Consider the following 56322-nt stretch of genomic DNA (forward strand, 5'->3'; position numbering starts at 1 on the left):
TTTTTTGGGGGGGCGGGGCCGTGGAAGCCGCGGGGGCCGGTTCTTAGTTCTTCCCCACCAACCCCCCCCCCGCCCGACGCTTCCGAGGTGTCTGACGCGTCACGATTGCGCGCCCCGCCGCATCAGGTAGAGCGCGGTCAACGCGTAGAGGACGGACACGCTCACGATCAGCGTGACGGAGTGCCCGTCCGGGGGGAGCATCAGGGCGGCCACGGCGGCCGCACCCACGAACGCGATGTTGAAGAGCACGTCGTAGACGGAGAACACCCGGCCGCGGAAGTCGTCGTCCACATGGGACTGGATGGCCGTGTCGGTGGAGATCTTGGCGCCCTGGGTGGCGAGGCCCAGCAGGAAGGCCGCGACCAGCATCGGACCGGGCGTGAAGAACAGGCCGAGCGGGGGCACCAGGACCGCCGCCCCGGCGGAGCAGGCCGTGATCCAGCCGCGGGTGCCCAGCCGGCCCACCAGCCAGGGGGTGACGACGGCGGCCGCGAAGAACCCGGCCCCGGAGACGCCGACCGCGATGCCCAGCAGGGCGAGGCCGGCGGACTCGCTGTCCGACCAGGAGTACCGGCAGAGCATGAGCAGCATCACGAACAGGGCCCCGTAGCAGAAGCGCATCAGGGTCATGGCGGTGAGCGTCTGGGCCGCCTCCCGCCGGGAGGCCAGGTGCCGCAGCCCTTCGACCATGCCCCGGACGGTCAGGGCTATCCCCTGGACGACCGAGGGGTGGACCCGTCCGGCGGGGTGGTCCGGGCCGAGCAGGCCCACGGCCAGGCGCAGCGAGACCAGGGCCGCGCACAGGTAGAGCCCGGCGCCGAGCAGCACGACCAGGGCGTTGGAGTCGGAGGCCAGCAGCCGGACGAGGAAGGCGAGCCCCCCGCCGGCGACGGCCGCGAGCGTCCCGGCCGTGGGGGAGAGCGAGTTGGCGGTCACCAGCTGGGCGGGGGCGACGACGCGGGGCAGGGAGGCGGCGAGCCCGGCCAGGACGAAGCGGTTGACGGCGGTGACCGACAGGGCCGAGGCGTAGAAGAGCCAGTCGGGGACGTGCGCGACGATCAGCACGCCGGTGACGCAGGCCAGGAGCGCCCGCAGGAGGTTGCCGTAGAGGAAGACCTGGCGGCGGCGCCAGCGGTCGAGCAGCACCCCGGCGAAGGGGCCGATCACCGAGTAGGGCAGCAGCAGGACCGCCATGGCCGAGGCGATGGCCGCGGGCGAGGTCTGCTTCTCGGGGGAGAACACCACGTACGTGGCGAGCGCCACCTGGTAGACGCCGTCGGCGGCCTGGGAGAGCAGCCGTACGGCGAGCAGGTTGCGGAAGTCCCTCAGGCGCAGGAGTACGCGCAGATCACGTACGACAGGCATGAGGGCAAGGGTCACATACGCGGAGGGTCCCCGGGCACATTGCCCGGGGACCCTCCGCGGAAGAACAGCCGAAGACCAGGTGTCCGAAGACCCGTGGGGTCCGACTTAGCGCTCGACCTCGCCCTTGATGAACTTCTCGACGTTGGCCAGGGCCTCGTCGTCGAAGTACTGCACCGGCGGGGACTTCATGAAGTAGCTCGAAGCCGACAGGATCGGGCCACCGATGCCGCGGTCCTTGGCGATCTTCGCTGCGCGCACGGCGTCGATGATGACACCGGCGGAGTTCGGGGAGTCCCACACCTCGAGCTTGTACTCGAGGTTCAGGGGGACGTCGCCGAAGGCGCGGCCTTCGAGGCGGACGTAGGCCCACTTGCGGTCGTCGAGCCACGCCACGTAGTCGGACGGGCCGATGTGGACGTTCTTCTCGCCGAGCTCACGGTCGGGGATCTGCGAGGTGACGGCCTGCGTCTTGGAGATCTTCTTCGACTCCAGGCGGTCGCGCTCCAGCATGTTCTTGAAGTCCATGTTGCCGCCGACGTTGAGCTGCATGGTGCGCTCGAGTCGGACACCGCGGTCCTCGAACAGCTTCGCCATCACGCGGTGCGTGATGGTGGCGCCGACCTGCGACTTGATGTCGTCGCCGACGATCGGGACACCGGCCTCGGTGAACTTGTCGGCCCACTCCTTGGTGCCGGCGATGAAGACCGGGAGGGCGTTGACGAAGGCGACCTTGGCGTCGATGGCGCACTGGGCGTAGAACTTCGCCGCGGCCTCGGAGCCGACGGGCAGGTAGCAGACCAGAACGTCGACCTCGCGGTCCTTGAGGATCTGGACCACGTCGACCGGGGCCTCGGCGGACTCCTCGATCGTCATGCGGTAGTACTTGCCCAGGCCGTCCAGGGTGTGGCCGCGCTGCACGGTCACGCCCGCGTTGGGGACGTCGCAGATCTTGATGGTGTTGTTCTCGCTGGCGCCGATGGCGTCCGAAAGGTCGAGGCCGACCTTCTTCGCGTCGACGTCGAACGCGGCGACGAACTCGACGTCGCCCACGTGGTAGTCGCCGAACTGGACGTGCATCAGACCGGGGACCTTGGCCGCCGGGTCGGCGTCCTTGTAGTACTCGACGCCCTGCACCAGCGAGGCGGCGCAGTTGCCCACGCCGACGATGGCTACGCGAACCGAACCCATTCCGGTTGCTCCCTGTTTGTTCTCGGACGAGGCCTGCGAGATGCAGGCCTCACTTTGCAGTTTCGTCGGGCGGACCGGGTCGTCTCTGATCCCGTCCCGCCCGCTCACTCTCGATGAGCTCGTTCAGCCAGCGCACTTCGCGCTCCACGGACTCCATGCCGTGCCGCTGCAGCTCAAGCGTGTAGTCGTCGAGGCGCTCCCGCGTACGGGCGAGTGAGGCGCGCATCTTCTCCAGGCGCTCCTCCAGCCGGCTGCGGCGGCCCTCAAGGACCCGCATGCGCACTTCCCGCTCGGTCTGACCGAAGAAGGCGAAGCGCGCGGCGAAGGACTCGTCCTCCCAGGCGTCCGGGCCCGTGTGGGACAGGAGCTCCTCGAAGTGGTCCTTACCCGCTGCCGTCAACCGGTAGACGATCTTGGCGCGGCGCCCTGCGAGTGAAGTGGCGAGAGCGTCTTCCGGGGCGTTGCCCGGTTCCTCGATCAACCAGCCGTTGGCGACCAACGTCTTGAGGCAGGGATAGAGCGTGCCGTAGCTGAACGCCCGGAACACCCCAAGTGAGGTGTTGAGCCGCTTGCGGAGCTCGTACCCGTGCATGGGGGATTCGCGAAGCAGGCCGAGGACGGCGAACTCGAGGATGCCTGAGCGCCTGCTCATCCGCCTGCCTCTCCCTCGCCCCTGAGTTTTATACCGAGCTGATGTATCGGCTCGATACATCCAGACGATAGAACGGGCCGTCTTCGGCGACAAGGGGTGACGTGGTGACCGGCATCACATCACCAATTCGTACCAGGCGAGTTGCCTGATTTGGGGTGAACTTCGGCACTGTTCGGGTTTTGAGCGTGCGTAGTCTGTGGGCCATGACAACGGGGGAACCGGAATTCACCTGCCGCTTCCAGGCCACTCGCCTGCCCGAGGAGTAGTCGTTCGATGAGCGAGCACCGCCGCAAACCGCCGCAGCCCGAGGGGGGCGGACGTTCCGCGGCCCGTCGGGCCGCCCAGCAGCGCCCTGGCCGGGGTGCCGGGCCCGCACGCGACGTCCCCACCGCGTCGCCCAGCGGACCGTACGCAGAGCCGCCCGGCCACAGCGGCCGTGCCGGCGCACGCCGGGCCGCCTCCCGCGGATCCGGGGGGCGCGGCCGCGGCGCCGCCGGCGCCGGCACGGGCCGCGGCGCGGGCCGCCCGGACAAGCGGCTGATCAACTACCCGCGCTCCGACAAGGACGGCTGGCAGCGGTTCGTACCGTCCTGGAAACTGGTCTGCGGCACGGCCCTCGGCTTCTTCGCCGTCGTCACGGCGGGTGCCGGCATCGGCATCGCCTCGGTGAACACCCCCGACCCGAACAAGGCGGCCCAGGCCCAGAACAACGTCTTCCTCTGGGCGGACAACACTCAGATGGTGGCCACCGGCGGCTCGATGAACCGCCAGATCGTGCCCATCGACAAGATCCCCAAGTCGATGCAGAACGCGGTGATCTCCGCGGAGAACGAGTCCTTCGAGACGGACAAGGGCGTCGACCCGATGGGCATCGCCCGCGCCGTGTGGAACATGGCCAAGGGCGGCTCCACCCAGGGTGGCTCGACCATCACCCAGCAGTACGTGAAGAACACGTACCTGGACTCCGACCAGACGCTGAAGCGGAAGGTCACCGAGCTCTTCATCTCGATAAAGCTGGGTGTGTCCGAGGAGAAGGACACGATCCTCGCCGGCTACCTCAACACCGCCTACTACGGCCGTGACGCCTACGGCATCCAGGCGGCCGCGCGGGCCTACTTCGGCAAGGACTGCAAGGACCTCACACCGTCCGAGAGCGCCTTCCTGGCCTCCGTACTCAAGGGTCCCAACCTCTACAACCCGGACGGCGGCGTCGGTACCGCGGCCACCCCCGAGAAGAACACCGAGCGGGCCAAGGAGCGCTGGGCCTGGGTCCTGGACCGCGAGGTCGCGGTCGGCCGGATGCAGAAGGCCGACCGGGACCAGTTCACGGAGTTCCCGAAGATCGTCGACTCTGAACAGGCCCGCAGCCTGTCCGGACAGACCGGCTACCTCGTCGACACGGCCAAGAAGTACGTGATGAAGGTCACCGGCCTCACGGCCGAGGAGATGGCCCGCGGCGGCTACCAGATCAGGACCACCTTCCAGAAGCCCAGGGTGGACGCCCTGGTCAAGGCCGTCGAGGACACCCGCAACAACTTCCTGGACGAGAAGGCCCGGCCCGAGTACGACACCTTCGTCCAGTTCGGGGCCGCCTCGGTGGACGTGAAGAGCGGGGCGATCGTGGCCCTGTACGGCGGCCCGGGCATGGACAAGAAGTACTTCAGCAACAACGCCGACACGCTCGGTGTCCCGGTCGGCTCGACCTGGAAGCCGTACGTCCTGGCGGCCGCGATGCAGTACGGCACCCAGAACTCGCACAGCCAGGGCATCTCGGCCGACAGCAAGTACAACGCGAACGACCTGACCGTCATCAACAACCGCGACGGCAAGCCGCTGCGGGACGCCTCGGGCAAGCCGTTCAAGCAGAAGAACGAGAGCACCTACCCCTACGGCTACGTGACCCTCAACGAGGCGATGGAGAAGTCCATCAACGTGCCGTTCGCGCAGCTCGTCTTCGACGTCGGCCACAACAAGGTCCGGGAGGTGGCCGAGGCCACGGGCATCCTCAAGGACTCGATGAACCCGCACAACGACGCCTCGTTCGCCCTCGGCACCTCGACCCCGAGCGCCATCCGCATGGCCGACTCGTACGCCACCTTCGCCGCCTCCGGCACCCACCACGATCCGTTCTCCGTGACCAGCGTCGAGAAGGATGGCAAGGAGCTGCCCGGCTTCGGGGCTCCCAAGGAGCAGCGGGCGATGGACGACTCCATCGCCGACAACGTCACCAAGGTGCTGGAGAACGTCGTCGACAACGGCACCGGCACCAAGGTCAGGAAGCTCGGCTTCACCCGGCCCGCCGCCGGCAAGACCGGAACCACCGACCAGAACAAGTCGGCCTGGTTCGTCGGCTACACCCCGGAGCTGTCCACCTCGGTCGCCCTGTTCCGCACCGACCCGAACTCGGCGGACAAGAAGCTGATCTCCATGAACGGCGTGGGCGGCGTCGACTCCATCCACGGTGGCGACATCCCGGCCGCGATCTGGACCGAGTACATGAAGGAAGCCCTCAAGGGCGCCCCGGTCAAGGACTTCCCGGAGGCCGAGAAGATCGGCGTCACCGCGGACGCCTCCGGTGCCCCTTCGCCGTCTCCGTCCTTCTCACCGTCGCCCTCCCCGTCGATGCCCTCCCCCTCGGCGAGCTCCTCTCCCCCGGTCTCCCCCTCCCCGTCGAAGGGCGGCAAGCCGACCTGCAAGCCGTGGGAGCTGTACTGCATCCCGGACACCAGCGGCGGCACCAACAGCGGCAACACCAACGGGGGCCCCGGCGGAACCGGCGGACCCAGCGGTTCACCGTCGGGGACGCCATCGGGCAAACCGGGCCGCCCCGGCGGCACCAGCTGGGGGACCTCGATGGGAACCTCCGGCTGACCCGCCTCCCCCTGCTCCGACGAGGGCCGTCGCACACCGTGCGGCGGCCCTCCCGCATGTCCGGCCCCGTACGGCAGGATGAGCGCATGACGAAGGTGCACGAGGACCGGCCCGTACTGCCCACCCAGCAGGACGAGGTCGCCGCGGCGGGCAGTGAGTTCCTCGGCGGCCCGATGGGCCGCTACGCCCGGCTGGGCGGCCACTGGCTGACCCCGGTCCGCGTCGTGGTGCTCGTGGCCCTCGGGATGTTCGCGCTCGGCATGGTGCAGAAGCTGCCCTGCTACGACTGGGCGTGGTTCCGGGGAGCCGGCTCCCAGTACACGCACGCCTGCTACTCCGACATCCCGCACCTGTTCTCCGTACGCGGCTTCGCCGACGGGCTCACGCCCTACTTCGACCGCCTTCCCGGCGACATGGAGTACCTGGAGTACCCGGTCCTCACCGGCCTCTTCATGGAGGTCGCCTCCTGGCTGACCCCCGGCAGCGGCTCGATGCAGCATCGCGAACAGATGTACTGGATGGTCAACGCCGGGATGCTGATGGCCTGCACCGCGGTCATCGCCGTCTGCGTCGTGCGCACCCACCGCCGCCGGCCCTGGGACGCGCTGCTCTTCGCCCTCGCGCCCGCCTTCGCGCTCACCGCGACGATCAACTGGGACCTGCTGGCCATCGCCCTGACCGCCGCGGGGATGCTCATGTGGTCCCGCGGCCGCACCCTGCTCTTCGGCGTCCTCATCGGCCTGGCCACCGCAGCCAAGCTCTATCCCGTCCTGCTGCTCGGCGTGCTGTTCGTGCTGTGCTGGCGTGCCGGGAAGTGGCGGGCGTTCGGTTCCGCCGCCCTCGGCGCGGCCGTCTCCTGGCTCGTGGTGAACCTGCCCGTCATGATCTACGCCTGGGACGGCTGGAAGAAGTTCTACACGTTCAGCCAGGAACGCCCGATCGACTTCGGCTCCGTGTGGCTGCTGATCTCCCAGCGCTCCGGGAACCCCCTGCACGACGCCAACACGTACGCGACGGGCGTGACGCTGCTGCTGTGCGCGGGGATCGGCGCGCTGACGCTGACCGCCCCCCGCCGCCCCCGCTTCGCGCAGCTGGCCTTCCTGGTCGTGGCGGCCTTCATCCTGGCCAACAAGGTCTACTCGCCGCAGTACGTGCTGTGGCTCATCCCGCTCGCGGCGCTGGCCCGCCCGCGCTGGCGGGACTTCCTGATCTGGCAGGCCGGCGAGGTCGTGTACTTCTTCGGGATCTGGCTGTACCTCGCCTACACGACCAGCGGGGACAAGCACCAGGGCCTGCCCGTGGAGGGCTACCAGCTGGCGATCGCCGCCCACCTGCTGGCGACCCTCTACCTCTGCGCCGTCGTCGTCCGCGACATCCTGCTGCCCGAGCGGGACGTCGTACGCCGCGACGGATCGGACGACCCGTCCGGCGGCGTCCTGGACGGGGCCGAGGACGTGTTCGTGCTCTCGGACGCAGCGAGGGCGCCGCAGGACGCGGCGCCCTCGGAGGGACAGCGGGTGGAGTGGGGCATGGCCCGCAAGGACTGACCGGTCAGGCGTCGAGCACCCGGTCGAACTGCGTGGTGGTGTGGCGCAGGTGCGCCACCAGCTCGTCGCCGACCTTCGGCTCGGGGGCGTCCGACGGCACGAACAGGATCGACACCTGCATGTGCGGGGGCTCCGCGAACCAGCGCTGCTTGCCCGCCCACACGAACGGCGACAGGTTCCGGTTCACGGTCGCCAGACCGGCCCGGGCCACGCCCTTGGCACGCGGCATCACCCCGTGCAGGGCCTTGGGGGCCTCCAGGCCGACCCCGTGCGAGGTGCCGCCCGCGACGACGACCAGCCAGCCGTCGGAGGCGGCCTTCTGCTGGCGGTAGCCGAACCGGTCGCCCTTGGCGACGCGCGTGACGTCCAGGACGGCGCCGCGGTACTCGGTCGCCTCGTGGTCGCCCAGCCACAGCCGGGTGCCGATCCGCGCCCGGAAGCGGGTCTGCGGGAACTGCTGCTGGAGCCGGGCCAGCTCCTCGGCCCGCAGGTGGCTGACGAACATGGTGTGCAGCGGCAGCCGGGCCGCGCGCAGCCGGTCCATCCAGCCGATGACCTCCTCGACGGCGTCCGAGCCGTCCGGGCGGTCCAGCGGCAGGTGCAGGGCGAAGCCCTCCAGGCGTACGTCCTCGATCGCCGCGTGCAGCTGGCCCAGGTCCTGCTCGGAGATGCCGTGGCGGCGCATCGAACTCATGCACTCGATGACCACGCGGGCGCCGACCAGGCCGCGGACCCCGTCCAGCGAGGACACCGAGCGGATCACCCGGTCCGGCAGCGGCACCGGCTCCTCGCCCCGCCGGAACGGGGTGAGGACGAGCAGGTCGCCGCCGAAGTGGTCCTTGATGCTGGCGGCCTCGTACGTGGTCCCGACGGCCAGTACGTCGGCGCCCAGCCGGGTCGCCTCCTCGCACAGCCGCTCGTGGCCGAAGCCGTAGCCGTTGCCCTTGCAGACCGGGATCATCCCGGGGAACTGGTCCTGGATCTGCTTCTGGTGCGCACGCCAGCGCGCGGTGTCGACGTAGAGCGTGAGCGCCATGCCCGTCCGGAGCCTCTCTCGAAAAAGCTGCCTGTGCAGCGGTGCGGTGTGTGGGGGATGCGGCAGCGGGTCAGCGGCGCGACATGTAGATGTCGAGAGCCTTGTGCAGCATCTTGTTGAGCGGGAAGTCCCACTCGCCGACGTACTCGACGGCTTCGCCGCCGGTGCCGACCTTGAACTGGATCAGGCCGAACAGGTGGTCGTTCTCGTCCAGCGTGTCGCTGATGCCGCGCAGGTCGTAGACGCTCGCACCGAGCGCGTACGAATCGCGCAGCATGCGCCACTGCATCGCGTTCGAGGGCCGCACCTCGCGCTTGTGGTTGGCGGAGGCGCCGTACGAGTACCAGACGTGCTGGCCGACGGTGAGCATCGTGGCGGCAGCCAGCGGCTCCCCCTCGTGCTTCGCGATGTACAGCCTCATCCGGTTCGGGTCCTCGGAGTTGAGGGCCGTCCACTGGCGCTGGAAGTAGCTGAGCGGGCGCGGGCGGAACTTGTCGCGCTCGGCCGTGATCTCGTACAGCTCCTGCCAGACCGGCAGGTCCTCGTAGCCGCCCTGGACGACCTCGACGCCGGCCTTCTCGGCCTTCTTGATGTTGCGGCGCCACAGCTGGTTGAAGCCCTTGAGGACGTCGTCCAGCGAGCGGTTGGCGAGCGGCACCTGGAAGACGTAGCGCGGCTGCACGTCGCCGAAGCCGGCGCCGCCGTCCTCGCCCTGCTGCCAGCCCATGCGGCGCAGCTTGTCGGACACCTCGAAGGCGCGGGGCTCGATGTGCGAGGCCTCCACGTCCCGCAGGCGCTTGACCTCCGGGTCCTGGATTCCGGCCTTGATGGCGGCGGAGTTCCAGCGGCGGATGACGACGGGCGGACCCATCTTCACGGTGAAGGCGCCCTGGCGCTTGAGGTGGGCCAGCATCGGCTGGAGCCACTCCTCCAGGTTCGGGGCGTACCAGTTGATGACCGGGCCCTCGGGAAGGTACGCGAGGTACCGCTTCACCTTGGGCAGCTGCCGGTACAACACGAGGGCGGCACCGACCAGTTCGTCGTTCTGGTCGAACCAACCGAGGTTCTCGGAACGCCACTCGTTCTTCACGTCGGCCCACGCCGGGACCTGGCAGTGGCTAGCCGAGGGCAGGCTCTGGAGGTATCCCAGATGCTGCTCTCGGCTGATGGTCCTCAGGGACAGGCTCATGCGGGGCGTCTCCTCCGGCGGCTTCGCTGGCTATGGCGCGAAGCCTACTGCGACAAGGGCGCCACCCATCTGGGGGACGGGCCGGGCCCGGGCCGGTGTGTGGCCGGCGCCCTGTCGCCGAGGTGCCCCGGTCAGCCCGCCCAGCCGCCGAAGAGACCGCCGTGCGCCATGCCGAGGTAGAAGCCCACGGCCGAGGCGCCAAGCCCGATGATCAGTGCGAAGCGCTCGCGTGTCGTCTCCGAGATGAACTGTCCGTACGCGCCGGTCAGGATGCCGACGAGCCCGGTCCACGAGCTGAGCAGGTGCAGATTGTCGAAGAACCCCGTGACGAACGCCACGGCGCCGAGCACCACCGTGGCCACCATGAGGGTGTCCTGCAGCGGATGGGGCTTGCCATCGGTCGCGAAGAGGGAGATGGAGGACTGGGATCGCGTTGCCTGTGCCATCGGAAGGCACCTCCTGGCTGAAGCAGAGCGGTGCACGGGCGCCTCCGGCAGGGGCCGGGGGCATAGCACCGAGCACACCCGATGAATACAGAGTGTGGCCTCCTCCCGCCGGATTTCAACCGGAAGGAGTCGAGCAGGTAGTCTGTACAGCTGCGCGGTGTCTGCTCACAGACGCCGTGCGCACGCATCACGACCCTCCTGCCACGGAACGACCGTGGCCGCTGAGTCCAAAGGAGGTGGGTTCCACATGCGTCACTACGAAGTGATGGTCATCCTCGACCCCGATCTCGAGGAGCGCGCTGTCTCCCCGCTGATCGAGAACTTCCTTTCTGTCGTCCGTGAGGGCAACGGAAAGGTCGAGAAGGTCGACACCTGGGGCCGTCGTCGTCTCGCTTACGAGATCAAGAAGAAGCCCGAGGGCATCTACTCGGTCATCGACCTTCAGGCCGAGCCTGCGGTCGTCAAGGAGCTTGACCGACAGATGAACCTGAACGAGTCGGTTCTCCGGACCAAGGTCCTTCGCCCCGAGACCCACTGAACTTCGGTTCAGCGGTAATCGGGACCGAGTAGCACAGCAGCCCAGCAGCAATCCCCGCCGAGAGGTTCATCCATGGCAGGCGAGACCGTCATCACGGTCGTCGGCAATCTCGTCGACGACCCCGAGCTGCGCTTCACCCCCTCGGGTGCGGCGGTCGCGAAGTTCCGTGTCGCGTCCACCCCCCGCACCTTCGACCGTCAGACCAATGAGTGGAAGGACGGCGAGAGCCTGTTCCTGACCTGCTCGGTGTGGCGGCAGGCGGCCGAGAACGTCGCCGAGTCCCTTCAGCGAGGCATGCGCGTCATCGTGCAGGGCCGGCTGAGGCAGCGGTCGTACGAGGACCGTGAGGGTGTCAAGCGCACGGTCTACGAGCTGGACGTCGAGGAAGTCGGCCCCAGCCTGAAGAACGCCACGGCCAAGGTCGCCAAGACCACCGGTCGCGGTGGCCAGGGTGGATACGGCGGTGGCGGCCAGCAGCAGGGCGGCGGCGGCAGTGGCTGGGGCGGAACCCCCAGCGGCGGCGCCCCGCAGGGCGGCGGAGCTCCCTCCGACGACCCGTGGGCGTCCAGCGCGCCGGCCGGCGGCCAGCAGCAGCAGGGCGGCGGGGGCGGCTGGGGCGGAAGCTCCGGAAGCTCCGGCGGCTCCAACGGTGGCTACTCGGACGAGCCTCCCTTCTAGGGAAGCTCGCATCCCCACTTCTTGATCACACAGGAGAGACACAATGGCGAAGCCGCCTGTGCGCAAGCCTAAGAAGAAGGTCTGCGCATTCTGCAAGGACAAGACCGTGTACGTGGACTACAAGGACACGAACATGCTGCGGAAGTTCATTTCCGACCGTGGCAAGATCCGTGCCCGCCGCGTTACCGGCAACTGCACGCAGCACCAGCGTGACGTCGCCACGGCCGTGAAGAACAGCCGTGAGATGGCGCTGCTGCCCTACACGTCCACCGCGCGATAAGGAAAGGGTGACCGACTAATGAAGATCATCCTGACCCACGAGGTCTCTGGCCTCGGCACCGCCGGCGAGGTCGTCGACGTCAAGGACGGTTACGCTCGCAACTACCTGGTCCCGCGTGGTTTCGCGATCCGCTGGACCAAGGGTGGCGAGAAGGACGTGGCGCAGATCCGCCGCGCCCGCAAGATCCACGAGATCGCGACCATCGAGCAGGCCAACGAGGTCAAGGCCAAGCTCGAGGGCACGAAGGTCCGTCTGGCCACCCGCTCGGGTGACGCCGGCCGTCTCTTCGGCTCCGTGACCCCGGCCGACATCGCCACGGCGATCGAGGCTTCCGGTGGTCCGAAGGTCGACAAGCGCCGCGTCGAGCTGGCTGCCCCGATCAAGACCCTCGGTTCGTACCAGGTCTCCGTGCGTCTGCACGCCGAGGTCTCTGCGAACGTGGGCGTCGAGGTCGTCGCCGCCTAAGTGCTGCGAGCGAAGGGCCGCACCCCTGTGGGGGTGCGGCCCTTCGTCGTTCCCGGGGATCGCCGCTCGATGTTTCTCCCCCAGCTACCGCTGGGGAGGCCGCCAGTGAAACATCGGACGTTTCCTCGCATGTTTCACGTGAAACATTGGCCCGCAGTCAGCGGGTCGCCCCCGCGATCAGCCAGCGGCCGGAGCGGGCACGCAGCTGGAGGGTGGCCATCCGGACCAGCATCATCAGCGTCATGGCCCACCAGAGCGCGGTGAGACCCCCGCCGAGGGTGGGGACGAGCAGGGCGGCCGGGGTGAACACGGCGAGCGTCAGGAGCATGGCCCAGGCCAGGTAGCGGCCGTCGCCCGCGCCCATCAGGACCCCGTCGAGCACGAAGACGATGCCGCACACGGGCTGGGAGACGGCCACGACCAGCAGGGCCGGCAGCAGGGCGTCCTTGACCACGGGATCGCCGGTGAAGAGCGGGATGAACAGCGGGCGGGCCGCGACCACCAGTGCGCCGAGGACGATGCCGGAGGCGATCCCCCACTGGACCATGCGGCGGCAGACGGCCTTGGCCCCTTCGGTGTCGCCGGCGCCCAGGTAGCGGCCGATGATGGCCTGCCCGGCGATGGCGATCGCGTCGAGGGCGAAGGCGAGCAGGCTCCAGAGGGAGAGCAGTATCTGGTGGGCCGCGATGTCGGCGTCGCCGAGTCGCGCGGCCACGGCGGTCGCGATCATCAGGACGGCGCGCAGGGACAGCGTGCGCACCAGCAGCGGTACACCGGCCTGGGCGCAGGCGCGGATGCCCGCGGGGTCGGGGCGCAGGGAGGCGCCGTGCGTACGGGCTCCGCGGACGACCACGAAGAGGTAGGCGCCGGCCATGGCGCATTGGGCGATCACCGTGCCCCAGGCGGAACCGGCGATGCCGAAGCCGGCGCCGTACACGAGGGCGGCGTTCAGGCCTCCGTTGAGGGCGAAGCCTCCGATGGCGACATAGAGCGGTGTACGGGTGTCCTGGAGGCCGCGGATGACACCGGTGGCGCCGAGCACCATCAACATGGCCGGGATGCCCAGGGCGGAGATCCGCAGATAGGTGACCGCGTACGGGGCGACGGTGTCGGAGGCTCCGAAGAGGGAGACCAGCCAGGGCGCCGTCGGCAGCAGGACGGCGACGACGGCGGCGCCGATCAGGAGGGCGAGCCAGATGCCGTCCGTGCCCTGCCGGATGGCTGCCCGGAGGTCTCCCGCGCCGACCCGTCGGGAGACGGCCGCGGTGGTGGCGTAGGCGAGGAAGACGAAGACGCTGACGGCGGTGGTGAGCAGGGCCGCGGCGATGCCGAGGCCGGCCAGCTGGGGAGTGCCGAGGTGCCCCACGATGGCGCTGTCGGCCATCACGAACAGGGGTTCGGCGACGAGCGCGCCGAAAGCCGGGACGGCGAGCGCGAGTATCTCGCGGTCGTGCCGTCTCGGGGCAGCCTTCAGCGGGGCGAGGGCCTGTGTCATGCGCTCAATCTAATCTTCCACAGGTAATGGATGCAACGGTATTTGGATCCTTACCGATGAGTTGGTTCACACGTTCTCGGCACCCCGTTGGAGGCGTTCTCGAAACTGGGGCCAAGAAATTTCTCCCCCACAGCCCGTGGTGGAAGAAATCGCAGGTCAGGAGGGGTGGTGAGGTAGGGCAGGTGATTTTGTCCACAGCGCCGTCCCCCGGTCCGTGCACAGCTTCCGGTGACTTACCCACAGCATTGGGTCGGTCATCCACATCTCATCCACACAGCCTGTGGATAACAAGATTGGCTGACGTCGCTCTCGGCCCTACCGTTGTGCGTTGCCCGACTCGCCGACGGCGGATTCGGGTGCCCCACATGTCAGAGCCGTGTCGTAGAAAGAGTGGCACGGCGATGTCCGCGTTGCGGACGGGAGGAGGCGGCCCGGTGAGTATGCCCGAGCCCATGGACGACCCCTGGGCCGACAGCGGTCCGGGTGACCGTCTGCCCGCCCGTCCGCGCCGTAACAGCGACAGCCGGGGCCGCGGGGACGAACAGCACGAGCGGGGCCGCGAGGGCGGCTCCTGGGACGGCGGTGGCGGCGGCTTCGAGCGGGTCCCGCCGCAGGACCTCGACGCCGAGCAGTCGGTGCTCGGCGGCATGCTGCTGTCCAAGGACGCGATCGCGGACGTCGTCGAGGTCATCAAGGGCCACGACTTCTACCGGCCCTCGCACGAGACGATCTACCAGGCGATCCTCGACCTGTACGCCAAGGGCGAGCCGGCCGACCCGATCACCGTCGGCGCCGAGCTGACCCGCCGGGGCGAGATCAGCAAGGTCGGCGGTGCCTCCTACCTGCACACGCTCGTCCAGTCGGTGCCGACCGCGGCGAACGCCGAGTACTACGCGGAGATCGTCCACGAGCGGGCGGTGCTGCGCCGCCTGGTCGCCGCCGGTACGAAGATCACGCAGATGGGATACGCGGCGGACGGCGACGTCGACGAGATCGTCAACAGCGCCCAGGCCGAGATCTACGCCGTCACCGAGCAGCGGACCTCCGAGGACTACCTGCCGCTGGGCGACATCATGGAGGGCGCGCTCGACGAGATCGAGGCCATCGGCTCGCGTAGCGGCCAGATGTCGGGCGTCCCGACCGGTTTCACGGATCTCGACTCGCTGACCAACGGCCTGCACCCGGGCCAGATGATCGTCATCGCGGCCCGCCCCGCCATGGGTAAGTCCACGCTCGCGCTCGACTTCGCCCGGGCCTGCTCCATCAAGAGCAACCTGCCCAGCGTGATCTTCTCCCTCGAAATGGGGCGCAACGAGATCGCGATGCGCCTCCTGTCGGCGGAGGCCCGGGTCGCCCTGCACCACATGCGCTCCGGCACCATGACGGACGACGACTGGACCCGGCTGGCCCGCCGGATGCCGGACGTCTCCGCCGCCCCGCTCTACATCGACGACTCCCCGAACCTGTCGATGATGGAGATCCGGGCGAAGTGCCGGCGCCTCAAGCAGCGCAACGACCTCTCGCTCGTGGTCATCGACTACCTCCAGCTCATGCAGTCGGGCGGCTCGCGCCGCCCCGAGAGCCGCCAGCAGGAAGTCTCGGACATGTCCCGAAACCTCAAGCTGCTGGCCAAGGAGCTCGAGGTGCCGGTGATCGCGCTGTCCCAGCTGAACCGTGGTCCCGAGCAGCGCACCGACAAGAAGCCGATGGTCTCCGACCTGCGTGAGTCGGGCTCGATCGAGCAGGACGCCGACATGGTCATCCTGCTCCACCGCGAGGACGCCTACGAGAAGGAGTCGCCCCGCGCGGGTGAAGCGGACCTGATCGTGGCGAAGCACCGTAACGGCCCCACGGCGACGATCACGGTCGCCTTCCAGGGCCATTATTCGCGGTTCGTGGACATGGCCAACACGTAGCATCCGATCATGGATGCCGTATCTGAAGACCTGGATCTGCTCCCCGCGACCCGGCGTGCGCTGAGGCACCGGATCGCCGTCGCGCAGAGCGAGGGGCGGGCGCCGTCGGTGGTGGCGGCCGTGGCCCGCGGCGGCGAGATGGTCTGGGAGGGCTCCCGGACCTCCGTCGAGGGGCACGGACCCGACGGGAACGTGCAGTACCGGATCGGGTCGATCAGCAAGACCTTCACGGCGGTTCTGGTGATGCGCCTACGGGACGAGGGCCTGCTGCGCCTGGAGGACCCGCTGGAGAAGCACCTGCCGGGGACGGGCGCCGGAGAGGTGACGATCGCCCAGTTGCTGGCCCACACCGGCGGGTTGGCGGCGGAGACGCCGGGCGAGTGGTGGGAGCGCTCGCCCGCGGCGCTGCGGCCCGAGCTCGCGGACGTGCTCGGTGAGGAGCCCTTCCGCTTCCGGCCCGGCCGGCGCCACCACTACTCCAACCCGGGCTACACGCTGCTGGGTTCGCTCGTCGAGGCCGTACGCGCAAAGCCGTGGGACGAGGTGCTCCGGGCCGAGGTGCTGGAGCCGCTGGGTCTGGACCGTACGACGGCGCAGCCGCAGGCCCCGCACGCGGGCGGCTGGGCGGTGCATCCATGGGCCGACGTGATGATGCCCGAGCCGCTGGAGAACCTGGGGCTGATGGCCGCTGCCGGACAACTGTGGTCCACCACACGAGACTTGGCGCGGTTCGCGGTGTTCCTCGCCCGGGGTGACGAGCGGGTTCTGAGCGCGGAGTCGGTACGGGAGATGCGGACGCCGGCCGCGCCGCCGGAGCCCGGTCTCGCCGAGCCCGGCTACGGGCTCGGCATGCAGCTGACGGAAACCGGTGGGCGCAGGCTCGCGGGCCACAGCGGTTCGCTGCCGGGGTTCGTCGCGGCGCTGTGGCTGAGCGAGGCGGACGATGTGGCGGCCGTGGTGCTGGCGAACTGCACGTCGGGGCTGCCCGCCGCGACGGTGGCCGCGGAGCTGGTGGCGATCGTCGCGGACGCGGAGCCGCCGTTCCCGCAGCCGTGGCGGCCGTTCAGGGAGGCCGATCCGGTCGCCCTGGAACTGTGCGGCCCCTGGTACTGGGGTACGTCGGCGCAGGTGCTGCGGCTGAAGGCGGACGGGTCGCTGGAGCTCGCGCCGGTGGGTGCGACGGGCAGGGCGGCCCGGTTCCGGGCGGAGCCAGACGGCAGCTGGACCGGACTCTCCGGCTACTACGCGGGGGAAACCCTGCGGGCGGTCCGGCGCGAGGACGGCTCGGTGAGCCATCTCGACCTGGGCTCGTTCGTGTTCACGAGGGAGCCGTACGACGCACAGGCCCCGGTGCCCGGCGGGGTGGACCCGCAGGGCTGGCGGGGCATCGGCTAGACCGTGTCTCTCGGATCAGGCCGGGCCGGCAGGCTCAGGCCACGAGTTCGCGTTCCAGCGGAGTGCGGAAACGCGGAGTGATCCGGGCGTCGCCCACCCAGCGGGCGAGGCGGGCGGCCTCGGCTGCGACGGCCTCCTCGGCGACGGGGCCGGGGTCGCCCAGCAGGCGCCAGACGATTTCGCCGTCCGCGCGCTGGGCCCAGCCGCCGACGATCTCACCGTTCCACCACACCGTGGGGCCGATGTTGCCGGCGTAGTCGAAGAGTGCGGGCCGGTGGGCGGGGTCGAGGTGGAAACCCCGGTCGGCCCAGCCCATTGCGCTGGGGTCCAGGCCGGGCAGCAGTGCGGTCCAGGGTTCCGGGGCGGGTTCGGGCGCGGTGTCGCCGGGGCTGACCAGGGCGGTTCTGCCGTCGTCGAGGCGGACGTGGTCGGGGCCGACGGCGGCGAGGGCCTTGCGGACGTCGGTGAGGGTCCAGCCCGTCCACCACTTGAGGTCCGCCTCCGTGGCCGGTCCGTAGGCGTGCAGCCAGCGGCGGGCGATCTCGGCGCGGGCCTCGGCCGGCGGTACGGCGGGCCAGGGCTCGGTGTGCACCCAGCGGAACTGGCTGGAGGTCCACGATCCGCGCGGCCGGTCACGGCGGATCCGGCCGTCGGCGGCCAGGAGCCGGATCACACGGGTGGCGACGCCGGTCTCGGCCTCGTACTTCTTCCCCCGGCCGACGGTGATCTTCCGGCGTAGTGCGGGCACGGCAGCGGAGAGCTGGCTGCCGGTGCAGGGGCCATGGGCGTCGAGGGCGTGGAGCGCGGCGGCCTCGGCCCCGGCCAGCCAGTCGGCGTCGAGGCCCTGGCCGTCCTCGTCGAGGTGCTTGAGCAGGGTGCGCCGCTCCTTGACGGCGATGCCCCGGGCTGTGGAGGAGTCCACGTACGGGGCGAGTTCGCCGGAGACGGCGAAGAGGGTTCTGCGCATGCTGAGCAGCCGGACGAGAGAGACGTCCTCGTAGAGCGCCTGCTCGACGGCGGCGGGGCCGCCTTCCGCGAGCCGGGCGCGGGCCGAGAGGAACAGGGTCGCGGCGTCGGTGGCGTGCAGGGCGACGACGGCGTTCGCGGCCTCGGCCACCGTGGCGGCATGTACCGAGGGAGCCAGGCGATGTCTGCGCCCGAGCCGGTGGCGGCGCTCGGCGGTGGTGACGAGGGGGAGGCTGGGGCTCATCCTCCCGATCGTAGGCCGGGCCGCCGACAGCGGCCCGGCCTACCGTGCGGGCGATCAGAGGGAGAGCTTGAACCCGACGTGGGACGCGGTGAACCCGAGCCGCTCGTAGAAGCGGTGGGCATCGGTGCGGGTCACGTCCGAGGTGAGTTGCACGAGTCGGCAGTTCTCACGGCGGGACTCTTCTATGGCCCATTGGATGAACCGGGTCCCCAGGCCGCTGCCGCGCTCGTCGGCGTGGACCCGCACGCCTTCGATGATCGAGCGGGTGGCTCCCTTGCGGGACAGCCCGGGGACGATGGTGAGCTGGAGGGTGCCCACGACGCGTCCGTCGCGGACCGCGACGACCACCTGCTGGTGGGGGTCGTCGGCCAGGCGCTTGAACGCAGTGATGTACGGCGTCAGATCGTCGGGCGACTCGCGAGTGGCGCCGAGCGGGTCGTCCGCCAGCATGGCGACGATGGCGGGCAGGTCCTCCTCGGTGGCGGGGCGGATCGCCGGCTCGTCGGGATCGGTCATGGAGAGGTTCCTTTCTCGGCCCGCCGCTCTCAGCCCGCTGCCACGGTGAGCGGGGCCCAGCGTCGCGTCCAGTCGCCGGGCAGTCCCGGGATGTCGCGGGTCATGACGGCGTTGAACGCCACGGAGCCGAGGCCACGGTCCTTGAGCCAGGCGAGGAGCTCCTCGTGACGTACGTCGATGTCGGTCCGTAGCGGCCGGTCGGTGGCGGCGGCGAGTGCGGTGACGAGTGCCTGGGCGCCGGCCGTGTCGCGGGCGATCAGCGGCCCGATCACATGGGTCTCCATGTTGGGCCAGATCGCGGCATACCCGACGAGCTCGCCCCGGCCGTCCTCGGCGACCAGCAGCCGGTCCGCGAAGGCGGGAAGCCGAGTGATCATGTGTGTCCGGTCCGTGCCGAAGACCTCGGTGTCCAGCCGGACGATCCGCGGGATGTCCTCGCCGGTCGCCGGCCGGACCGCCACGGCGCCCGCCTCAGGCGCCGGGTCCGACGGTCCTCGGCGGAAGGTACCCCGGAGCATCTCCGCGCGGCCGGTGGTGTCGAAGCCGAGCTCCTCGTAGAGGGGGCGGCCGTAGGGAGTGGCGTGGAGGGTGAGCGGGACGCCCTTGAGCAGGTCGTCGCAGACGTACTTCATCAGCCGGCGACCCAGGCCGCGACGGGCATAGCGCTCGGCGACGAGGACCATCCCGATGGCGGCGAGCTCCGGGCCGGCGTGGGTGTGCCCGTACGAGGTGACGACGCAGGCGGCCGCGAGCCCGTGTCCATCGGGTGCATCGATGCCGTAGCCGCTGCCCGCGGCGAGAAGCAGCCCCCACTTGTGGTCCTCGCGCGGCCACCCGCGGTCTTCGGAAAGGTCGGCGCAGCTGCGGAGATCATCCACGGTCAGCGCACGGATCGGCAGGTCGGTGAGGTGTGGTGGTGTCACGGGCCCAGACTGGATCATCAGCCGGGGGGCGTCCAGAGGATTTGGGGTCGATGTTTCACGTGAAACATCGCGAAGCCTCTCCCCGGGGCTTCCGTGACGGGGTGGCTTGGTGGGACCGGGCGATGTTTCACGTGAAACATTCGCTGCATCTGCATCTGCTTCGCCCCGCCGGGAGGTGCCCTCGGCGAAATGAACGGGCTAGCCTCGTCTGCCATGACCCTCCTTCACCTCTTCGATCTCGACGGGACGCTGATGTACGGCTCGGCGGCGCCGGTCGAGATCTCCCGACAGCTCGGCCTGAGCGCGGAGATCGCCAAGCTGGAGCGGGCGTTCGGCGCGCAGGAGATGGGGCCGCACGAGTTCTCGGTGGCGGCGCATGCGCTGTGGGCGGAGCTGACGCCCGGGCACGTCCGGGCGGCGTTCGACGGAGCCCCGTGGCTGGTGGGTATCCGCGAGGTGTGGCGGGAGATCAGGGAGCGTGGGGACTACTGCGCGGTGGTCTCGTTGTCGCCGTCGTTCTTCGTGGAGCTGCTGCTGGAGTGGGGCGCTCATGCCGCACACGGTTCGCTCTTCCCGGAGGTGCCTTTCACCAGGCCCGTGGAGGCGGCCGGGATCATGACGCCCGAGGGAAAGGTCACGGTGGCGGACCGGCTCTGCGCGCAGTTCGGGGTGAGCCGGGCCGACTGTGTCGCGTACGGGGACTCGGCGACCGACGCGGTGCTCTTCGACGCCGTTTCGGTGTCCGTCGCGGTCAACGCACGGCCGTATCTGGCGGAGCGGGCGACATACGTCTACGAGGGCCGGGACCTGCGAGAGGCGTATCAGCTCGTCGGGGCGGCACGCCCGGAAGTCCAAGCATCTTAAGAGGAAAGCGGGTTCGAAACGCGGACTTTCCGGGTTTTCCCGCGAGTAGGTTGGGGCGGCTGGCAGGCTCTGAGGCCCGGAACCACGGATTCGAAGGCCGTGGCGTGCTTACCGACCGAGATGTTCGAAGCGAGGCACCGCATGGACGCTCCGCCCACCAGATCGGCCAGACGGACGGCCCGGATACCGTCCGGGGGCGGTGCGGTCGAGCCCTCCCCGGACGCGGTGCTCATCCGCCGCACCCTTGAGGAGATCGCACCCATCGCCGACAGGGTGACCTCGTACTTCTACGCCCTGGTGTTCACCAGGCACCCGGAGGTGCGGGGCATGTTCCCGGCCGCCATGGACGCACAGCGAGACCGGCTGCTGAAGGCTCTGCTGACCGCCGCCGAGCACATCGACGACCCGGAGGTGCTCGTCCCGTATCTGCGCCGGCTGGGTACCGGGCACCGGAAGTACGGGACGATGGCCGGGCACTACCCGGTGGTGGGCGAGGCCCTCATCGGCGCGCTGTCCCGGTACGCGCAGCAGACCTGGGGGCCGGAGACGCAGGCCGCGTGGGTGCGGGCGTACACCGTGATGTCGCAGATCATGATCGACGCCTCGGCGGAGGACGAGGTGAAGAGCCCCGCCTGGTGGCACGCGGAGCTGGTCTCGCATGATCTGCGCACCCCGGACATCGCGGTGCTGACGGTCCGCCCCGACCAGCCGTACCCCTTCCTCGCGGGCCAGTACACGAGCCTGGAGACCCCGTGGTGGCCCCGGGTGTGGCGGCACTACTCGTTCGCCTCGGCGCCGCGCGCCGACGGGTTGCTGTCCTTCCACGTCAAGGCCGTTCCGGCGGGCTGGGTATCCAACGCGCTGGTGCGGCACGCCCGGCCCGGCGACGTGCTGCGGCTCGGGCCGCCGGCCGGGTCGATGGTGGTGGACCACAGCACCGACAACGGGATGCTGTGTCTGGGCGGCGGGACCGGCATCGCCCCGATCAAGGCGCTGATCGAAGACGTGGCGGTGCACGGCGAGCGCCGCCCGGTGGAGGTGTTCTTCGGGGCGCGCAGCGACGGTGACCTCTACGACAAGGACACCCTGCTGGGGTTGCAGCGCTCGCATCCCTGGCTGTCGGTGCGCCCGGTGGTCGGAGAGGGACTCGCGGGCCAGCTGCCCCAGGCGATCGGCGAACACGGGCCGTGGAGCTCGTACGACGCGTTCGTCTCGGGGCCGCCCGCGATGATCCGCAGCGGGGTGAGCGAGCTCAAGCGGATCGGCATACCAGGAGACCGGATCCGCTTCGACGCGGTGGAGGAGCTGGTGGGCGCGGCGGGCTGAGACCAGGGCGACCTGCCGGGGCCCGGGCCGAAGCGACCCGGGCCGAACAGACCGAAGACCGGGCCGGGATCAGCCCAGGTCGGGTGCGTGCATGGCGCGTACGCCCTCGATGTTGCCGTCGAGGTAGTGGCGCAGGGACAGCGGGACGAGATGCACGGCGGCGATGCCGACCCGGCTGAAGGGCACGCGGACGATCTCGTACTCGCCGGCGGGCTCGTCGACTTCGGGGCCGTGCCGCTGGCTGGGGTCCATGGACTCGAGGTGGCAGACGAAGAAGTGCTGCACCTTCACTCCGGTCACCCCACCGTCGGCGATGTGCTCGACGGTGTCGACGAAGCAGGGCACCACATCGGTGATCTTCGCGCCGAGTTCCTCGTGGAGCTCTCTGTGGAGGGCGTCGACGACAGTGGCGTCCGAGGGCTCCACTCCCCCGCCGGGGGTGAGCCAGTACGGATCGACGCCGGGCTTGGTGCGCTTGATGAGGATCAGGTCGCCACCGTCGAGCAGGATCGCGCGGGCGGTGCGTTTGACCACGGGACGTTCGGTCATGGGAGAAGAGTGGCCCAGACTGCGGTGTCTGAAACGCGTGTCGGCGAAACGCGCCGCACACCGGAAGCGGAGGCTCACCAGTGGGCGGCGGCGCGCAGCAGCCGGTCGTGTGCACGGGAGAGGTGGGCGAGGGCGAGACTGCCGGTCCGTACGACGAGGAACCAGGTGCGCAGCGGCGGTACGGGCGGCTCCAGCAGGGCGACGATCTGTCCGCGGTCGAGGGCGTCCTGGCACAGATACCGAGGCAGGACGGCAAGTCCGGCTCCGGCCCGGACGCACTCCAGTACGGCTCGAAGGTCGGGGGCGACGACGGTGGCGGCCTCGGGCCGGGTGCCGGGCCGGGTCTCGAAGACCGCGGCCCAGTAGCGGGCGACGAGCGGCAGCGTCTCGTGGACTTCGACGAGCGGAATGCCGTCGAGGGCGGCGGGGCCTGCCTCGCGCAGCCGGTCCGGATCGACGAGGGCGGCCCAGTAGGGCGCGGCGACCAGGACGTGCTCCTCGTCGCACAGGGCGGTCGCGCTGAAGAGCCCGCCGCGCGGGCGGGCGGTGGTCACGACGAGGTCGTGGTGGCCGGCGGCGAGCCCGTCGAGGGCCTCCTCGGCTCCGGCCTGGAACACGGTGCGCAGGGTATGGCCCTGGCCGACGAGCGGTGCGAGGGCGGGCAGGACGCGCACGCACAGGAACTCGGGCGGACCGGCGAGGTGCAGGGTGCGTAACGCGCCGGCGGCTTCGCGTTCCGCCTCGGCTATCCGCAGCAGGGCGTCGAGGTGCGGGGCGGCCTTGTGGGCGAGTTCGTCACCGACGGCGGTGGGGGTCACCCCGCGGGCCCTGCGGTGGAACAGCGGTCTGCCCAGCTGGCGTTCGAGGGTGCGGATCTGCGAGGTGACGGCGGGCTGCGACAGCCCGAGGAGCGCGGCGGCCCGGGTGAACGAGCCCGCCCGGTGGACTGCGACGAAGGTGCGCAACAGGGCCAGGTCCATGAAGGCCCCTCTCGGTGGGGGCCTTCAACTATAAATATGCCGATAGGCCCCTGTCGTTACCGTGATTGGACTCTGACGTTGGGTCAACTAGCCTTGTGCGCGTGGTTCTTCGCGCGGAACCCGGGGCGGTCCGAGCCACTAGGGGGGAGGCTCGGACCGTCCTTGTTCCGGCTGCTCAGACGGCCGTGCCCGCCGCGTCGAGGGCCCGCAGCACGTCCGCGACCAGGTCATCGGTGTCCTCGGCCCCGGCGGACAGACGGATGAATCCCTCCGGCACGGGGTCGCCACCCCACCGTCCGCGCCGCTCCGCGGTGGACCGTACGCCGCCGAAGCTGGTGGCGTCCTCGACCAGGTGCAGGGCGGCCATGAACCGTTCGGCGTGCGCTCGGTCCGGCAGGGTGAACGAGACGACGGAGCCGAAGCCCCGCATCTGCCGGGCGGCCGTCCTGTGCGACGGGTCCGCGGGCAGCCCGGGATAGCGCAGCCCGGTGACGTCCGTACGGTCGGCCAGCGCCTCGGCGACGGCCCGTGCGTTGGCCCACTGGCGCTGGGCGCGCAGCTGGATGGTGGCCAGGGAGCGGTGGGCCAGCCAGGCCTCCATCGGGCCCGGGATCGCGCCGACGATCTTGCGCCAGCGCCGGACGGCGGCGGCGAGCCCCGGGTCGCGACAGACGACGTAGCCGAGCAGGAGGTCGCCGTGGCCGGTGAGGCCCTTGGTGCCGCTGGCGACGGAGAAGTCCGCGCCGAGTTCCAGGGGCCGCTGGCCGAGCGGGGTGGCGAGGGTGTTGTCGACGGCGACGAGGGTGCCGCCCGCATGAGCGGCCTCGACCAGGCGGCGGATGTCGCACACGTCGAGCCCGGGGTTGGAGGGGGTCTCGATCCACAGCAGCCTGGCCCCGTCGAGGACGGCGAGCTGCGCCTCGTCGGCGGTCGGGGCGGTGCGGACGTGGATCCCGTACGCCTCCAGCTGCTCGCGGACCAGTGGCAGGGCCTGGTAGCCGTCGTCGGGCAGGACGACGGTGTCGCCGGTGCGGGCCTGGGAGAGCAGGACGGCGGAGACGGCGGCCATGCCGGAGGCGAACAGGGCGGTGTCGACGCCGTCCTGGCCGGGCGCTTCGAGTTCCCCGATGGCCCGCTCCAGCAGGGTCCAGGTGGGGTTGGTGTCGCGGCCGTAGGTGTACGGGCCCGCCACGTCGCCGGGGAGGTGGAAGTGGGCGGCGAAGACGGGGCCGGGCAGGGGCGGCTCGTTCTTGACGGGTTCGGGCAGCCCGGCGCGCACGGCCCGGGTGCCGTCGCCGATCCCGTCCGCCGCGGCGGCTCCGGACCCCATTCCTGCTCCTGCTCCGGCCGCCGTGGGCTCGTCGGCGTGGTCGGTCATGCGGTGTGCTCCTTCACTGCCTCGCGTACGGCGTCCAACAGGCCCGCGCTCGCCGCCTCGACGAGTTCCAGGCACTGCTCGAATCCGTCGAGGGAGCCGTAGTAGGGATCCGGTACATCGGCCTCCGCGGCCGTCGCCGCCGGGTCGTAGGAACGCAGCAGCCGAACCTTGGCGGCGTCCTCGGGGGTGGGTGCGAGCGCCCGCAGGTCCCGCAGGTGCCCGGCGTCGAGCGCGATGACGAGATCGAGGCCGGCGAACCAGGAGGCCCGGAACTGCCGGGCCCGGTGACTCTGCTCGTACCCGGCGGCCTCCAGGACGGTGACGGTGCGCGGATCGGCGCCGTCCCCCTCGTGCCAGCCGCCGGTGCCGGCGCTGTCCACCTCGACCAGGGCGTCGAGACCGGCCTCGGCGACGCGGGCGCGGAAGACGGATTCGGCCATGGGGGAGCGGCAGATGTTGCCCGTGCAGACGAAGCACACGCGGTACATGGCGGTCCGCTCAGTTCTTGTCGGGCAGGGCCATGTTCACGGCCCAGGAGACGACGGAGATGATCAGGCCGCCGAGCAGGGCCGTCCAGAAGCCGTCGACGTGGAAGCTGAGGTCGAGCTTCCCGGCCAGCCACGAAGTCAGCATCAGCATCAGGGCGTTCACGACGAGGGTGAACAGCCCGAGGGTGAGGATGAACAGCGGCAGCGAGAAGAACTTCACCACGGGCTTGACGATGATGTTGACCAGGCCGAAGACCAGTGCGACCAGGATCAGTGCGAGGGCCCTGCGGCCCAGGGAGCTGTGGTCGTCGAGCGTTATGCCGGCGAGCAGCCAGATGGCGACGGCCAGGGCTGCCGCGTTCGCGAGCGTCTTGACTACGAAATTCGTCATGTGTCTGATCGTGGCAGAGAAGATCCCGGTGGGACATCAGCAGATCAGCGGATGCCAGGGAACGCGAGAGAACAAGGGGCACAACGACGATGAAGGCCTTCCGGCTGGACGAGCTCGAGGCGGAGCGGCTCGCGAACGACGGCGCCTATCTGCAGTTCCTGCGCGAACGGAACATGTCGGTCGGGTTGTACGCGCTCGACGCCGGCCAGAGCGACCCGCAGCAGCCGCACCGCCAGGACGAGGTGTACTTCGTGGTGAGCGGCCGAGCTTCGATCACGGTCGGGGAGGAGACGACGACGGTGGCGCGCGGCAGCGTCGTCTACGTCCCCGCCGGGGTGGTGCACAAGTTCCACCACATCACCGAGGACCTGCGGGTCCTGGTGGTGTTCTCCCCTCCGGAGGCCTAGCCGGCAGATGCCCGTCCCAGGGTCGGCCGCCCCGATTCCCCTAGGGGGCGGATCAGGGGAGTCCGGGGGCTCGCGGGCCCCCGGGAGGTTGGGCGGCCTCCTAGCATCGAGAGCAGGAAGTCACGGCTCAGGAAGAGGTTGAGGACATGGACGGGATCCGAGAGACATTCGCAGGCATGCCCTGGTGGGTTAAGTGGGTCGCGATCCCGCTTCTGGTGCTCTTCGTCTTCGGTGGCGTCATCACCAGCATCCTCGGTGCCCTGATCTCGTTCGTCTTCAAGCTGCTGCTCTTCGCGGCCCTCGTAGGCGGCCTGGTCTTCATCGTGAAGAAGTTCACCGGCAGCGGTACCAAGTCTTCCTCCCGCGACTGGTAGGTCCCCGGGCCCCGGGTCAATCCCGGGGATTAACCCGGGCGGGGGAACGTGAGGCGGCAAACCGCCCACACCGCGGGAATCGGCGGATAGAGTGGCAATCTGTGCCGTTCCCTGGGCATCGGACGCCGGCGGTGCCGCCCTGACCTGCGGTTTTCTCAAGTGTGTCAGCCGAGTGCGACCCCCAGGAGCCGCGGCGCGTGCGGGGGCGGCCCCCGCAGGGCGGGCCCTCCCCAGGCCCGCCGCCACGCCTGGGGGTGAGCTTTGTCTTCGGTTCACAATGCCGGTGTGCCGACGCTGATCGGTTCGGTGCAGCGCGCGTTGAGGCTGCTCGAAGCAGTGGGTTCCCATAGCGAGGGAGCCCCGGCGAAACAACTGGCGCGCGAGGCCGGGCTCCCGCTCCCCACCGCGTACCACCTGCTGCGTACCCTCACCCATGAGGGATATCTGCGGCGCGAGAGCGGCGTGTTCGTGCTCGGCGCCGCCGCCGGGCGGCTGGCGGGTGGCGGGCTGCAGCAGAAACGTCGCAGCATGATCGTCGACTCCCTCGCGCATTTCCGCGACGCAGTCGGGGCCCCCGTCTACTTCGCGGTGTTCCGTGAGGGTGAGATCGAGCTCGTGGGCGTCTCGGACACCCCGGCCAGCCCCGCCGTCGAGGAGTGGGCCGATTTCCGCGCGACCGGCCATGCGCACGCCATCGGACAGTGCCTGCTGGCCCAGCTCGACGAGAAGACGCGCAGGGACTATTACGAGCGGCACCCGGTCGAGGCCGTCACCCGGTACACCGTCCGGGACCAGAGCGCCCTCGAACACCGCATCGGCTCCCTCGGACGCATGGAGCCGGTTACGGAGCGTCAGGAGTACGCGCTGGGCACGGTCTGTGCAGCCATCCCCATCACCGCGGGCGATACCGCCGCAACAATGGCGATTTCCCTCCCTTTGCACCAGGAGGAACGGTTGCTGTATGTGGTCGATCGACTACGGAGTGAAGTAGGCGCGCTGTTGAGCACCCTCTCGTTCTCTATCAGTATCTGAAAACTCACTCCTTGTGATCTGCATGAGCTTCCACCACCCTTGTCAAGAGGGCCCTGGGGGTTCATTCCTGGCCACTTCCACTACAGCGGGGTAGTCCATGCGCGAGTCGGTACAGGCAGAGGTCATGATGAGCTTCCTCGTTTCCGAGGAGCTCTCCTTCCGGATCCCGGTGGAACTCCGGTACGACACCCGTGACCCCTACGCAGTGCGCCTGACGTTCCACCTTCCCGGAGACGCCCCCGTGACCTGGGCGTTCGGGCGGGAGCTACTCCTCGACGGCATCAACAAGCCGTGCGGCGACGGCGATGTGCACATCGCCCCCACCGATCCCGAGGACCTGTCCGACGTCCACATCCGGCTCCAGGTCGGCTGTGACCGGGCCCTGTTCCGCGCCGGCGCGGCGCCGCTCGTCGCGTTCCTCGACCGTACCGACCGGCTTGTTCCGCTCGGTCAGGAGCGGAACCTCGGCGACTTCGAGGAGAACCTCGACGAGGCGCTGGACCGGATCCTGGCCGAGCCCCAGCAGAACGAGCAGAACGCGGGCTGAGCGGGCCGGCCGTACGAGCCGAGCGGACCGACCGTACGAGCCGAGCGGGCCGTACGCGCCGAGTCGCCCCGGGCCCCCGAGCCACCCGGGTCTCTCAGCGCTTGCGCCGCCGCCCCCGGCCGCCGCGGACCGGCCCCGAAGCCGCCGCTCCGGCCGGGGATCCCGGCCGGTCGGCGGAGACCACCAGCGCGGCCAGCGCCGTGGTCACCGGAACCGAGGCCACCAGGCCGATCGACCCGACGAGGGTCCGTACGATCTCCTCCGCGACCAGCTCGCTGTTGGCCACCGAACCCATGCTGCTGTTCGCGATCGAGAACAGCAGGAGCAGGGGCAGCGCCGCGCCCGCGTAGGCCAGGACCAGCGTGTTCACCACGGATGCGATGTGGTCGCGGCCGATCCGGATGGCCGCACGGTACAAGGAGCGGGATCCCATCGACGGGTCGGCCTGGTGGAGTTCCCAGACCGCCGAGGTCTGGGTGACCGTCACGTCGTCCAGCACACCCAGGGATCCGATGATGATGCCCGCGAGCAGCAGGCCGCTCATGTCGATCTCCGGGTAGAGCCCGTGGATCAGACCGGTGTTGTCGTCGGTGTTCCCGCTGAGGAACGCCCAGTCGACGAACACCGAGCCCAGCAGCCCGATCAGCAGCAGCGAGACGAGCGTGCCCAGAACGGCGACGGAGGTACGGGCGCTCAGGCCGTGGCACATGTAGAGCGCGATGAGCATGATCGCGCTGGCCCCGACGACCGCGACGACCAGCGGGTTCGAGCCCTGCAGGATCGCCGGGAGGATGAAGAGGGTCAGCACGCCGAAGCTGACGACCAGCGCGATCAGAGCGAACAGGCCCCGCATCCGCCCGACGACGACCACCGCCACCGCGAAGAACGCAGCCAGCACCGCCAGGGGCAGTTTGCGGTTCACGTCGACCACGGAGTACTGGAGATCCCGCGGCGCGTCCGGCGCGTACGCGACGACCACCTCCTGGCCGTCCTCCAACTGCCGTGGTGCGCCCGGCTGGACGATCTCGAAGAAGGTGCGGCCCTTGTCGGGTCCGGTGGTGACCTCGATGGTGGCCTTCTTGCACTCGCCGGTCTGCGCGGCCTTGGCCTCGCGCCCCTCCGGGGTGGAGACGCTGCCGGTGGTCGGCACCTGCGAGGCGTTCACGGATTTGCAGTCGACCTGCTCGAGCTCGGTGACGATGCCCTGCTGGGTCTGCCGGTCGAAGCCCACCCCGGAGCGCTCGTGGGCGGGCGCGCCGCCCGGCCAGAGCACCACCATGCCGACGAAGACGGCGACGGCGAAGGGGATCAGGACCGCCGCGATGACCTTGCGCAGGTGCTTCGAGACGGGGGCCGCCGGTCCGTGGCCGTGGGAATGCCCGTGGGAGTGGCCCTGGTCCGGGATCTGGGCATGCTCGTGGCCCACGTGTGCGTGGTCGGTGTGACCCGTGGGCTTGGTGGGCTCGGTGGGAGGCTGCGGCGAGGACGTCACCGGCAGATCATCGCAAGAGTTGAGGGGGCCCACTGTTCAGCACGCCACAGATGACGCTAGCGTGGGGGCACCTTTGCACAACGCGGGAGCTCGGAGCACCGGGCTGAGAGGGCGCTGATCACCGTACGCAGCACACATGCGTACGGGAAGAGGCTGCGTCGACCGCCGAACCTGTTACCGGGTAATGCCGGCGTAGGGAGATCAGGTCTCATGACCATTCATGACGCACGCACGCCTGCCGTCAGCCAGGACGGCGACGGCCGCACCGAGCGCCAGCCGGGCTGGCACAAGGGCTACGTGGCGGGCTCCCGCCCCGACATCCGGGTGCCGGTCCGCCAGGTCCACCTCACCAACGGCAAGGACGTGACGCTCTACGACACGTCCGGGCCGTACACCGACCCGCAGATCGAGACCGACGTACGGCGCGGCCTGCCGCCGCTGCGCGAGAACTGGATCATCGGCCGCGGCGACACCGAGGAGTACGCGGGCCGACCCGTGCGCCCCGAGGACGACGGCATCAAGCACACCTCGCCGCGCGGTGGCCTCAAGAACCTCGACGCGGTCTTCCCGGGCCGCCCGCGCCAGCCCCGCCGAGGCCGTGGCGGCGCAGCCGTCACGCAGCTCGCGTACGCCCGCCGCGGTGAGATCACCCCGGAGATGGAGTACGTCGCGATCCGCGAGAACGTCTCCCCCGAGGTCGTCCGCGAGGAGATCGCCGCCGGTCGAGCGGTGCTTCCCGTGAACGTGAACCACCCGGAGATCGAGCCGATGATCATCGGCAAGCGGTTCCTGGTGAAGGTCAACGCCAACATCGGCAACTCCGCCGTCACCTCCTCCATCGAGGAGGAGGTCGACAAGATGACCTGGGCGACCAAGTGGGGCGCCGACACGGTCATGGACCTCTCGACCGGCCGCAACATCCACACCACACGCGAGTGGGTGCTGCGCAACTCCCCGGTCCCGATCGGCACCGTGCCGCTGTACCAGGCGCTGGAGAAGGTCGACGGCCGCGCCGAGGACCTGACCTGGGAGATCTACAAGGACACGGTCATCGAGCAGGCCGAGCAGGGCGTCGACTACATGACGGTCCACGCCGGCGTGCTGCTGCCGTACGTGCCGCTGACCGCCCGCCGCAAGACCGGCATCGTCTCCCGTGGCGGCTCGATCATGGCCGCGTGGTGCCTGGCGCACCACAAGGAGAACTTCCTCTACACGAACTTCGAGGAGCTCTGCGAGATCCTCGCGACGTACGACGTCACGTACTCGCTGGGCGACGGCCTGCGTCCCGGCTCCATCGCGGACGCCAATGACGCCGCGCAGTTCGCGGAGCTGAAGACGCTGGGCGAGCTGAACACGATCGCCAAGCGGCACAACGTGCAGACCATGATCGAGGGCCCGGGCCACGTCCCGATGCACAAGATCAAGGAGAACATCGACCTCCAGCAGGAGATCTGCGAGGAGGCGCCGTTCTACACGCTCGGCCCGCTGACCACGGACGTCGCCCCGGCGTACGACCACATCACCTCCGGCATCGGCGCCGCGATGATCGCCTGGTGGGGCACCGCGATGCTCTGCTACGTCACGCCGAAGGAGCACCTGGGCCTGCCCAACCGCGACGACGTGAAGACCGGCGTCATCACGTACAAGATCGCTGCGCACGCGGCGGACCTGGCCAAGGGTCACCCGGGCGCCCAGGAGTGGGACGACGCCCTGTCGGACGCGCGGTTCGAGTTCCGCTGGGAGGACCAGTTCAACCTGGCCCTCGACCCGGACACGGCCCGTGAGTTCCACGACGAGACGCTCCCGGCCGAGCCGGCCAAGACCGCGCACTTCTGCTCCATGTGCGGTCCGAAGTTCTGCTCGATGAAGATCTCCCAGGACATCCGCCGTGAGCACGGCGGCGACCTGAAGGCCGATGAGATCGAGGCGGGCATGGCGGAGAAGTCCGCCGAGTTCGCGGCGAGCGGCAACCGGGTGTACCTCCCGCTGGCCGACTGACCCGCCCGTGGCGGCCGGCGCTGCTCTGGGGAGGATGAGGGGGCTTCCCAGGGCAGTGTCCCGGCGTGACGCGATGTTTCACGTGAAACAAGGACGGACGGCCCACTGCGGGCCGCGGCGCTACTGCGTGCCGCCGTCCGGGCTGCTGAAGTCCGGGCTGGTGAAGTCCGGCGGGGTGTAGCCGGGGCGGGGGCCCTGTGAGGGGGACCCCGGGCTGGTGAAGTCGGGCCGGGTGTATCCCAGGTTGGGGATGCGCCCGGCCTTCGGCGTGTGCGGGGCCGGATACGCCGGCCCCGCCGGAGCCGCGCTCGGATCGGCCAGCGCGTCGCGCAGGAACGGCAGGATGCCCCGCTCCAGCAGGGCACGCCGCCAGGCCTCGCGGGCGCGTGCGACCTCGTCGGGTATCGCGTCGGACTCGCCCTCGGCCACCACCTCGGTCGCCCGGTTGCGGACGGCCGTCACCAGCAGTCCGATCACCGCGAACAGCAGCGAGACCACGGTCAGCGCGCCGAACAGCCAACCTGCCGTCAGCATCGTGTTGGCGAAGGACGGTTCGGGTTCGACCGCCTTCAGGACGTAGCCCACGAGCAGGAAGATCAGCATGGCGGTGCCCGCCAGGACCGGTGCCAGTACCGCGACCACGGCACTGACGCCCGCGCCGTCCTCGCCCTGCTGCCCGGCCTCCTGGTCCCCGGCCGAACCGGGGGTGGACAGGACTTCGTCGCGCCGCTCTCCGCGGAGTTTCACGTAGTGGTCGTACTCGGCCGCGGCCGCGGCCGTCAGCAGCACGATGGCCCCGAGGGCCATCGTGCGCAGTTGTTCGGCGTTCAGGCGTTCGCCGAGGGTGGCGAGCTCGGGCCGTTCGTGCGCGGTGCGCAGCGCCTCGTCGAGGAGCCGATCGAACTCGGGTCGGTCTTCGGTCAGCAGGTGCGGAGCGCTGTTCATGTGCATCCCCCGATGCTCCGTAGGGACCGGTTTGCCCGCGTAGACCCGGGCGCCGGCACAAACGGAGGAGAGCCTGCTACGGATAGGGCGATGGTAGAGCGCCCATGCCACGCCGTGACAGGGGGTTTCCTGAAATTACCCCCGTTCTGATAACCCTCAGTCGTTCAACGGGAGTTGCACGACCAGCAGTTTGCCCGCCATCGTGACCCCGCCGTCCATGGCGATGGCGAGTCCCTCCGCGTACACGTGCGGGCCGTTCACGGCCTCCGGTCCGCGCGACTCGTCGCCGTCCTCGGTGCCCACCTCGCCCAGCAGGTACGGGATCGGGCTGTGTCCGTGCACGACGCGGCCGCCGCCGTAGGTGTCGAGGAGTTCGCGTACGGCCTGGGGGCCGGTCTCCTCGTCGCGGAAGGCGAACCGCTTGGTGAACTTGCGGAACAGGTCCCAGGTGATGTCGGCGTCGTTGCGGTTGAGCAGCTCGTGGATGGTGTCGTTGACGTCCTCGATGGAGTCGCCGTAGTCGAGGTACGCGGTGGTGTCGGAGTGCAGCAGCAGGTGCCCGTCCTCCAGCACGGCAGCGTCCAGCCGCTGCATCCACTGCAGGTGCACGTCCTCCAGGCGCTCCATGTCGGTGCGCTGGCCGCCGTTGAGGAGCCAGGCGGCCTGGAAGGTGGCGGTTCCCGCGCCCGAGGCGACGGGGGTGTCGCCGAACCGCTTGGCGCCGATGAGCAGCAGCTCGTGGTTGCCCATGAGGGCCTTGCAGTAGCCGCCCGCGGCGGCGGCCTCGGCGGACAGCCGCATGACGAGGTCGATCACGCCGATGCCGTCGGGGCCGCGGTCGGTGAAGTCGCCGAGGAACCAGAGGCGGGCGTTGCCGGCCGACCAGCGGCGGTCGGCGTCGATGAGCCCCTGGGCCTGGAGTTCGTGGACGAGCTCGTCCAGATAGCCGTGCACGTCGCCGACCACGTACAGCGGCCCGGGGCCCGCGGCCGGGGACTCCTGGGGAACGTACTGGACCTGGACGGTGTCGCCCGGTCCGCCGCGGCCGATGATCGGCAGATCGCGGTGGGTGGGGGTGTAGCCCTCGTCGAGATCGTCCCCGTCGGCCGGGGCCGGTCCGCCGGCGGGGTCCTGGCCCATGGGCGGCTGCGGGGGTACGGAGGGCTGTGGGGGCACGGGCGGGTGAGGGGGCACCGGCGCGCCCTCCCCGTAGTACGCGGGGTACTCGCCGTACACCGGGGCCTCTTCGGGAAGCGCGCCGGGCACTCCGTACGGGACGGGCTCGGTGACCGGAACTCGGAAGTCCCGCAGCGTCTCCGTCCGCATCGCGGGTCCCTGACCGGCCCCCTGAGTCATCGACCCCTCCACCACCGTCGCGCTGCCGTACACCTGCGGACCTTCCTGGCCTCCTGGGCGGAGGGTCCGTGATGTCGTGCGCCCATCATAGGAATGCGGCTCGCGCTCTGTGACGCACCAGGGGTGGTGAATCCTGGGCGGAACCAACAGTTCCTGCCGCTTTCGCCTGAAATGGGTGTTGCGAAAATCCCCGGCGGGGCCGTCGGCCCCGCCGGTATCGCACTGCGGCGGTCAGTCCTTGGCCGGTGAACGGGGCGGGCTGATGGTCGTACGGGGCTGCCTGCGCTGCGAGGAGGTACGGACGATCAGCTCGGTCGGGACCACCTGTTCGACCGGGCGGCCGGTGTCGACCCCCTCGATGGCGTCGATCAGCAGCTGTACGACGGCGGTGCCGATGCGGCGCGGTTTGAGGGAGAGGGTGGTGATGGGCGGTTCGGTGTTGGCGTACACGGTGGACTCGCTGCAGCAGACGAGCAGCAGGTCCTCGGGGACGCGCAGGCCGTAGCGCCGGGCGGCGGCCAGCAGATCGGTCCCATTGGGGTCGAAGAGCCCGTAGACGGCATCGGGCCGGTCCGGCCGGGCGAGCAGCCGGTCCGCGGCGACGGCGCCCGCGCACGGGTCGTGGGCGGGGTAGGACTCGTAGACAGGGTCCTGGCCGACGCGCTCGCACCAGTTGAGGTAGGCGGTGGTGGACAGCCGGGTGTAGGTGTCCGTGGTCGTGCCCGTCAGCAGCCCGATCCGGCGGGCGCCGGCGGCGGCGAGGTGGTCGAGCAGGTTGAGTACGGCGGCCTCGTGGTCGTTGTCGACCCAGGCGGTGACGGGGAGGGAGCCGGCCGGGCGGCCGTCGGAGACGACGGGGAGGCCTTGGCGGACCAGTTCGCTGACGACGGGATCGTGGTCGGAGGGGTCGATGACGACGGTGCCGTCGAGGGCCACGTTGGACCACACGTCGTGTCGGGAGGTGGCGGGGAGGATGACGAGGGCGTAGCCGCGGGCGAGCGCGGCGGAGGTGGCGGCCCTGGCCATCTCGGCGAAGTACGCGAATTCGGTGAAGGTGAAAGGTTCATCCCCGTACGTGGTCACGGTCAGGCCGATGAGGCCCGACTTGCCGGTGCGGAGGGTTCGGGCCGCGGCGGAGGGGCGGTAGCCCAGCCGATCGGCGACCTCGCGAACGTGGCGGCGGGTGGCGTCCGGCAGCCGTCCCTTGCCATTGAGCGCGTCGGAGACGGTCGTGATCGAGACGCCCGCCGCGGCGGCCACGTCCCTGATGCCGGCCCGGCTCTGTCGGCCGGCGGCCCGCCGGGTGGTCTCGGTCCGGCTCACCTGATGCTTCCCTGCTGCTGTCATGGCGAGCCGATAGTAGGGCTCGGCGGGGTGGGTGGTCCGGGTGCATATGCACGCGTTGACAGGCACGATTCTGCATGGTTCGCCACCCCCAATGACCTTGGAAATGAAGGCGTTTGAGCGCAGAGAGTGAGCAGGGCGTTTGTCGGCGGCTACGGGCATGCCAAAGCGGTGTGGTCTCGGGACGGTCTCAACTCACCTGTACGAGGGATGCGCGCCACGGCGTGGGCCACCGGCGCACGCATATATGCGTGCGCTCCCCCGCAATCCTGGCGCCGCCCATTTTCGGGAGAGCGGAATCCTCATAAGGTGAGCAGTATTGAGTCGACGGCGACGTCGTACGGGACGGTCGAGGAGGACCTGCGGTGAGCGAGAAGAGCCCGAAGCTGCGCGCCGAGCTGGACGGCATTCCCACCTACAAGCCCGGGAAGCCCGCTGCTGCGGGCGGACCCGTCGCGTACAAGCTGTCCTCGAACGAGAACCCGTACCCGCCGCTGTCCGGGGTGCTGGAGACCGCGATCGCGGCGGCCGGACAGTTCAACCGCTACCCCGACATGGCCTGCACGGGCCTGGTGAACGAGCTCGCCGAGCGGTTCGGGGTGCCGGTCGAGCACATCGCCACCGGCACGGGCTCCGTTGGTGTGGCCCAGTCGCTGATCCAGTCGACGGCAGGCCCCGGCGACGAGGTCATCTACGCCTGGCGGTCCTTCGAGGCCTACCCGATCATCACGCAGATCTCGGGTGCGAAGTCCGTTCAGGTGCCGCTGACCGACGGGGACGTGCACGACCTCGACGCGATGTTCGACGCGATCACCGAGCGGACCCGGCTGATCTTCGTCTGCAACCCCAACAACCCCACCGGCACCGCGGTCCGCCGCGCCGAGCTGGAGCGGTTCCTGGACCGGGTCCCCTCGGACATCCTGGTGGTGCTGGACGAGGCGTACCGCGAGTTCGTCCGCGACACCGAGGTGCCGGACGGCATCGAGCTCTACCGCAGCCGCCCGAACGTCTGCGTGCTGCGTACGTTCTCCAAGGCGTACGGGCTGGCCGGCCTGCGGGTGGGCTTCGCGGTGGCGCACGAGCCGGTGGCGGCGGCGCTGCGCAAGACGGCGGTGCCCTTCGGTGTCAGCCAGCTTGCCCAGGATGCGGCGGTCGCCTCGCTGCGCGCCGAGGACGAGCTGATGGGCCGGGTCGGGGCGCTGGTGGGCGAGCGCGCCCGGGTCCACAAGACGCTGCTCGGCCAGGGCTGGACCGTGGTGCCGGACACGCAGGCGAACTTCGTGTGGATGCGGCTGGGGGAGCGGACCGCCGAGTTCGCGGCGGCCTGCGAGAAGGCCGGTGTGGTGGTCCGGCCCTTCGCGGGCGAGGGCCTGCGGGTCACGATCGGTGAGCCCGAGGCGAACGACATCTTCCTGCACACGGCGGAGGCCTTCTTCAAGGAGATGTAGCCCCCGGGGACTGCGCGGGCTCTGAGCGGCTACGCGAGTTCCACGCGGATCGGGTCGCCGTCGCGGACGGTGGACAGCAGGCGGGGGTCGCCGTCGAACGAGCCGAGCACATTGCACGGGCTCGCCAGGCGGCTCTCGCCTCCGCGCGAGATGGGCGTGGGGCCGTAGGGCAGCGCGAGTGCGTCGCCCTCGGTCCAGAACGCGACCGTGCCCGGGTCGACGACCTGCCGGGCGTCGTGTTCCAGCGCCGCGGAGACGCCGGTGTCGAAGTAGACCTCCTCGCCCCAGGTGTTGGCGGAGGCGGAGATCGGAAGGGCCTCGGCCAGCGCCTTGCTGGTCGGGGTCTCGTCAAGGGTTGCCGTGAGCTGGCCCGCGGGCCAGGAGATACGAATCCTCATGAGCGGCATTCAACAATCTGTTGAATGTATTGGCTAGGGGGACCCCCGCCTGAAACGCGCCGAAGCTGGTACGACATAATGCTTGTGAATGTGAACGCGTTCACAAGCGTGTCCTGCTTCATCCCGTATTGGGTAGGGCACGCCAGGCAAACTGCGGCAGTGACCACGGCGCACCGAAGGAGACGACGACGTGGACGTAGCTTTGGCGCCAGAGACGTTGGCGCGATGGCAGTTCGGCATCACCACCGTCTACCACTTCCTCTTCGTCCCACTGACGATCTCGCTCGCCGCGCTCACGGCAGGCCTTCAGACCGCCTGGGTGCGTTCGGGGAATGAGAAGTACCTCAGGGCCACCAAGTTCTGGGGCAAGCTCTTCTTGATCAATATCGCCATGGGTGTCGTCACAGGCATCGTGCAGGAGTTCCAGTTCGGCATGAACTGGTCCGACTACTCGCGCTTCGTCGGTGACATCTTCGGGGCGCCGCTGGCCTTCGAGGCGCTCATCGCCTTCTTCTTCGAGTCGACCTTCATCGGCCTGTGGATCTTCGGCTGGGACAAGCTGCCGAAGAAGATCCATCTGGCTTGCATCTGGATGGTCTCGATCGGCACCATCCTCTCCGCGTACTTCATCCTCGCGGCCAATTCCTGGATGCAGCACCCGGTCGGCTACCGGATCAACGAGGAGCGGGGCCGGGCCGAGCTCACCGATTTCTGGCTGGTCCTCACGCAGAACACCGCGCTGAGCCAGTTCTTCCACACCATCACGGCGGCCTTCCTGGTCGGCGGCGCCTTCATGGTCGGCATCTCCGCCTTCCACCTGGCCCGCAAGAAGCACATCCCCGTGATGCGGACCTCGCTGCGGCTCGGCCTGATCACGCTGATCATCGCCGGCATGGGCACCGCCATCAGCGGTGACCTGCTCGGCAAGGTGATGTTCAAGCAGCAGCCGATGAAGATGGCCGCCGCGGAGGCGCTCTGGGACGGCGAGGCGCCCGCGCCCTTCTCCGTCTTCGCCTACGGAGACGTCGAAAAGGGCCACAACAAGGTCGCGATAGAGATCCCGGGCCTGCTGTCCTTCCTGGCCAACGACGACTTCACCTCCTTCGTCCCCGGCATCAACGACGTCAACAAGGCCGAACAGGAGAAGTTCGGGCCCGGCGACTACCGGCCCAACATCCCGGTCGCCTACTGGGGCTTCCGCTGGATGATCGGCTTCGGCATGGCCTCCCTCGGCGTCGGCGTACTGGGGCTCTGGCTCACCCGGAAGAAGTTCATGCTGCCTCCGGGGCTGCGCACCGGCGAGGACGAGGTCCCGCACCTGGTCCTCTTCAAGAAGGCGCTGAGCCCCCGGTTCACCACCTGGTACTGGATCGTCGCCCTCTGGACCATGGGCTTCCCGCTCATCGCCAACTCCTGGGGCTGGATCTTCACCGAGATGGGCCGTCAGCCCTGGGTGGTCTACGGAGTCCTGCGCACCCGCGACGCGGTCTCGCCCCACGTGTCCCAGGGCGAGGTGCTCACCTCGATGATCGGCTTCACGCTCCTGTACGCCGTCCTCGCGGTGATCGAAGTCCGGCTGCTGGTGAAGTACGTGAAGCTCGGTCCGCCCGAGCTGACCGAAGCCGACCTGAACCCGCCCACCAAGATCGGCGGGGACGACAAGAACCCCGACCGGCCGATGGCCTTCTCGTACTGAGGCTGAGGGGACCGCACCATGCAACTCCATGACGTCTGGTTCGTGCTCATCGCCGTCCTGTGGACCGGCTACTTCTTCCTGGAGGGCTTCGACTTCGGAGTCGGCGTCCTGACCAAGCTGCTCGCCCGCAACCGCACCGAGAGGCGGGTCCTGATCAACACGATCGGGCCCGTGTGGGACGGCAACGAGGTCTGGCTGCTCACCGCGGGCGGTGCCACCTTCGCCGCCTTCCCCGAGTGGTACGCGACCCTCTTCTCCGGGTTCTACCTGCCGCTCCTGGTCATCCTCGTCTGCCTGATCATCCGCGGTGTCGCCTTCGAGTACCGGCACAAGCGGGACGAGGAGCGGTGGCAGACCAACTGGGAACACGCCATCTTCTGGACCTCGCTGATCCCCGCGTTCCTGTGGGGCGTGGCCTTCGCCAACATCGTGCGCGGAGTGAAGATCGACGAGCACATGGAGTACGTCGGCAGCCTCTTCGACCTGCTCAACGGCTACTCCCTGCTCGGCGGACTCGTCACCCTCACCCTCTTCACCTTCCACGGAACGGTGTTCACCTCGCTCAAGACGGTCGGGGACATCCGGGAGCGCTCGCGCACGCTGGCGACGCGACTGGGCGTGCTCACCGCCGTGCTGGCCCTCGTCTTCCTGATCTGGACCCAGGTCTCGCGCGGTGACGGCAAGAGCCTGATCGCCATGGCCGTCGCGGTCCTCGCACTGCTCGGGGCCCTGGGCTTCAACCTGGCGGGCCGCGAGGGCTGGTCGTTCGCCCTGTCCGGGATCACCATCGCGGCCGCGGTCGCGATGCTCTTCCTGACGCTCTTCCCGAACGTGATGCCGTCCTCGCTGGACGAGGCCTGGAACCTCACGGTCACCAATGCCTCGTCCAGCCCGTACACCCTGAAGATCATGACCTGGTGCGCGGGAGTGGCCACGCCGCTCGTCCTGCTCTACCAGGGCTGGACGTACTGGGTGTTCCGCAAGCGGATCGGTACGCAGCACATCGTCGATGCGCACTGATCCCTGACCCTGCTTCCTGACCCTGCTCTGGGGGATGTTTCACGTGAAACCGATCGACCCGCGCCTGCTTCGGTACGCCCGCTCAACCCGCCTCTTCCTGGCGGCCGTGGTGGCCCTGGGACTTGCCGGGGCAGGGCTGGTCGTCGGTCAGGCGATGCTGATCGCCGAGATCGTGGTCGGCGCCTTCGAACAGGGGCTGGACGGGGAGGCGCTGCGGACGCCGCTGCTGCTGCTCGCGGCGGTCGCGCTGGGGCGCGGTCTGCTCGCCTGGCTCACGGAGCTGGCGGCCCACCGGGCCAGTGCGGCGGTCAAATCGCAGCTGCGGGGCCGGCTGCTGGACCGGGCCGCGGATCTGGGACCCGGCTGGCTGAGCGGGCAGCAGACCGGGTCGCTGGTGGCGCTGGCCACCCGGGGCGTGGACGCCCTCGACGACTACTTCTCCCGCTACCTGCCCCAGCTGGGGCTCGCGGTCGTCGTCCCGGTGGCGGTCCTCGCCCGGATCGTCACCGAGGACTGGGTGTCGGCGGCCATCATCGTGGTCACGCTGCCGCTCATTCCGCTGTTCATGGTGCTGATCGGCATGGCCACCCAGTCCCGGATGGACCGCCAGTGGCGGCTGCTGTCCCGGCTGTCGGGGCACTTCCTGGACGTGGTGGCCGGGCTGCCGACGCTGAAGGTCTTCGGCCGGGCCAAGGCCCAGGCCGAGTCGATCCGCAAGATTACCGACGACTACCGGCAGGCGACGGTGCGGACGCTGCGCATCGCCTTCCTGTCCTCCTTCGCGCTGGAGCTGCTGGCCACGCTGTCGGTGGCGCTGGTCGCCGTGACCATCGGCATGCGGCTGGTCCACGGGGAGCTCGACCTGTACACCGGGCTGGTCATCCTGATCCTGGCGCCCGAGGCGTATCTGCCGCTGCGCCAGGTCGGGGCGCAGTACCACGCGGCGGCCGAGGGGCTGGCGGCGGCGGAAGAGATCTTCGAGGTGCTCCAGACCCCTGTTGCGGCTTCCGGCGGCGTGGCCCCGGTGCCGGCCGCGGGGCTGCGGATCGAGTTCGACGGGGTCGCGGTCCGCTACGAGGGCCGGGGCGAGGACTCGCCCGGACCGGTCTCGCTGGCGGTCGGACCCGGGGAGTGCGTCGCGCTCACCGGACCGAGCGGGGCGGGCAAGTCCACGCTGCTCCAGGTACTGCTGGGCTTCGTCGAGCCGACCGCGGGTCGGGTGCGGATCGGGGGCGTGGACCTCGCCTCGCTGTCGCTCGAACAGTGGCGGGAGCGGATCGCGTGGGTGCCGCAGCGGCCGCACCTGTTCGCCGGGACGATCGCGCAGAACGTACGCCTGGCACGGCCGGACGCGTCTGCGGACGCGGTGGCCGAGGCACTGAAGGACGCCGGGGCGTGGGAGTTCGTGGCCGCGCTGCCGCGCGGTGTCGACACGGAGCTGGGTGAAGGCGGGGTCGGGCTGTCCGCCGGACAGCGCCAGCGGCTGGCACTGGCGCGGGCGTTCCTCGCGGACCGGCCGGTGCTGTTGCTGGACGAGCCGACCGCCGCTCTCGACGGCGAGACCGAGGCGGCCGTGGTCGACGCCGTACGACGCCTCGCGGCGGGCCGGACCGTGCTGCTGGTCGTCCACCGGCCGGCGCTGCTGGCCGTGGCCGACCGGGTGGTGCGGCTGGGCGAGGCGGGGGTCCTGCCGACTCCGTCCGCCGTCCGGCCCGGGAGGACCACGGCTGAGGCCTCCAACGGCCTCGCCGGGGAGCACAACGGGCCCTCCGACCCCGGGGAGTGGATCCTCGGCAGCGCCCCCGAGAGGGTGGCCAGGACCGGCGGCGCCGACTCGGGCGGGGGCGATCCGCTCCGGCGGGTACGGGCGGTGGCCAAGGCGTGGCAGGGGCGGTTCCGGCTCGGCCTGCTGCTCGGGGCATTGGCCGTCGGGTGCAGCGTCGGGCTGATGGCCGTCTCCGGATGGCTCATCTCGCGGGCTTCGCAGCAGCCGCCCGTGCTCTACCTGATGGTGGCCGTCACGGCGACCCGGACCTTCGGGATCGGGCGGGCCGTCTTCCGGTACGCGGAGCGGCTCGTCTCCCACGACGCCGTGCTGCGGATGCTCGCCGACCTGCGGGTGTCGGTGTTCCGCCGGCTGGAGCGGATCGCGCCCGCCGGGCTGCGCGAGCAGCGGCGCGGAGACCTGCTGGCCCGCCTGGTGGCCGACGCCGACTCCCTCCAGGACTACTGGCTGCGCTGGCTGCTGCCGGTCGGCACCGCGGTACTCGTCGGCACCGGCTCGGTCGCCTTCACCGCCTGGCTGCTGCCCGGGGCGGGAGCGGCACTCGCCGTCGGGCTGCTCGCGGCCGGGGTCGGGGTGCCGCTGGTCAGCGGAGCCTGCGCCCGGCGTGCGGAGCGGCGGCTGGCGCCGGCCCGGGGAGAACTCGCCACCCGGGTCGCCGATCTGCTGACCGGGACCGCCGAGCTGACCGTCGCCGGCGCGCTGGCAGGGCGGAAGGGCGCCGCGAAGGAGAGCGACCGGACGCTGACCGGCATCTCCGCGCGTGGGGCCGCCGCCACCGGGCTCGGGAGCGGGCTGACCGCCCTCGTGTGCGGGCTGACCGTGGTGGTCGCCGCGGCCCTGGCCGCCGACGCCGTGCACGAGGGGCGGCTGTCCGGGGTGGCCATGGCCGTGGCCGTGCTGACCCCGCTCGCCGCCTTCGAGGCGGTCAACGGGCTTCCGCAGGCCGTCCAGTACCGGCAGCGGGTGCGCCGCAGCGCCGAGCGGATCTACGAGGTCATCGACGCTCCCGTCCCGGTCGCCGAGCCGGAGCGGCCGGCCGCGGTACCGGCCTCCCCGTTCCCGCTGCGGCTGACCGGACTCGCCGCCCGGCATCCCGGGCAGGAGCAGGACGCGCTGCGCGGGCTGGACCTCACCCTGGAGGCCGGCCGGCGGATCGCCGTCGTCGGCTCCTCGGGTGCGGGCAAGACCTCGCTGGCGCAGGTCCTGCTGCGGTTCCTGGACCCGCACGAAGGTACGTACATCCTGGGCGGCACCGACGCGCGCACGCTCGACAGCGACGAGGTACGCCGGATGGTGGGCCTGTGCGCGCAGGACGCGCACCTCTTCGACAGCTCGGTACGGGAGAACCTGCGGCTGGCCCGGACCGGGGCGAGCGAGGAGCAGCTGCGGGAGGCCCTGGCGGCGGCCCGGCTGCTGGAGTGGGCCGAGGGCCTCCCGGACGGACTGGACACCCTGGTCGGCGAGCACGGCGAGCGGATCTCCGGAGGCCAGCGCCAGCGGCTGGCCCTGGCCAGGGCGCTGCTCGCCGACTTCCCCGTCCTCGTGCTCGACGAGCCGGCCGAGCACTTGGACCTGGCCACCGCGGACGCCCTGACGGCGGATCTGCTCGCCGCGACCGAGGGCCGCACCACCGTGCTGATCACGCACCGGCTGGCCGGCCTGGAAGCGGTCGACGAAGTGCTCGTACTGGAGCGCGGAGTGGTCGTACAGCGCGGCACGTACGCCGAGCTGGCCGCAGCCGAGGGTCCGCTGCGCAACCTGCTGGAGCGGGAGCGGTCGGCCGACCGTGCCCTGGCCGACTTTCCCCGGTAAAAGGGACTAACTAGTCTCAAGGGCATGTCAGTGCAGGAGTCGCAGGAACCGCCGGAGTCACCCCCCGGAACACCGGACCCGCTGGAGGCAGCCACCCAGGCCACCCGGAGTCTGCAGGGCCTCTCCACCGAGCTCACTGCCCGGGTGCCACAACTGCTGGAGGCCATGCGCTCCGTGGGCACCGGCCTCGAACTGCACTCCACCCTCGACCGCATCTGCGAGACGGCGGCCGAGCTCGCGAACGCCCGGTACGCGGCGATCGGGGTGGTCGACACCGAGGGCCGCGGCCTGTCGGACTTCGTCACCTTCGGCATCGACGCCGAGACGGCCCGGAAGATCGGGCACCGGCCGGACGGGAAGCGGGGCCTGCTCGGCGCGCTGATCTCCCATCCCGACACCGTGCAGCTCGCCGATCTCACGAAGGACCCGCGCTCGGCCGGGTTCCCGCCGCACCACCCGCCCATGAAGACCTTCCTCGGCGTCCCGATCCGGGTGCAGGGGGAGATCTTCGGCAATCTGTACCTCGCCGAGAAGAACGGCGGCGGCCGGTTCAACGACTACGACGTCCACATGGTCCGGGTCCTGGCCACCGAGGCGGGCATCGCCATCGGCAACGCCCGGCTGTACGAGGCCGCCACCCAGCGGGAGCGGTGGATCGACGGCTCGGTGGCCGTCACGACCGCCCTGCTGTCGGGCGGGGACGCGGACGACGCCCTTTCGGTGGTGGCCGAGCAGGCCCGCCACCTGGCGGATTCCGCCGCCGGAATCGTGATGCTGCCGGCCGAGGAGGGCGGCATGGAGATCGTCGCCGTCTCCGCCGAGAGCGCGGCCACCTCGCTCGGTCTGGTGATCCCTGCCGAGAGCCCGGTGGTGGCGAAGCTGCTCGAAGGCGAGCCGGTCTTCGTGGAGGACGCTGCCAGCGACCCCCGCATGATCAGTCGGCTGACCAGCCAGTACGGGCCCTGCATGATGTTGCCGCTGCACAGCGGCGGGCGGGTGCTAGGCGCGCTGGTCACCCCGCGGGCGCGTGGCAAGAGGCCGTTCAGCGAGGCCGAGCGGACACTGGCCACCCAGTTCGCCTCCCAGGCGGCGCTGGCGCTGATGATGGCCGAGGCGCAGCGCGACCGGGAGCGGCTCGCGGTGTTCGAGGACCGTGACCGGATCGCCCGGGACCTGCACGACCTGGTCATCCAGCGGCTGTTCGCCACCGGGTTGATGCTGGAGGGAGCCCAGCGGCGCTCCGTCGTCCCCGAGGTCGTCGACGGAGTCGGAAAGGCCGTGGACGAGCTGGACGTGACGATCCAGGAGATCCGCACCGCGATCTTCGCGCTCCAGCAGGGACCGGCCGAGGCTCCGTCGGGGCTGCGCACGCGGGTCCTGCGGGAGATCAACATGGCCGCGGTGCCGTTGGGCTTCAAGCCGGCGCACCGGTTCCTCGGGCCGATCGACACGGTGGTCGGCGAACTGGTGGGCAAGAACCTGATCGCGGCGCTGCGCGAGGCCCTGTCGAACGCCTTCCGGCACGCGGAGGCGTCCCGGATCGAGGTGGTCGTGGACTGCACCGGCACGCTGGCCGACGGGAGGCCCGGGGTGCGGCTGGAGGTCGCCGACGACGGCGTGGGCATCCCCGAGGGCGGCCGGCGCAGCGGGCTGCGGAATCTGCGCCGGCGGGCCGAGTCGCTGGGAGGGTCGAGCTCGTACGGCACCGGCATCGGGGAGGACGGCACCGGGACCACCCTGGTGTGGGAGGCCCCGCTCTGACGTCCCGGGCTCGTCCTAGCGCTCGTCCTAGCGCTGCTGCGCGGCGCGATCCGCGAGGATGCGCTCGATGACCACGGCAACGCCGTCCTCGTTGTTGGCGACCGTACGGCCGGAGGCGGCCGCGATCACGTCCGGGTGGGCGTTGCCCATCGCGTACGAGGTGCCCGCCCAGCGGAGCATCTCCACGTCGTTCGGCATGTCCCCGAAGGCGACGACCTCGGCCGGTGAGATACCGCGCTCGGCGCAGCACAGCTCCAGGGTGCTGGCTTTGGAGACCCCCGGTCCGCTGATCTCCAGCAGAGCGGTCGGGCTGGAGCGGGTGATCGACGCGTGGGCGCCGGCGGCCGAGCGGGCGAGCGCCAGGAACTCGTCCGGGGCGAGCTCGGCATGGTGCGCGAGGAGCTTGAGGACGGGAGCGGAGGTGTCGTCCGCCTCCTCCTCCAGCAGCTTCTCGGCGGTGGCCACATGGGCACCCGGGTCCTGGAAGAAGGGCGGGTACAGCGGCTCGTAGTTGATGCCGGTGGTCATCTCGACCGCGAAGGAGGTGCCCGGTGCGGCGGCGCGCAGCGTCGCCACGACCGTCAGCGCCGTGGCCCGAGGCAGCGCGCGGACCTGCACGAACTCCCGGCCCGCGTGGAGATCGACCACCGCGGCCCCGTTCGCGCAGATCGCCAGGCCGTGGCCGTGGACGTGGTCAGCGACCACGTCCATCCAGCGGGCCGGGCGGCCGGTCACGAAGAAGACCTCGACCCCGGCCTCCTCGGCAGCGGCGAGCGCGGCGACCGTGCGGAGCGAGACGGATTTGTCGTCGCGCAGCAGGGTGCCGTCGAGGTCGGTGGCGATGAGCCGGGGAGTGGGGGTTGGCCCGTCCGGGCGCTGGGGAGCCGAGGTCACGGATCCATCTTCACCCATGGCCTTGCGACAGCCGACCAGAGTGGGCCGGGCTCCTGCGCCGGATGGCGATGTTTCTCCCCCCGCTGCCGGCGGGCGGGTGCTCACGGTGAGCCGGGGGCGGGCGATGTTTCACGTGAAACATGAGCGGGGCCGTAGTCTCGAACGCATGAGTCTGCGTCTGAGCACTGTGATCCTCCCGGTACGCCCGTGGCGTGAGGGCGGCCGTGACCAGTGGGTGCGAGCCGAGCGGCTCGGATTCCACACCGCATACACCTACGACCACCTGACCTGGCGGTCCTTCCGCGACCGGCCGTGGTTTGGCGCGATCCCGACCCTGACCGCGGCGGCTGCCGCCACCGAGAAGATGCGTCTGGGCACGCTCGTCACCTCGCCGAACTTCCGGCACCCGGTGACGCTGGCCAAGGAGCTGATGTCGCTGGACGACATCTCCGGCGGCCGTTTCACCCTCGGCGTCGGCGCCGGCGGCAACGGGTTCGATGCCTCCGCCCTGGGACAGGACCCCTGGACCCCGCGTGAGCGTGCGGACCGCTTCGCGGAGTTCGTACCGCTGCTGGACCGGCTGCTCACCGAGGCCGCGGTCAGCGAACGCGGCACCTTTTACTCCGCCGACGAGGCCCGCAACCTCCCCGGCTGTGTGCAGCAGCCGCGGCTGCCCTTCGCCGTCGCCGGGAACGGCCCGCGGGGCATGAAGCTCGCCGCCGCCCACGGCCAGGCCTGGGTGACCACCGGCGATCCGAAGCTCTTCGAAGAGGGCACCCCCGAGCAGTCGGTGGAGGCCATCCGCGGCCAGCTGGCCCGGCTCGACAAGGTGTGCGCGGAGATCGGCCGCGCGTCCGAGCTGATGGCGAAGATCCTGCTGACCGGCTTCACCCCGGACCGCAACACGATGCTCGACTCCGTCGACGCGTTCGTCGACTTCGCCGGCCGTCACCAGGCGCTCGGCATCACCGAGATCGTGATCCACGCGCCGATCCCGGACTCCGAGTTCGCGGCCGACGAGAACGTCTTCGAACAGATCGCCACCGAGGGCCTGGCCCAGCTGGACAGCTGAAACGGAGGATGCCCCCGTCGCCGCCGGGCGACGGGGGCATCGCACTCAGGACCGCAGGCTGTCGAGGGCGGACTGGGCGCGCTCCAGCAGATCCTCCGGGACCCCCTCGGGCATGGCCCGGAGTTCCTCGATCAGTACCGAGAGCCGAGCGGCTCCCGCCTCGGCGCGACCGATCTCCTCCTCGGTCCAGGCGGCGTACTGCACGCACTGGAGCCGGTCCCCCAGATGGTCCGGACCCAGTTCCGCGTACAGGTCGCCGGCCCGCGCAGTCAGTTCGATCTCCTCCAGCCGCAGTGCCTCGGTGTCCACCTCGGCTCGGCGGGAGCCCTGACCCTCCCCGCCGTCCTCGTCGCCGTCCTCGTCGTCCCCGCCGTCCTCGTCCGCTGCCTGCTCGTGCGAGGTGACCCGCCGGTCGAGCACCTGCGCCAGCTGCAGCCAGGTCTGGGCGAGCTCGGCCCGCAGCTGCGGGACGGCCTGACCCTCGCCCGTCTCCGCGTTCTCGGCCAGCGCGGTCTCCAGAACCCCGGCGGCCTGGTCCATCAGGTCCCGTGCCCGCGCCCACGCCGCCGCACTGGTGTCCCCGCGCGGCGCCATCCAGGCCAGGGAGCGCAGGATCCGCACTTCGGCGATCGGTGCATCCCCCGCCATCCGGAACAGCTCCAGGGACCGCTCGTACGCGGCGAGTGCCTCCTGGTCCAGGCGCGCGGTGGACAGCTGTTCCGCCGCCGCCTGTGCCAGGGCGGCCTGCGGGCGGGGGTCCTCCCAGCCCTTGGCCACTTCCGCCGCCAGCAGGTACTGCTCCGCCGCCGCCCGGGAGTCGTTCAGCTGTCGCAGCAGATCGCCGAGGAACTCCCGTACGGAGACGGCCTGTCCCTCGCCGTGCTCCAGCAGATCGGGCAGCGTCGACTGCAACACCTCCGCCGCGTCGGCGTGCCGGCCCTCCCGCGCGTACGCCCGGGCCAGCACCAGCCGGGCCTGCGCCCCGCCGTCGGCGGTCAGACCCGCCTGGTCGAACCAGTGCGCCGCGGTGAGGGCGTGCTCGGCCGCTTCCGCCGCCGCGTCGGCCCGGCGCAGCAGGATGTCCGCGAAAGTGAGCCGTACGACGCCCTGCGTCTCGGCCTCCGTCACCTCCGCGGAGTGCTCCAACGCGGAACGCGCCGCCTCCTCGGCCTCCTCGGGCCGCTCCACCGACATCAGCACACCGGCCCGCAGCACCAACGCGTCCACCGCCTGCCAGGGCAGGCCCGCCGACACCGCCCGCGACGCGGACGAGGCCAGCAGCGGCAGGGCCCGCTCGGGCTCGCCCTGCGACAGCGCGACGCGGCCCAGCATCTCCTCGGCCTCGGCCGCCAGATCGGGCAGATCCTGTGCGTACGCGGCGACGAAGGCGCCGAGTTCGGCCGCCAGCTCGCCGTGCCCGTGGTCCTGGCCGGGCTCGTGGAGGTGCTCGTGCTCGGGGCCGGCCTCCAGCGAGCGCAGGTACGACTCCACGCGGATCGACGACAGCTCCGCCAGCGCGATCCGGCGCCCGCGCAGCGGCTCCTCCGCGTCCAGCGCCTCGGCGGCCTTCAGGGCCACCGCCAGCAGCTCCCGGATCCGCTGCGGCTCGGCCCCGGACTGCGCGGCCGCGCTCGCCAGCCGCAGCTCCGCCAGCGCCGCGCGCTCGGCCTGGCCGAGCGCGCGGTAGCGGTCGCGGACCGCCTCCAGCAGCTCCGCCGCGTTCCCGGCCCCGCCGCGGGCCGCAGTCAGGGCCCGCTGGTCGGCCACGTCGGCGGCGAGCAGCGGGTCCACCCCGTCCTCCGGGCGCGCGTCCACCCGTACGCCGACCTCGGCCCAGAGCGCGTCCGCGGCCGGATGCCGCTGTTCCCGGGCCTGCCGGGCCCGCTCCACCAACTCCTCGAAATCGGCCGCGGGCGGCGCCGGCACGGTCGCGGCCGCAGGGGCGTCCACAGCGGCGGCCGGCTGCGGCAGCGCCGTGCTGCGCACCCCCAGCGGCAGTACGCCGACCAGCGGCTCCCGCCCGATCCGGGCGAGGAAGCGGTCGGAGACCCGGGTGGTGCCGTTGCGGGCGTCGAAGCGCCGGGCGATCTGGAGCGAGCTCGCGCGCAGCACCTCGTACAGCTCGGAGACCGTGTGCGGGACACCGTCGTACGGGACGGCCGGGCTCTGGCCGTGGCCCAGCTCCGTCAGCCTGCGCAGCAGCACGAGGATGCCGCCGTGGAATGCCATCTGGTCGTCGACGTTGACCAGCGGACTCATGTGGGCGGCGTGCTCGGCGAGGATCTCCAGGCCGCGCGACTCGTTGCCGCTCAGGGCACAGAACTCGATGTGCTTGGCGATGGAGGGCAGCAGGCTCTCGTTGCCGCGGGCCATGCGGTAGCCGCGTACGTGGTGCGAACGGGCCTCGTCGAAACGGCCCAGGCGCAGCAGCGGCAGCAGCGAGGTGGCGAGCAGCCGGTGGGGTTCCTCGGCGCAGGTCCGCTCGCCCGCCAGAACGGGTTGCCAGAGCTCCAGGGCCCTGGCGTCGTCCCCGCGCAGCACGGCGTACGCGCCCTGGCCGTTGAGCTCGCAGGCGTGGCAGTCGCTCATGTCGTCGCGGTCGGCGGCCAGCCAGGCCTGGTGGGCCCGCTCGGCCCGGTCGTCCTGGCCGATCGCGTCGGCGAGCCACAGCTCTGACTCGCGGACCGGCCGCTCGCTGTAGCCGGCGATCCGGTAGCGGCGCTCCATCTCGTCCAGCCAGCCGACGGCGGACTCCAGCGGGATCTCGGGGGAGTCGCTGATGGCCGTGGCCACCCACTTGAACTGCCAGAACAGGGAATGGGCGTCCCACCGGCCGAAGGCGCCGGGGTCCTTGTCGTACTCCTGGAGCAGCCGGGCGAAGGGCACCAGCATCTTGGAGGACTCGGCACTCCAGAGATAGGCGTTGATCAAGTTGTCCAGGGCCGTGCGGAACAGGGCCGCGTCACCGATCGCCTCCGCCGCACCCACGAGCACCTCGGCGTGCGCGTTGCGTGCGGCTCCGTTCGGGGAGTTCCTGTTCTCGGACAGGCCCTGCTCGATCTCCTCGCGCGTCAGCATGGTCACTTCTGTCCCTCCGGGGAGTCGGTGGAGTGGGTCGCCCATTCCAGGAGCCCGAGGAAGGCCCGGTTGAGCAGCGTGGAGTCGGCGGGGCGCAGCGGCCGCTGGGACATCAGCAGTGCCTGCCCGTACAGCGATTCGACGGCCGTGCCGGTCAGTGCCTCGTCGGGCAGGGCCGAGATCCGGCGGATCAGCGGGTTGTTGTGGTTGAGCACCAGGCGGGCGCGCGGCGCGGAGCCGCGCAGGGCGCCGAGGATTCCGCTCCACAGGGAGTCGGCGCTGTCCAGCGCCGCCGTACGGTCGCGCTCCTGGCGGGCCTGGCGGTCGTCGAGGTAGAGCGCGGGGACGGACACGGGCTGGAAGGCACGCAGCACGACGTCGCAGCCCTGTGCCTCCAGCCGGGTGCGCGCCGTGGACAGGAAGGGCGCGAGGGCCAGTTCGGCGGAGGTCGGGACCGGGTCGAGCCGCTCGGTTACGGCTCCGGCGTCCAGTTCCGCGACCTTGAGGTCCGGTCGCACGGTGGGCAGCAGGGCGAGCAGGTCGGCGTCGTACGTGTATCCGGCGTTGATGACGCCGAGGCCGTGGGCCGCCGCGATCGGGGCGATCTGGCGGAACTCCTCCACGGTGCGCGTGAAGTGGATCTCACTGTGGGCGGCCGTGAACTCCTGGAGGCTCATCGAGCCCTCGCTCGTCTCGAACGGCAGCCAGGGCAGCATCAGGCCGAGCAGTTCGGCGTCGTGCCGGGCCAGGGACTTCACCCCGAGGTGGTGGACGCTCAGGAAGGCGGCCAAGCGCTCCGGTTCACTCGCGGCGAGCTCGGCGAGCCAGGCCCGGACCCGGGCGCCGAGGGCCTCGCGTACCGCGGACAGGGTCTCGTCGTCGTACAGGTTCTCGCGGGAAGCGGTGGGCCGCAGCGTGTCCGTGTCGATGACCGCGCGGACGAAGAACGCCCAGTCCGGCAGCAGGTTGTCGGCGTGGTCCGTGAGCAGCATGCCCTTGAGGTGGACGCGGTGTCCGGCCCGGTGGGCGGGGCTGGTCGGCTCGGGCAGGACGTACGCCACTCCGCGCACCCCGGCGACGGGCAGGTCGAGGTCGATGCTGTCGAGCGGGGTGAAGCCGAAGAGCTGCGCGCAGTGGCCGGCGAGCGCGACGCGGCGCGCGGCGGGGGTGGGGAAGGGGCGGTCCCACACGGCGGGCCGGTCGGTGATGCCCCGCGGCTCGCCGCCTTCGCCGCCCTGGCCGCCCTGGCCCTCGCCTTCGGTGAAGGTGATGTCGTACGGGAGCAGGGAGCCGTAGTCACGGGCCAGCTGCTCGACCTTGGCCGGGACGGTCCACTCCTCGGCTCCCGGGCGGGCCTGCAGGATGACCGTGGTGCCGGGCTCCCGGCGGGCCTCGTCGGGCAGTTCGCGGACGGTGTACGAGCCGTCGTCCGTGGCCAGCCATTCGACGGGCGCGGCCTGGGGGTCGCGGGCGGAACGGGTGATGACGCGGATCTGGCGGGCCACGACGAAGCAGGCGAGCAGGCCGATGCCGAACTGGCCGAGGAACTCCCGGCGGGTGGTCTCGAGGCCGTGGTCACCGCCGCGCTTGGAGCTGCGGCCGATGGTGGCGAGGAGGGAGTGGGCCTCGGCGGCGGTCAGGCCGATGCCGCTGTCCTCGATGGTCACCCGGCCCGCGGACGCCGACAGGCGGATGCGGATCTCTGCCTGCGGGTCGAGTGCCTGGCGGGCGGTGACGGCGTCCACCGCGTTCTGCAGCAGCTCGCGGACGTAGACGCGCGGGCTGGAGTAGAGGTGGTGGGAGAGCAGGTCGACCAGGCCGCGCAGATCGACTTGGAAGCTGTTGGCGGAAGGGTCGGAGTGGGTGGAGGAAGGGGATGTGGACGTCATGGGGCGTCACCTCGCGTGCTCGCATGGATGGTTCGGCGATCGCGAGGTACCCCCCTCACGGATCGGAATGAGGAACAGAGTAGGGGGATGATCTGACAATCTCGTCGTGAATTCCCGCGCTAGGAGAAGCGCAGGAACTGCGGCGGTACGGCGTCCGCCAGCCACACCCCGTTGGCGCTGACCCGGAAGACGTGCCCGGCCGCGCGCATCGCCCCCGCGTCCACGGCGAGCACGACCGGCCGGCCGCGCCGTGCGCCCACGCGGGTGGCGGTCTCCCGGTCGGGGGACAGGTGGACGTGGTGGCGGGCCATGGGGCGCAGGCCCTCGGCGCGGATCGCGTCCAGGGCGGCGGCCACGGTGCCGTGGTAGAGGTACGCGGGCGGTTCGGCCTCCGGCAGGTCCAGGTCCACGGGAACGGTGTGGCCCTGGTTGGCGCGGATGCGGGTGCCATCGAGGGCGAACCGCTGCTTGTCGTTGGCCGCGACGACGTGGTCGAGCTCGGCGCGGCTGATGGGGAAGCGGTGGGCGGCGGCCGCGCGGAGAAGATCGTCGATCTCCACCCAGCCCTGGGGATCGAGCAGCAGTCCGATGCGTTCCGGCTGATGCCGCAGATGTTTCGAGACGTATTTGGACACCTTCACGGTGCGTCTGTCGTCCATGAGCCCAGCTTGCCCGGTCGTGCAGGGGTCGAGCAGGGATTTATCGGCGCTCCGCCGGACCGCGGCACGGTGGTAGACCCTCTATCGCGTTTCCAAGATACGGAATACATTTTCCGCTGTACTGCTGCCCGAGGGGAGAACCCATGACAATCCACGCTTCCCTGCCGCGCCGTGCGGTCGCCGAGTTCGTCGGCACCGCCGGCCTTCTCGTGGTCGTGATCGGTTCCGGTATCCAAGCCGCCGACCTCAGCCGTGACACCGGCGTCGCCCTCGTCGCCAACTCGCTGGCCTCGGCCATCGGCCTCGGCCTGATCATCACCCTCCTGGGGCCGCTGTCCGGAGCCCACCTCAACCCGGTCGTCACCCTCACCTCCTGGTGGGCGCGCCGGACCGGGGGCGAGGGGCTCGGCGGCCGGGAGGCCCTCGTCTACGCTGCCGCCCAGACCGCCGGCGCCATCGGCGGGGCCGTCCTCGCCGAGGTGATGTTCGGCCGCACCCCCGGGACCTTCTCCACGCAGGTCCGCGGCGGCGGCCACCTGCTCGTCGGCGAGATCGTCGCCACCGCCGGGCTCGTCCTCGTCATCCAGGGCCTGGAGCGCATCGGGCGTCCGAAGCTGATCCCGGCCGCGGTCGCCGCGTACATCGCCTCCGCGATCTGGTTCACCTCGTCCGGCTCCTTCGCCAACCCGGCGGGCACCATCGGGCGCGCCTTCAGCGACTCCTTCACCGGGATCGCCCCGCAGTCGCTGCCCGGATTCGTCGCGGCGCAGGTGGTCGGCGGCGTGCTGGGCCTGGCCCTCGCCGCACTCCTGTACGGGAGCACCCGGCGCGGTGCGCAGGAGGTGCCGGCCGGCCCCGTCAGAGTCGCCGGCCCCACCGGCACCTTCGGCAGCACCAGCCCTGTGAACCCCGCGTACGAGACCATCGGTTGAGCTGCCCGCACAGGCTTCCACAGCGCCGCCCACAGGGCCGTCCACAGAGTTGCCCACAGGCAACACCGACTTGTCCACAGCTGGTTGGGTCGGATTTGAGGGCAAACGAGTGATCCGCCCTGTGGACTACTGACCGGGTGCCGGCGGCCGTTACCCGCCGCCCCGGCGGGCCAGCTCGTTCATCGTCCGGGCCTGGAGCTCCCGCTCCGTCGCGGCCCGGACGAACTCCCCCACGTGCTCGGCGCCGACCAGATCCTGCACCGCCCGTACGGTCTCCGCCGGCAGGGCCACCGGCGCGGGTCCCGAGGACTGCGGGGCTCCGGCCGCCCCCAGGTGGCGCTGCAGGTGCCGGGTGGCGAACAGCCGCATCGCCCGCGCCAGCTCGGCGTCCACCGTCTGCTGGGCCAGGGGGCGCAGTCTCCGTACCATCGTCGCCGCCTCCGCCGCGTCCGCGTCCGTCGGCGGGACCTCTCCGAGGTAGCGGGCGAAGACGTGCTCGGTGGTGAACTCCAGGAACCGCGAGGCGATGTGCTCCACCTGCCCGCGCAGCTCCCGCAGGTGCCCGGTGATCGCCGACAGCGGCACCCCGGCCGCGTACAGCTCGGCGGCCACGGTCAGCTCCTGCGGGGAGGGCACCAGGAACTCGTCCGGGCGCCCCGGGATCGCCTCCAGCACCCCCAGCTCGCACGCCTCGCCCACGGCGTCGTCGTCGGGACGTCCGCCGAACCGCTCGTTCAGCTCGGCCCGGCTGATCCGGGCGGCCTCCTCGTCGGTCCACGGGCCGTGTACCTCGGCGACGAGCCCGAGCACCCCGCCGAGCCCGCGGCCGGCGTCCCAGGCCTCCAGCAGTTCCTTGATGGAGGCCAGGGTGTAGCCGCGGTCCAGCAGATCGGCGATCTGGCGCAGCCGCGCCAGATGGGTGTCCCGGTAGACGTTGGAGCGACCGCGCCGCTCAGGCTTCGGCAGCAGCCCACGGTCCTGGTACGCCCTGATCGTGCGCACCGTCGCCCCGCTGTGGTGCGCGAGATCCTCGATCCGGTACTCGGCCACCGCCTGTTCTGACAATCCCGGCTCCCTACGACATGGCGGCTCGGCCGACCGCGGCCGCCGCGGCCCGGGCGGCAGGCGAAGCCGCAAGGTACTCGACCGCCCTGCGCAGCGAGCCCTCCTGCGAGGGATGGTACGACCGCCGGAAGAAGCGGGATATGGCCGTGCGGGGCTCGCGCTCACAGCCGGGGCTCCAGTTTCGCGAGCCGCCGCAGGGCGCCCGGCGCGAACCGGGACATCCACAGCGCGCCCTTGGACTCCGGGGTCACCGGCACCACGGCCTCGTTGCGGACCACGGCCCGCACGATCGCCTCGGCGACCTTCTCCGGAGGGAAGTTGCGCAGTCCGTACAGCCGCGAGGAGCGCTCCTGGCGCCGCTTCTCCTCCGCCGCGTCCACCCCGGCGAAGCGCGAGGTGGCGGTGATGTTGGTGTTGACGATGCCGGGGCAGATCGCGGAGACCCCGATCGACTGCGAGGCGAGCTCGGCGCGCAGGCACTCGCTCAGCATCAGGACCGCGGCCTTCGAGGTGCTGTACGCGGGCAGCGTCTTGGACGGCAGGTAGGCGGCGGCGGAGGCGGTGTTGACGATGTGCCCGCCCTGGCCGCGCTCGGCCATCTGCTTGCCGAAGATCCGGCAGCCGTGGATGACACCCCACAGGTTGACGTCGAGGACCTTCTTCCAGTCCTCCGAAGTGGTCTCCAGGAAGGGCCCGGACAGGCCGATCCCGGCGTTGTTGACCAGGACGTCCACGATGCCGTACTCGGCGGCGGTCTTCGCCGCGAGCTTCTCCATGGCCTGCTCGTCGCTGACGTCGACGCACTCGCCCCAGGCCTCGGGGGCTCCGACGAGCCGTGCCATGTCGGCGGTGCGGGCCGCGCCCTCGGCGTCCCGGTCCACGCACACCACCCGGGCCCCGGCCTCGGCGAACGCGAACGCGGTGGCCCGGCCGATGCCGCTGGCGGCGCCGGTGACCAGTACCAGCTGGCCGCCGAACCGATCGGCGTACTTGCCCGGAGCCTTCTGCTCCGGCGCCCGGGTGGCGGGCTCCTCCCGGGCGGTGACGAATTCCGTGATCCACGCGGCCAGCTGGTCGGGCCGGGTCCGAGGCACCCAGTGCTTGGCGGGCAGGGTGCGCCGCACCAGGTCGGGGGCCCACCGCTCCAGGTCGTCGTAGAGCCGCTCGGAGAGGAAGGCGTCCCCGGTCGGGGTGATCAGCTGGACGGGTACGTGCGCGTACGCGTCGGCGCGCGGCCGGCGCAGCCGGGGCCGTACGTTGTCGCGGTAGAGCCAGGCTCCGTGCGCGGCGTCCGAGGGCAGCGAGGCCGTCGGGTAGGAGCCTGCCGGGACCTTCTCCACGCGCTCCAGCATCCGCGGCCACCGCTTGCCGAGCGGCCCGCGCCAGGCGAGCTCCGGCAGGACGGGGGTGTGCAGCATGTACACGTACCAGGACTTGGCGCCCTGGCCGAGTAGCTGCGCGGCCCGGCGCGGGGTGGGCCGGGTCATCCGCTTCTTGATCCAGTGCCCGAAGTGGTCCAGGGAGGGGCCCGACACCGAGGTGAAGGAGGCGATCCGGCCCTCCGTACGGGCGACCGTCGCGAACTCCCAGCCCTGTACGGAGCCCCAGTCGTGGCCGACCAGGTGCACCGG

The 56322-nt window shown here is 70.7% G+C and carries 48 protein-coding genes, 1 pseudogene and 1 riboswitch (1 of these 50 only partly in view); of the genes and pseudogenes, 22 read left to right on the top strand and 27 right to left on the bottom strand.

The annotated features are described in order from the left end of the window. Positions 1-99: 99 nt before the first annotated feature. From ACIQU4_RS33910 to ACIQU4_RS33920, 3 genes are all read right to left on the bottom strand, one after another. The gene (locus ACIQU4_RS33910; protein ID WP_403739049.1) at positions 100-1365 is read right to left on the bottom strand and encodes an MFS transporter; all 1266 of its coding nucleotides are present in this window, start codon (positions 1363-1365) and stop codon (positions 100-102) included. Between the two features lie 105 nt (positions 1366-1470). Further along, positions 1471-2553, bottom strand: coding sequence for an inositol-3-phosphate synthase (locus ACIQU4_RS33915; RefSeq protein ID WP_403739052.1), 1083 nt, complete (start codon positions 2551-2553; stop codon positions 1471-1473). Between the two features lie 49 nt (positions 2554-2602). Then, positions 2603-3205 (bottom strand): helix-turn-helix transcriptional regulator, encoded by a 603-nt coding sequence (locus ACIQU4_RS33920; protein ID WP_403739055.1) that lies wholly within the window; start codon positions 3203-3205, stop codon positions 2603-2605. Positions 3206-3478: 273 nt separating this feature from the next. Between ACIQU4_RS33920 and ACIQU4_RS33925 the strand changes: the two genes are divergently transcribed. Both ACIQU4_RS33925 and ACIQU4_RS33930 read left to right on the top strand, forming a co-directional pair. Further along, entirely contained in the window at positions 3479-6076 is a 2598-nt protein-coding gene (locus tag ACIQU4_RS33925; RefSeq protein ID WP_403739058.1) for a transglycosylase domain-containing protein, read from the top strand. An 86-nt stretch (positions 6077-6162) separates the two neighbouring features. Further along, positions 6163-7623, top strand: coding sequence for a glycosyltransferase family 87 protein (locus tag ACIQU4_RS33930; RefSeq protein WP_403739061.1), 1461 nt, complete (start codon positions 6163-6165; stop codon positions 7621-7623). 4 nt (positions 7624-7627) lie between these two features. On the opposite strand, the gene ACIQU4_RS33935 is transcribed toward ACIQU4_RS33930, so the two are convergent. The 3 genes from ACIQU4_RS33935 to ACIQU4_RS33945 all read right to left on the bottom strand — a co-directional run bounded on the left by ACIQU4_RS33935 (position 7628) and on the right by ACIQU4_RS33945 (position 10294). Further along, complete coding sequence (locus ACIQU4_RS33935) at positions 7628-8659, bottom strand: alanine racemase (RefSeq protein WP_403739065.1); 1032 nt, start codon at positions 8657-8659, stop codon at positions 7628-7630. A 70-nt stretch (positions 8660-8729) separates the two neighbouring features. Continuing rightward, on the bottom strand, positions 8730-9848 hold the full coding sequence (locus tag ACIQU4_RS33940; protein ID WP_030153200.1) for a peptidoglycan bridge formation glycyltransferase FemA/FemB family protein: 1119 nt from the start codon (positions 9846-9848) through the stop codon (positions 8730-8732). 131 nt (positions 9849-9979) lie between these two features. Then, positions 9980-10294 carry a hypothetical protein gene (locus ACIQU4_RS33945; RefSeq protein ID WP_385585767.1) on the bottom strand — a complete coding sequence of 105 codons (315 nt, stop codon included), beginning with the start codon at positions 10292-10294 and terminating at the stop codon, positions 9980-9982. A gap of 247 nt (positions 10295-10541) precedes the next feature. On the opposite strand from ACIQU4_RS33945, the gene rpsF reads away from it, so the two are divergent. From rpsF to rplI, 4 genes are all read left to right on the top strand, one after another. Beyond that, on the top strand, positions 10542-10832 hold the full coding sequence (gene rpsF / locus ACIQU4_RS33950) for a 30S ribosomal protein S6 (protein WP_004950685.1): 291 nt from the start codon (positions 10542-10544) through the stop codon (positions 10830-10832). A 72-nt stretch (positions 10833-10904) separates the two neighbouring features. Then, positions 10905-11510 carry a single-stranded DNA-binding protein gene (locus ACIQU4_RS33955; protein ID WP_403739072.1) on the top strand — a complete coding sequence of 202 codons (606 nt, stop codon included), beginning with the start codon at positions 10905-10907 and terminating at the stop codon, positions 11508-11510. A 43-nt stretch (positions 11511-11553) separates the two neighbouring features. Further along, positions 11554-11790, top strand: coding sequence for a 30S ribosomal protein S18 (gene rpsR / locus ACIQU4_RS33960; RefSeq protein ID WP_003956534.1), 237 nt, complete (start codon positions 11554-11556; stop codon positions 11788-11790). An 18-nt stretch (positions 11791-11808) separates the two neighbouring features. Then, positions 11809-12255 (top strand): 50S ribosomal protein L9, encoded by a 447-nt coding sequence (rplI, locus tag ACIQU4_RS33965; RefSeq protein ID WP_403739075.1) that lies wholly within the window; start codon positions 11809-11811, stop codon positions 12253-12255. A gap of 157 nt (positions 12256-12412) precedes the next feature. On the opposite strand, the gene ACIQU4_RS33970 is transcribed toward rplI, so the two are convergent. Then, complete coding sequence (locus ACIQU4_RS33970) at positions 12413-13750, bottom strand: MATE family efflux transporter (protein ID WP_403739077.1); 1338 nt, start codon at positions 13748-13750, stop codon at positions 12413-12415. Positions 13751-14202: 452 nt separating this feature from the next. On the opposite strand from ACIQU4_RS33970, the gene dnaB reads away from it, so the two are divergent. Together dnaB and ACIQU4_RS33980 are read left to right on the top strand one after the other, a co-directional pair. After that, positions 14203-15666, top strand: a complete 1464-nt coding sequence (gene dnaB / locus ACIQU4_RS33975; RefSeq protein WP_053687861.1) for a replicative DNA helicase — start codon at positions 14203-14205, stop codon at positions 15664-15666. A 9-nt stretch (positions 15667-15675) separates the two neighbouring features. Continuing rightward, complete coding sequence (locus tag ACIQU4_RS33980) at positions 15676-17061, top strand: serine hydrolase domain-containing protein (RefSeq protein ID WP_403739080.1); 1386 nt, start codon at positions 15676-15678, stop codon at positions 17059-17061. 34 nt (positions 17062-17095) lie between these two features. Here the strand turns inward: ACIQU4_RS33980 and ACIQU4_RS33985 are convergent, their stop codons facing one another. The 3 genes from ACIQU4_RS33985 to ACIQU4_RS33995 are packed head-to-tail and all read right to left on the bottom strand — an operon-like array spanning position 17096 to position 19710. Then, the gene (locus ACIQU4_RS33985) at positions 17096-18271 is read right to left on the bottom strand and encodes a winged helix DNA-binding domain-containing protein (RefSeq protein ID WP_403739083.1); all 1176 of its coding nucleotides are present in this window, start codon (positions 18269-18271) and stop codon (positions 17096-17098) included. A 54-nt stretch (positions 18272-18325) separates the two neighbouring features. Further along, positions 18326-18787, bottom strand: a complete 462-nt coding sequence (locus ACIQU4_RS33990) for a GNAT family N-acetyltransferase (protein ID WP_403739087.1) — start codon at positions 18785-18787, stop codon at positions 18326-18328. 29 nt (positions 18788-18816) lie between these two features. Further along, complete coding sequence (locus ACIQU4_RS33995) at positions 18817-19710, bottom strand: GNAT family N-acetyltransferase (protein ID WP_403739090.1); 894 nt, start codon at positions 19708-19710, stop codon at positions 18817-18819. Positions 19711-19923: 213 nt separating this feature from the next. Here ACIQU4_RS33995 and ACIQU4_RS34000 point away from each other — a divergent pair, with 213 nt between their 5' ends. Beyond that, positions 19924-20574 (top strand): HAD family hydrolase, encoded by a 651-nt coding sequence (locus ACIQU4_RS34000; protein ID WP_403739093.1) that lies wholly within the window; start codon positions 19924-19926, stop codon positions 20572-20574. Between the two features lie 141 nt (positions 20575-20715). Continuing rightward, the gene (locus tag ACIQU4_RS34005; protein WP_403739095.1) at positions 20716-21900 is read left to right on the top strand and encodes a globin domain-containing protein; all 1185 of its coding nucleotides are present in this window, start codon (positions 20716-20718) and stop codon (positions 21898-21900) included. 69 nt (positions 21901-21969) lie between these two features. Here ACIQU4_RS34005 and ACIQU4_RS34010 read toward each other — a convergent pair whose 3' ends face one another. The 5 genes from ACIQU4_RS34010 to ACIQU4_RS34030 form a co-directional block, all read right to left on the bottom strand. Beyond that, positions 21970-22449: an NUDIX domain-containing protein gene (locus ACIQU4_RS34010; protein WP_030153230.1), complete on the bottom strand. Its 480-nt coding sequence runs from the start codon at positions 22447-22449 to the stop codon at positions 21970-21972. Positions 22450-22523: 74 nt separating this feature from the next. Further along, positions 22524-23429, bottom strand: coding sequence for a LysR family transcriptional regulator (locus ACIQU4_RS34015; RefSeq protein ID WP_403739098.1), 906 nt, complete (start codon positions 23427-23429; stop codon positions 22524-22526). 175 nt (positions 23430-23604) lie between these two features. Further along, on the bottom strand, positions 23605-24807 hold the full coding sequence (locus ACIQU4_RS34020; protein ID WP_403739100.1) for a cystathionine gamma-lyase: 1203 nt from the start codon (positions 24805-24807) through the stop codon (positions 23605-23607). Then, the gene (locus ACIQU4_RS34025) at positions 24804-25295 is read right to left on the bottom strand and encodes a low molecular weight protein-tyrosine-phosphatase (RefSeq protein ID WP_403739103.1); all 492 of its coding nucleotides are present in this window, start codon (positions 25293-25295) and stop codon (positions 24804-24806) included. Before ACIQU4_RS34025 ends, ACIQU4_RS34020 begins: the two co-directional genes overlap by 4 nt. A gap of 10 nt (positions 25296-25305) precedes the next feature. Further along, positions 25306-25686 carry a phage holin family protein gene (locus tag ACIQU4_RS34030; RefSeq protein ID WP_030153238.1) on the bottom strand — a complete coding sequence of 127 codons (381 nt, stop codon included), beginning with the start codon at positions 25684-25686 and terminating at the stop codon, positions 25306-25308. 89 nt (positions 25687-25775) lie between these two features. Between ACIQU4_RS34030 and ACIQU4_RS34035 the strand changes: the two genes are divergently transcribed. The 4 genes from ACIQU4_RS34035 (at position 25776) to ACIQU4_RS34050 (ending at position 28046) form a co-directional block, all read left to right on the top strand. Next, positions 25776-26093 (top strand): cupin domain-containing protein, encoded by a 318-nt coding sequence (locus ACIQU4_RS34035; RefSeq protein ID WP_030153240.1) that lies wholly within the window; start codon positions 25776-25778, stop codon positions 26091-26093. A gap of 146 nt (positions 26094-26239) precedes the next feature. Next, positions 26240-26467 (top strand): DUF5326 family protein, encoded by a 228-nt coding sequence (locus ACIQU4_RS34040; RefSeq protein ID WP_403739107.1) that lies wholly within the window; start codon positions 26240-26242, stop codon positions 26465-26467. 294 nt (positions 26468-26761) lie between these two features. Beyond that, positions 26762-27499, top strand: a complete 738-nt coding sequence (locus ACIQU4_RS34045) for an IclR family transcriptional regulator (RefSeq protein ID WP_403739530.1) — start codon at positions 26762-26764, stop codon at positions 27497-27499. 97 nt (positions 27500-27596) lie between these two features. Then, the gene (locus tag ACIQU4_RS34050; RefSeq protein WP_403739110.1) at positions 27597-28046 is read left to right on the top strand and encodes an SsgA family sporulation/cell division regulator; all 450 of its coding nucleotides are present in this window, start codon (positions 27597-27599) and stop codon (positions 28044-28046) included. 94 nt (positions 28047-28140) lie between these two features. Here the strand turns inward: ACIQU4_RS34050 and ACIQU4_RS34055 are convergent, their stop codons facing one another. Beyond that, complete coding sequence (locus tag ACIQU4_RS34055; protein ID WP_403739113.1) at positions 28141-29538, bottom strand: YibE/F family protein; 1398 nt, start codon at positions 29536-29538, stop codon at positions 28141-28143. 72 nt (positions 29539-29610) lie between these two features. Next, a riboswitch (TPP riboswitch) is annotated at positions 29611-29754 on the top strand. Here ACIQU4_RS34055 and thiC point away from each other — a divergent pair. Then, positions 29749-31536, top strand: coding sequence for a phosphomethylpyrimidine synthase ThiC (thiC, locus tag ACIQU4_RS34060; protein WP_403739115.1), 1788 nt, complete (start codon positions 29749-29751; stop codon positions 31534-31536). (Overlaps the previous riboswitch by 6 nt.) A gap of 120 nt (positions 31537-31656) precedes the next feature. Here the strand turns inward: thiC and ACIQU4_RS34065 are convergent, their stop codons facing one another. The 3 genes from ACIQU4_RS34065 to ACIQU4_RS34075 all read right to left on the bottom strand — a co-directional run bounded on the left by ACIQU4_RS34065 (position 31657) and on the right by ACIQU4_RS34075 (position 35184). Further along, positions 31657-32487, bottom strand: coding sequence for a hypothetical protein (locus ACIQU4_RS34065; RefSeq protein WP_403739118.1), 831 nt, complete (start codon positions 32485-32487; stop codon positions 31657-31659). 150 nt (positions 32488-32637) lie between these two features. Further along, positions 32638-33852 (bottom strand): metallophosphoesterase, encoded by a 1215-nt coding sequence (locus ACIQU4_RS34070; protein ID WP_403739533.1) that lies wholly within the window; start codon positions 33850-33852, stop codon positions 32638-32640. 216 nt (positions 33853-34068) lie between these two features. Then, positions 34069-35184, bottom strand: coding sequence for a LacI family DNA-binding transcriptional regulator (locus ACIQU4_RS34075; RefSeq protein WP_403739120.1), 1116 nt, complete (start codon positions 35182-35184; stop codon positions 34069-34071). A 362-nt stretch (positions 35185-35546) separates the two neighbouring features. Here ACIQU4_RS34075 and hisC point away from each other — a divergent pair, with 362 nt between their 5' ends. Then, positions 35547-36629 carry a histidinol-phosphate transaminase gene (gene hisC / locus ACIQU4_RS34080; protein ID WP_403739123.1) on the top strand — a complete coding sequence of 361 codons (1083 nt, stop codon included), beginning with the start codon at positions 35547-35549 and terminating at the stop codon, positions 36627-36629. A 29-nt stretch (positions 36630-36658) separates the two neighbouring features. On the opposite strand, the gene ACIQU4_RS34085 is transcribed toward hisC, so the two are convergent. After that, positions 36659-37027, bottom strand: a complete 369-nt coding sequence (locus tag ACIQU4_RS34085; protein ID WP_385585824.1) for a cyclophilin-like fold protein — start codon at positions 37025-37027, stop codon at positions 36659-36661. 190 nt (positions 37028-37217) lie between these two features. Between ACIQU4_RS34085 and ACIQU4_RS34090 the strand changes: the two genes are divergently transcribed. The 4 genes from ACIQU4_RS34090 to ACIQU4_RS34105 are packed head-to-tail and all read left to right on the top strand — an operon-like array spanning position 37218 to position 45102. Next, positions 37218-38723 carry a cytochrome ubiquinol oxidase subunit I gene (locus tag ACIQU4_RS34090; RefSeq protein ID WP_403739126.1) on the top strand — a complete coding sequence of 502 codons (1506 nt, stop codon included), beginning with the start codon at positions 37218-37220 and terminating at the stop codon, positions 38721-38723. A gap of 18 nt (positions 38724-38741) precedes the next feature. Continuing rightward, on the top strand, positions 38742-39743 hold the full coding sequence (cydB, locus tag ACIQU4_RS34095; RefSeq protein WP_403739129.1) for a cytochrome d ubiquinol oxidase subunit II: 1002 nt from the start codon (positions 38742-38744) through the stop codon (positions 39741-39743). Positions 39744-39777: 34 nt separating this feature from the next. Then, the gene (gene cydD, locus ACIQU4_RS34100; RefSeq protein WP_403739132.1) at positions 39778-43341 is read left to right on the top strand and encodes a thiol reductant ABC exporter subunit CydD; all 3564 of its coding nucleotides are present in this window, start codon (positions 39778-39780) and stop codon (positions 43339-43341) included. A gap of 24 nt (positions 43342-43365) precedes the next feature. Further along, positions 43366-45102 carry a GAF domain-containing sensor histidine kinase gene (locus ACIQU4_RS34105; protein WP_403739135.1) on the top strand — a complete coding sequence of 579 codons (1737 nt, stop codon included), beginning with the start codon at positions 43366-43368 and terminating at the stop codon, positions 45100-45102. Between the two features lie 27 nt (positions 45103-45129). Here ACIQU4_RS34105 and ACIQU4_RS34110 read toward each other — a convergent pair whose 3' ends face one another. Beyond that, a complete protein-coding gene (locus tag ACIQU4_RS34110; RefSeq protein ID WP_403739138.1) occupies positions 45130-46014 on the bottom strand; it encodes a Cof-type HAD-IIB family hydrolase in 885 nt (294 codons plus the stop codon). Positions 46015-46162: 148 nt separating this feature from the next. On the opposite strand from ACIQU4_RS34110, the gene ACIQU4_RS34115 reads away from it, so the two are divergent. Then, positions 46163-47068: an LLM class flavin-dependent oxidoreductase gene (locus ACIQU4_RS34115; protein WP_403739140.1), complete on the top strand. Its 906-nt coding sequence runs from the start codon at positions 46163-46165 to the stop codon at positions 47066-47068. A gap of 45 nt (positions 47069-47113) precedes the next feature. On the opposite strand, the gene ACIQU4_RS34120 is transcribed toward ACIQU4_RS34115, so the two are convergent. The 3 genes from ACIQU4_RS34120 to ACIQU4_RS34130 all read right to left on the bottom strand — a co-directional run bounded on the left by ACIQU4_RS34120 (position 47114) and on the right by ACIQU4_RS34130 (position 52694). Next, complete coding sequence (locus ACIQU4_RS34120; protein WP_403739142.1) at positions 47114-50152, bottom strand: tetratricopeptide repeat protein; 3039 nt, start codon at positions 50150-50152, stop codon at positions 47114-47116. Continuing rightward, complete coding sequence (locus ACIQU4_RS34125) at positions 50149-52035, bottom strand: HSP90 family protein (RefSeq protein ID WP_403739144.1); 1887 nt, start codon at positions 52033-52035, stop codon at positions 50149-50151. Before ACIQU4_RS34125 ends, ACIQU4_RS34120 begins: the two co-directional genes overlap by 4 nt. Positions 52036-52154: 119 nt before the next feature. Continuing rightward, entirely contained in the window at positions 52155-52694 is a 540-nt protein-coding gene (locus ACIQU4_RS34130; protein WP_403739148.1) for an RNA 2'-phosphotransferase, read from the bottom strand. A gap of 143 nt (positions 52695-52837) precedes the next feature. Between ACIQU4_RS34130 and ACIQU4_RS34135 the strand changes: the two genes are divergently transcribed. Beyond that, positions 52838-53626, top strand: coding sequence for an aquaporin (locus ACIQU4_RS34135; RefSeq protein WP_403739151.1), 789 nt, complete (start codon positions 52838-52840; stop codon positions 53624-53626). 150 nt (positions 53627-53776) lie between these two features. Here the strand turns inward: ACIQU4_RS34135 and ACIQU4_RS34140 are convergent, their stop codons facing one another. The 3 genes and pseudogenes from ACIQU4_RS34140 to ACIQU4_RS34150 all read right to left on the bottom strand — a co-directional run. Continuing rightward, on the bottom strand, positions 53777-54691 hold the full coding sequence (locus tag ACIQU4_RS34140) for a MerR family transcriptional regulator (protein ID WP_403739154.1): 915 nt from the start codon (positions 54689-54691) through the stop codon (positions 53777-53779). Positions 54692-54701: 10 nt separating this feature from the next. Further along, positions 54702-54836: pseudogene (locus tag ACIQU4_RS34145) on the bottom strand (metal-dependent hydrolase); the annotation flags it as partial. A 16-nt stretch (positions 54837-54852) separates the two neighbouring features. Further along, positions 54853-56322 carry the 3' portion of an SDR family oxidoreductase gene (locus tag ACIQU4_RS34150; protein ID WP_403739536.1) on the bottom strand. 312 nt of this gene lie beyond the right edge of the window, so only the last 1470 of its 1782 coding nucleotides appear in the window; the start codon falls outside the window, past its right edge; its stop codon occupies positions 54853-54855.

This window comes from Streptomyces sp. NPDC090741 (genome assembly GCF_044769045.1).
GTDB lineage: Bacteria > Actinomycetota > Actinomycetes > Streptomycetales > Streptomycetaceae > Streptomyces.

Excerpts from the sequence above, each read along its gene's own strand:
- ACIQU4_RS33910 (WP_403739049.1), bottom strand. The coding sequence starts at position 1,365 with ATGCCTGTCGTACGTGATCTGCGCGTACTCCTGCGCCTGAGGGACTTC.
- ACIQU4_RS33915 (WP_403739052.1), bottom strand. The coding sequence starts at position 2,553 with ATGGGTTCGGTTCGCGTAGCCATCGTCGGCGTGGGCAACTGCGCCGCC.
- ACIQU4_RS33920 (WP_403739055.1), bottom strand. The coding sequence starts at position 3,205 with ATGAGCAGGCGCTCAGGCATCCTCGAGTTCGCCGTCCTCGGCCTGCTT.
- ACIQU4_RS33925 (WP_403739058.1), top strand. The coding sequence starts at position 3,479 with ATGAGCGAGCACCGCCGCAAACCGCCGCAGCCCGAGGGGGGCGGACGT.
- ACIQU4_RS33930 (WP_403739061.1), top strand. The coding sequence starts at position 6,163 with ATGACGAAGGTGCACGAGGACCGGCCCGTACTGCCCACCCAGCAGGAC.
- ACIQU4_RS33935 (WP_403739065.1), bottom strand. The coding sequence starts at position 8,659 with ATGGCGCTCACGCTCTACGTCGACACCGCGCGCTGGCGTGCGCACCAG.
- ACIQU4_RS33940 (WP_030153200.1), bottom strand. The coding sequence starts at position 9,848 with ATGAGCCTGTCCCTGAGGACCATCAGCCGAGAGCAGCATCTGGGATAC.
- ACIQU4_RS33945 (WP_385585767.1), bottom strand. The coding sequence starts at position 10,294 with ATGGCACAGGCAACGCGATCCCAGTCCTCCATCTCCCTCTTCGCGACC.
- rpsF (WP_004950685.1), top strand. The coding sequence starts at position 10,542 with ATGCGTCACTACGAAGTGATGGTCATCCTCGACCCCGATCTCGAGGAG.
- ACIQU4_RS33955 (WP_403739072.1), top strand. The coding sequence starts at position 10,905 with ATGGCAGGCGAGACCGTCATCACGGTCGTCGGCAATCTCGTCGACGAC.
- rpsR (WP_003956534.1), top strand. The coding sequence starts at position 11,554 with ATGGCGAAGCCGCCTGTGCGCAAGCCTAAGAAGAAGGTCTGCGCATTC.
- rplI (WP_403739075.1), top strand. The coding sequence starts at position 11,809 with ATGAAGATCATCCTGACCCACGAGGTCTCTGGCCTCGGCACCGCCGGC.
- ACIQU4_RS33970 (WP_403739077.1), bottom strand. The coding sequence starts at position 13,750 with ATGACACAGGCCCTCGCCCCGCTGAAGGCTGCCCCGAGACGGCACGAC.
- dnaB (WP_053687861.1), top strand. The coding sequence starts at position 14,203 with ATGGACGACCCCTGGGCCGACAGCGGTCCGGGTGACCGTCTGCCCGCC.
- ACIQU4_RS33980 (WP_403739080.1), top strand. The coding sequence starts at position 15,676 with ATGGATGCCGTATCTGAAGACCTGGATCTGCTCCCCGCGACCCGGCGT.
- ACIQU4_RS33985 (WP_403739083.1), bottom strand. The coding sequence starts at position 18,271 with ATGAGCCCCAGCCTCCCCCTCGTCACCACCGCCGAGCGCCGCCACCGG.
- ACIQU4_RS33990 (WP_403739087.1), bottom strand. The coding sequence starts at position 18,787 with ATGACCGATCCCGACGAGCCGGCGATCCGCCCCGCCACCGAGGAGGAC.
- ACIQU4_RS34000 (WP_403739093.1), top strand. The coding sequence starts at position 19,924 with ATGACCCTCCTTCACCTCTTCGATCTCGACGGGACGCTGATGTACGGC.
- ACIQU4_RS34005 (WP_403739095.1), top strand. The coding sequence starts at position 20,716 with ATGGACGCTCCGCCCACCAGATCGGCCAGACGGACGGCCCGGATACCG.
- ACIQU4_RS34010 (WP_030153230.1), bottom strand. The coding sequence starts at position 22,449 with ATGACCGAACGTCCCGTGGTCAAACGCACCGCCCGCGCGATCCTGCTC.
- ACIQU4_RS34015 (WP_403739098.1), bottom strand. The coding sequence starts at position 23,429 with ATGGACCTGGCCCTGTTGCGCACCTTCGTCGCAGTCCACCGGGCGGGC.
- ACIQU4_RS34020 (WP_403739100.1), bottom strand. The coding sequence starts at position 24,807 with ATGACCGACCACGCCGACGAGCCCACGGCGGCCGGAGCAGGAGCAGGA.
- ACIQU4_RS34025 (WP_403739103.1), bottom strand. The coding sequence starts at position 25,295 with ATGTACCGCGTGTGCTTCGTCTGCACGGGCAACATCTGCCGCTCCCCC.
- ACIQU4_RS34030 (WP_030153238.1), bottom strand. The coding sequence starts at position 25,686 with ATGACGAATTTCGTAGTCAAGACGCTCGCGAACGCGGCAGCCCTGGCC.
- ACIQU4_RS34035 (WP_030153240.1), top strand. The coding sequence starts at position 25,776 with ATGAAGGCCTTCCGGCTGGACGAGCTCGAGGCGGAGCGGCTCGCGAAC.
- ACIQU4_RS34040 (WP_403739107.1), top strand. The coding sequence starts at position 26,240 with ATGGACGGGATCCGAGAGACATTCGCAGGCATGCCCTGGTGGGTTAAG.
- ACIQU4_RS34050 (WP_403739110.1), top strand. The coding sequence starts at position 27,597 with ATGCGCGAGTCGGTACAGGCAGAGGTCATGATGAGCTTCCTCGTTTCC.
- thiC (WP_403739115.1), top strand. The coding sequence starts at position 29,749 with ATGACCATTCATGACGCACGCACGCCTGCCGTCAGCCAGGACGGCGAC.
- ACIQU4_RS34065 (WP_403739118.1), bottom strand. The coding sequence starts at position 32,487 with ATGCACATGAACAGCGCTCCGCACCTGCTGACCGAAGACCGACCCGAG.
- ACIQU4_RS34075 (WP_403739120.1), bottom strand. The coding sequence starts at position 35,184 with ATGACAGCAGCAGGGAAGCATCAGGTGAGCCGGACCGAGACCACCCGG.
- ACIQU4_RS34085 (WP_385585824.1), bottom strand. The coding sequence starts at position 37,027 with ATGAGGATTCGTATCTCCTGGCCCGCGGGCCAGCTCACGGCAACCCTT.
- cydB (WP_403739129.1), top strand. The coding sequence starts at position 38,742 with ATGCAACTCCATGACGTCTGGTTCGTGCTCATCGCCGTCCTGTGGACC.
- cydD (WP_403739132.1), top strand. The coding sequence starts at position 39,778 with ATGTTTCACGTGAAACCGATCGACCCGCGCCTGCTTCGGTACGCCCGC.
- ACIQU4_RS34105 (WP_403739135.1), top strand. The coding sequence starts at position 43,366 with ATGTCAGTGCAGGAGTCGCAGGAACCGCCGGAGTCACCCCCCGGAACA.
- ACIQU4_RS34110 (WP_403739138.1), bottom strand. The coding sequence starts at position 46,014 with ATGGGTGAAGATGGATCCGTGACCTCGGCTCCCCAGCGCCCGGACGGG.
- ACIQU4_RS34115 (WP_403739140.1), top strand. The coding sequence starts at position 46,163 with ATGAGTCTGCGTCTGAGCACTGTGATCCTCCCGGTACGCCCGTGGCGT.
- ACIQU4_RS34125 (WP_403739144.1), bottom strand. The coding sequence starts at position 52,035 with ATGACGTCCACATCCCCTTCCTCCACCCACTCCGACCCTTCCGCCAAC.
- ACIQU4_RS34130 (WP_403739148.1), bottom strand. The coding sequence starts at position 52,694 with ATGGACGACAGACGCACCGTGAAGGTGTCCAAATACGTCTCGAAACAT.
- ACIQU4_RS34135 (WP_403739151.1), top strand. The coding sequence starts at position 52,838 with ATGACAATCCACGCTTCCCTGCCGCGCCGTGCGGTCGCCGAGTTCGTC.